The 57671-nt window shown below is 62.9% G+C and carries 42 protein-coding genes and 1 tRNA gene (1 of these 43 running past the window's edge); 25 read left to right on the top strand and 18 right to left on the bottom strand.

What is annotated here, in order from left to right; all coding sequences use genetic code 11:
• The 3 genes from H0241_RS15655 to H0241_RS15645 all read left to right on the top strand — a co-directional run.
• A protein-coding gene (locus H0241_RS15655) for a hypothetical protein (protein WP_181058571.1) crosses the window boundary here: on the top strand, nt 1-338 show its 3' portion. 31 nt of this gene lie to the left of the window's left edge; the window shows 338 of its 369 coding nt (coding positions 32-369); the start codon falls outside the window, past its left edge; the stop codon is at nt 336-338.
• 159 nt (nt 339-497) lie between these two features.
• On the top strand, nt 498-1892 hold the full coding sequence (locus tag H0241_RS15650; protein WP_181058570.1) for a multicopper oxidase family protein: 1395 nt from the start codon (nt 498-500) through the stop codon (nt 1890-1892).
• A gap of 131 nt (nt 1893-2023) precedes the next feature.
• Complete coding sequence (locus H0241_RS15645) at nt 2024-3340, top strand: NAD(P)H-dependent oxidoreductase (RefSeq protein ID WP_181058569.1); 1317 nt, start codon at nt 2024-2026, stop codon at nt 3338-3340.
• Nucleotides 3341-3343: 3 nt separating this feature from the next.
• Here the strand turns inward: H0241_RS15645 and proC are convergent, their stop codons facing one another.
• The 3 genes from proC to H0241_RS15630 all read right to left on the bottom strand — a co-directional run bounded on the left by proC (nt 3344) and on the right by H0241_RS15630 (nt 6533).
• The gene (gene proC, locus H0241_RS15640) at nt 3344-4159 is read right to left on the bottom strand and encodes a pyrroline-5-carboxylate reductase (protein WP_181058568.1); all 816 of its coding nucleotides are present in this window, start codon (nt 4157-4159) and stop codon (nt 3344-3346) included.
• A gap of 87 nt (nt 4160-4246) precedes the next feature.
• Nucleotides 4247-5566, bottom strand: coding sequence for an O-antigen ligase family protein (locus H0241_RS15635; RefSeq protein ID WP_181058567.1), 1320 nt, complete (start codon nt 5564-5566; stop codon nt 4247-4249).
• Complete coding sequence (locus tag H0241_RS15630) at nt 5535-6533, bottom strand: glycosyltransferase family 2 protein (RefSeq protein WP_181058566.1); 999 nt, start codon at nt 6531-6533, stop codon at nt 5535-5537. The genes H0241_RS15635 and H0241_RS15630 overlap by 32 nt, the downstream gene beginning before the upstream one ends.
• A gap of 172 nt (nt 6534-6705) precedes the next feature.
• On the opposite strand from H0241_RS15630, the gene H0241_RS15625 reads away from it, so the two are divergent.
• From H0241_RS15625 to H0241_RS15615, 3 genes are read left to right on the top strand one after another with little or no spacing between them, the layout of a single operon-like run.
• Nucleotides 6706-7878: a glycosyltransferase gene (locus H0241_RS15625; protein WP_181058565.1), complete on the top strand. Its 1173-nt coding sequence runs from the start codon at nt 6706-6708 to the stop codon at nt 7876-7878.
• On the top strand, nt 7875-8669 hold the full coding sequence (locus H0241_RS15620; RefSeq protein ID WP_181058564.1) for a WecB/TagA/CpsF family glycosyltransferase: 795 nt from the start codon (nt 7875-7877) through the stop codon (nt 8667-8669). Before H0241_RS15625 ends, H0241_RS15620 begins: the two co-directional genes overlap by 4 nt.
• Nucleotides 8666-9586: a DUF6492 family protein gene (locus H0241_RS15615; RefSeq protein ID WP_181058563.1), complete on the top strand. Its 921-nt coding sequence runs from the start codon at nt 8666-8668 to the stop codon at nt 9584-9586. Before H0241_RS15620 ends, H0241_RS15615 begins: the two co-directional genes overlap by 4 nt.
• On the opposite strand, the gene H0241_RS15610 is transcribed toward H0241_RS15615, so the two are convergent.
• Nucleotides 9583-10878, bottom strand: coding sequence for a lipopolysaccharide biosynthesis protein (locus H0241_RS15610; RefSeq protein WP_181058562.1), 1296 nt, complete (start codon nt 10876-10878; stop codon nt 9583-9585). The two genes, H0241_RS15615 and H0241_RS15610, sit on opposite strands and share 4 nt — an antisense overlap.
• Before the next feature lie 198 nt (nt 10879-11076).
• Here H0241_RS15610 and H0241_RS15605 point away from each other — a divergent pair, with 198 nt between their 5' ends.
• The 4 genes from H0241_RS15605 (at nt 11077) to H0241_RS15590 (ending at nt 17340) form a co-directional block, all read left to right on the top strand.
• The gene (locus H0241_RS15605) at nt 11077-13377 is read left to right on the top strand and encodes a GumC family protein (RefSeq protein WP_181058561.1); all 2301 of its coding nucleotides are present in this window, start codon (nt 11077-11079) and stop codon (nt 13375-13377) included.
• A 229-nt stretch (nt 13378-13606) separates the two neighbouring features.
• The gene (folD, locus tag H0241_RS15600) at nt 13607-14506 is read left to right on the top strand and encodes a bifunctional methylenetetrahydrofolate dehydrogenase/methenyltetrahydrofolate cyclohydrolase FolD (protein ID WP_181058560.1); all 900 of its coding nucleotides are present in this window, start codon (nt 13607-13609) and stop codon (nt 14504-14506) included.
• A 53-nt stretch (nt 14507-14559) separates the two neighbouring features.
• The gene (locus H0241_RS15595) at nt 14560-15522 is read left to right on the top strand and encodes a GlxA family transcriptional regulator (RefSeq protein ID WP_181058559.1); all 963 of its coding nucleotides are present in this window, start codon (nt 14560-14562) and stop codon (nt 15520-15522) included.
• A gap of 147 nt (nt 15523-15669) precedes the next feature.
• A complete protein-coding gene (locus tag H0241_RS15590; protein WP_181058558.1) occupies nt 15670-17340 on the top strand; it encodes a vWA domain-containing protein in 1671 nt (556 codons plus the stop codon).
• A 69-nt stretch (nt 17341-17409) separates the two neighbouring features.
• On the opposite strand, the gene edd is transcribed toward H0241_RS15590, so the two are convergent.
• The 3 genes from edd to zwf form a co-directional block, all read right to left on the bottom strand.
• Complete coding sequence (gene edd, locus H0241_RS15585; RefSeq protein ID WP_181058557.1) at nt 17410-19233, bottom strand: phosphogluconate dehydratase; 1824 nt, start codon at nt 19231-19233, stop codon at nt 17410-17412.
• A gap of 63 nt (nt 19234-19296) precedes the next feature.
• Nucleotides 19297-20013 (bottom strand): 6-phosphogluconolactonase, encoded by a 717-nt coding sequence (gene pgl, locus H0241_RS15580; protein WP_181058556.1) that lies wholly within the window; start codon nt 20011-20013, stop codon nt 19297-19299.
• Nucleotides 19995-21464: a glucose-6-phosphate dehydrogenase gene (gene zwf, locus H0241_RS15575; protein ID WP_181058555.1), complete on the bottom strand. Its 1470-nt coding sequence runs from the start codon at nt 21462-21464 to the stop codon at nt 19995-19997. Before zwf ends, pgl begins: the two co-directional genes overlap by 19 nt.
• A gap of 323 nt (nt 21465-21787) precedes the next feature.
• Between zwf and H0241_RS15570 the strand changes: the two genes are divergently transcribed.
• From H0241_RS15570 to H0241_RS15560, 3 genes are all read left to right on the top strand, one after another.
• Complete coding sequence (locus H0241_RS15570) at nt 21788-22534, top strand: SDR family oxidoreductase (RefSeq protein ID WP_181058837.1); 747 nt, start codon at nt 21788-21790, stop codon at nt 22532-22534.
• 181 nt (nt 22535-22715) lie between these two features.
• On the top strand, nt 22716-24011 hold the full coding sequence (locus H0241_RS15565) for a Mur ligase family protein (protein WP_181058836.1): 1296 nt from the start codon (nt 22716-22718) through the stop codon (nt 24009-24011).
• A gap of 87 nt (nt 24012-24098) precedes the next feature.
• Nucleotides 24099-25394: a Mur ligase family protein gene (locus H0241_RS15560; protein ID WP_181058554.1), complete on the top strand. Its 1296-nt coding sequence runs from the start codon at nt 24099-24101 to the stop codon at nt 25392-25394.
• Between the two features lie 149 nt (nt 25395-25543).
• On the opposite strand, the gene H0241_RS15555 is transcribed toward H0241_RS15560, so the two are convergent.
• The 3 genes from H0241_RS15555 to H0241_RS15545 form a co-directional block, all read right to left on the bottom strand.
• Nucleotides 25544-26422: an SH3 domain-containing protein gene (locus tag H0241_RS15555; RefSeq protein WP_181058553.1), complete on the bottom strand. Its 879-nt coding sequence runs from the start codon at nt 26420-26422 to the stop codon at nt 25544-25546.
• Between the two features lie 275 nt (nt 26423-26697).
• Nucleotides 26698-27984, bottom strand: coding sequence for an NAD(P)/FAD-dependent oxidoreductase (locus tag H0241_RS15550; RefSeq protein WP_181058552.1), 1287 nt, complete (start codon nt 27982-27984; stop codon nt 26698-26700).
• Nucleotides 27985-28110: 126 nt separating this feature from the next.
• Nucleotides 28111-29547 (bottom strand): glutamine synthetase family protein, encoded by a 1437-nt coding sequence (locus tag H0241_RS15545; protein WP_181058551.1) that lies wholly within the window; start codon nt 29545-29547, stop codon nt 28111-28113.
• Nucleotides 29548-29695: 148 nt separating this feature from the next.
• On the opposite strand from H0241_RS15545, the gene H0241_RS15540 reads away from it, so the two are divergent.
• Entirely contained in the window at nt 29696-30409 is a 714-nt protein-coding gene (locus H0241_RS15540; RefSeq protein ID WP_181058550.1) for an HAD family hydrolase, read from the top strand.
• Nucleotides 30410-30450: 41 nt separating this feature from the next.
• On the opposite strand, the gene H0241_RS15535 is transcribed toward H0241_RS15540, so the two are convergent.
• From H0241_RS15535 to aceA, 3 genes are all read right to left on the bottom strand, one after another.
• Nucleotides 30451-30912, bottom strand: coding sequence for a response regulator (locus H0241_RS15535; protein WP_181058549.1), 462 nt, complete (start codon nt 30910-30912; stop codon nt 30451-30453).
• Nucleotides 30913-31186: 274 nt separating this feature from the next.
• Nucleotides 31187-31429, bottom strand: coding sequence for an SMc00767 family acetate metabolism repressor (locus tag H0241_RS15530; RefSeq protein ID WP_006202762.1), 243 nt, complete (start codon nt 31427-31429; stop codon nt 31187-31189).
• Nucleotides 31430-31491: 62 nt separating this feature from the next.
• A complete protein-coding gene (aceA, locus tag H0241_RS15525) occupies nt 31492-32778 on the bottom strand; it encodes an isocitrate lyase (RefSeq protein WP_181058548.1) in 1287 nt (428 codons plus the stop codon).
• A gap of 249 nt (nt 32779-33027) precedes the next feature.
• Here aceA and H0241_RS15520 point away from each other — a divergent pair, with 249 nt between their 5' ends.
• The 7 genes from H0241_RS15520 (at nt 33028) to H0241_RS15490 (ending at nt 41109) form a co-directional block, all read left to right on the top strand.
• Complete coding sequence (locus H0241_RS15520) at nt 33028-34455, top strand: helix-turn-helix domain-containing protein (protein WP_181058547.1); 1428 nt, start codon at nt 33028-33030, stop codon at nt 34453-34455.
• A gap of 152 nt (nt 34456-34607) precedes the next feature.
• Nucleotides 34608-35507, top strand: a complete 900-nt coding sequence (locus H0241_RS15515) for a DUF2167 domain-containing protein (RefSeq protein ID WP_181058546.1) — start codon at nt 34608-34610, stop codon at nt 35505-35507.
• A gap of 161 nt (nt 35508-35668) precedes the next feature.
• Nucleotides 35669-36622 (top strand): DMT family transporter, encoded by a 954-nt coding sequence (locus H0241_RS15510; RefSeq protein ID WP_181058545.1) that lies wholly within the window; start codon nt 35669-35671, stop codon nt 36620-36622.
• 378 nt (nt 36623-37000) lie between these two features.
• Nucleotides 37001-38098 (top strand): polyamine ABC transporter substrate-binding protein, encoded by a 1098-nt coding sequence (locus H0241_RS15505; RefSeq protein ID WP_181058544.1) that lies wholly within the window; start codon nt 37001-37003, stop codon nt 38096-38098.
• Nucleotides 38099-38179: 81 nt separating this feature from the next.
• On the top strand, nt 38180-39319 hold the full coding sequence (locus H0241_RS15500) for an ABC transporter ATP-binding protein (RefSeq protein WP_181058543.1): 1140 nt from the start codon (nt 38180-38182) through the stop codon (nt 39317-39319).
• 9 nt (nt 39320-39328) lie between these two features.
• Nucleotides 39329-40294 carry an ABC transporter permease subunit gene (locus H0241_RS15495; protein WP_181058542.1) on the top strand — a complete coding sequence of 322 codons (966 nt, stop codon included), beginning with the start codon at nt 39329-39331 and terminating at the stop codon, nt 40292-40294.
• On the top strand, nt 40291-41109 hold the full coding sequence (locus tag H0241_RS15490) for an ABC transporter permease (protein WP_181058541.1): 819 nt from the start codon (nt 40291-40293) through the stop codon (nt 41107-41109). Before H0241_RS15495 ends, H0241_RS15490 begins: the two co-directional genes overlap by 4 nt.
• Nucleotides 41110-41157: 48 nt before the next feature.
• Here H0241_RS15490 and H0241_RS15485 read toward each other — a convergent pair whose 3' ends face one another.
• Nucleotides 41158-43011: an AsmA family protein gene (locus tag H0241_RS15485; RefSeq protein WP_181058540.1), complete on the bottom strand. Its 1854-nt coding sequence runs from the start codon at nt 43009-43011 to the stop codon at nt 41158-41160.
• 329 nt (nt 43012-43340) lie between these two features.
• Between H0241_RS15485 and H0241_RS15480 the strand changes: the two genes are divergently transcribed.
• Nucleotides 43341-45299, top strand: a complete 1959-nt coding sequence (locus H0241_RS15480; RefSeq protein ID WP_181058539.1) for an acetoacetate--CoA ligase — start codon at nt 43341-43343, stop codon at nt 45297-45299.
• 257 nt (nt 45300-45556) lie between these two features.
• Here H0241_RS15480 and H0241_RS15475 read toward each other — a convergent pair whose 3' ends face one another.
• Nucleotides 45557-49540, bottom strand: a complete 3984-nt coding sequence (locus tag H0241_RS15475; protein WP_181058538.1) for a PAS domain S-box protein — start codon at nt 49538-49540, stop codon at nt 45557-45559.
• A gap of 299 nt (nt 49541-49839) precedes the next feature.
• Between H0241_RS15475 and H0241_RS15470 the strand changes: the two genes are divergently transcribed.
• A complete protein-coding gene (locus H0241_RS15470; RefSeq protein WP_181058537.1) occupies nt 49840-50298 on the top strand; it encodes a phasin in 459 nt (152 codons plus the stop codon).
• 347 nt (nt 50299-50645) lie between these two features.
• Nucleotides 50646-50722 (top strand) — tRNA-His (locus H0241_RS15465).
• A gap of 499 nt (nt 50723-51221) precedes the next feature.
• Here the strand turns inward: H0241_RS15465 and H0241_RS15460 are convergent.
• The 3 genes from H0241_RS15460 to H0241_RS15450 form a co-directional block, all read right to left on the bottom strand.
• On the bottom strand, nt 51222-52559 hold the full coding sequence (locus H0241_RS15460) for an HlyD family type I secretion periplasmic adaptor subunit (protein ID WP_181058536.1): 1338 nt from the start codon (nt 52557-52559) through the stop codon (nt 51222-51224).
• Between the two features lie 19 nt (nt 52560-52578).
• Nucleotides 52579-54252: a type I secretion system permease/ATPase gene (locus tag H0241_RS15455; protein ID WP_328824697.1), complete on the bottom strand. Its 1674-nt coding sequence runs from the start codon at nt 54250-54252 to the stop codon at nt 52579-52581.
• A 207-nt stretch (nt 54253-54459) separates the two neighbouring features.
• A complete protein-coding gene (locus tag H0241_RS15450; protein ID WP_328824722.1) occupies nt 54460-57543 on the bottom strand; it encodes a beta strand repeat-containing protein in 3084 nt (1027 codons plus the stop codon).
• Here H0241_RS15450 and H0241_RS36230 point away from each other — a divergent pair.
• A partial coding sequence (locus H0241_RS36230) for a hypothetical protein (RefSeq protein WP_328824723.1) occupies nt 57470-57671 on the top strand: 202 nt, incomplete at its 3' end. The genes H0241_RS15450 and H0241_RS36230 overlap by 74 nt on opposite strands.

Genomic DNA, 57671 nt, shown 5'->3' with positions numbered 1-57671 from the left:
AGACCAACGGCCAGCAGCGGCCGTGGGTGAATGAAAGCCTGCGCCGGCTGCTCTATTTCGGCACGCCCGCCGAGCAGCCGAAAGGCGAGGAAGGCGACATCCTCCGCGAGCGGCGCCAGTTGCTGCTGACCATCTCGACGCTGCCCGATCCGGAGCGCCGGCAGATCGAAACCATCTCGCGCGACGGTGGCGTACCGATGGACGCGCTCTACGCCATGTTGAAAGCGCTTGGCGTTGACATCCCCAAGGACCCGGCTGAGCTCGACAAATACGATCTCGCTGCCGGCTCTGAAAAGAACCTTGCCGAAGCACAGGCGCTGCTGGCCGAGCTGAACTGACACGCAAGCGCCGCAGCCGGCATGCGGACGAATGGCAGCCGGCCCGGCGTTCACGCCACAGTGCAAACAAATGTCATCTGGCTCGCCATGGCATGACAAAGATGCGATGTGGCAGTATCGGCTTTTGCGCCGGCAATGTTCTTTCCGTTGGAGCCTGCAATGACCCTACTCACCCGCCGCAGGCTTTTGAAAACGGCTGCGGTTGCCGGCGTGGGCGGCATCGGGCTTGGAGCCATGGGCCGGCTCGGCGGCTGGGCAGCGGCCACGCCCGAGCCGGTGGTGCTCAAGACGGCAAAGATCCAGGCGAAGTTCATGGATGTCGGCCAGACCAGGGACGTGCTGACCTATGGTGTATCCGGAATGCCGCCGGTGCTGCGGATGAAAAAGGGCGAGCCCTTCGCCGCGCGGCTCGTCAACGGAATCGACGATCCGACGACGATCCACTGGCACGGCATCCGCGTCCCAAACAAGATGGACGGCGTCCCCTTCCTGGTCCAGCCCTATGTCTATACCGGCGATCACTTCGACTACGCCTTCACGCCGCCCGATGCCGGCACCTTCTGGTATCACCCGCATTGCAACACGCTGGAGCAGATGGGCCACGGCCTGACCGGCGTGATCGTCGTCGAAAATCCCGCCGATCCGAAATTCGATGCCGAAGCGGTCCTCAATCTGCGCGACTGGCGGCTTGGCGACGACGCCCAGTTCATCCAGCAATTCCGCCCGCGCGATGCCGCGAAAACCGGCACCTACGGCACTGTGCGCACCGCCAACTGGCTCGATCAGCCGCAATCTGACGCGCCGGCCGGCGGGCTGGTGCGGCTGCGGGTTGCCATCACCGACGTCACCCGCATCTACGCCTTTCGCGTCGAGGGCGCAGAAGCCGCGGTCATCGCGCTCGACGGCAATCCGGTGCCGCAGCGTTTTTCGCCCGATGCCTTGCTGCTTGGGCCGGGACAGCGCATGGAGCTCGCCATCCGCATGCCGGATGAGGAGGGCGCGATCGTCAGCCTGGGCGATGTCAGGGGCACCAAGCCCAAAACCCTGGCTACCTTGCGGGCGACAGGGAGCTCGCTCAAACGCGATCTGCGCGACCTCGCGCCCCTGGAGATCAATCCGGTGGCGGAGGTGGATCTCGGCAGCGCGAAACACATTGCCCTGTCGCTCAGCGCCACGGCGGAAAACGTCCCGAGCGATGGCATATGCGGCTCGCTCGGCTACAGCTTCTGGGCCATCAACAAGGTGCCGTGGCCAGGCGACACGCCGGACCCGACCGCCCCTTTGGCCGAACTGAAGCTTGGCAAGAGCTATGTCATCGACATGGAGAATCTGACGCCGCAATCGCATCCTATGCATCTGCACGGCATGAGCTTCAAGGTGCTGTCGTCCTCGACCCGCCAGGTGCAGCCTGTCATTTCCGACACCTATCTCATCCAGCCCAATGAGAAGGTGCAACTCGGCTTCGTCGCCGACAATCAAGGCGACTGGCTGCTGCACTGCCACATCATCGAGCACCAAAAAACCGGCATGACGAGCTACGTCAGGGTGGTTTGACGACGCACCTGTTCCTGCTCGACCGGGCGTATTGTCTGAGAAATTGCCGCTGTCCGCCGGTTTCGTTGGCAAAGCAGGGCCGTTCCCTGCTATTCCGCCTGCAAATCAAGAAATTGCGGACACGCTTGCATATGACCAATGTCGCCCTGACCGGACTGGCCCGCGATCTCGCCAGGCGCGCCGCCGAAGGCCGCCCGGTACGCATCGGCATCATCGGCTCCGGCGAAATGGGCACCGACCTGGTCACGCAAGGCATGCTGATGCCGGGCATCGAGGTCTGCGCCATCTCGACGCGCCGCCCGCACACGGCGCGTGACGCCATCCGCGTTGCCTATGGCGACGAGGCGATGGCGGTCGAGGCCGAGGCCGCGTCGAAAGTCACCGCGGCGATCGAGGCCGGAAAAATCGCCATCACCTCGAACGAGATGCTGGTCACCAATCCGCTGATCGACGTCGTCATCGACGCCACCGGGAAACCCGGCGTCGCCGCCGATTTCGACCTGAAGGCGATGGAACACGGCAAGCATCTGGTGATGATGAATGTCGAGGCCGACGTCACCATCGGCTGTTATCTCAAGCAGCAGGCCGACCGGCTCGGCGTCGTCTATTCGGTGGGCGCAGGCGACGAGCCGTCGAGCTGCATGGAGCTGATCGAGTTCGCCTCTGCGCTCGGCTACACCATCGTCTCGGCCGGCAAGGGCAAGAACAATCCGCTCAACCACGATGCCGTGCCGGACGACTATCGCGAGGAAGCGATCCGCCGCAATATGAACCCGCGCATGCTGGTCGAGTTCGTCGACGGCTCGAAAACCATGGTCGAGATGTGCGCCATCGCCAATGCCACCGGCCTGGTGCCGGATGTGCCAGGCATGCATGGCCCGAAGGCCGACCGCGACCAGCTGGCCAAGGTGCTCATTCCACGCGCCGATGGCGGCATTCTGTCGAAGAAGGGCGTCGTCGATTACACGATCGGCAAGGGTGTGGCGCCCGGCGTCTTCGTCATCGTCGAAGCGACGCATCCGCGCATCGTCGAGCGCATGGACGATCTGCATATCGGCCACGGCCCCTATTACAGCTTCTTCAGGCCCTATCATTTGACCTCGCTGGAAGTGCCGCTGACGGCGGCGCGCATCATGCTCTACGGCCGGCCCGACATGGTGCCGCTGCCAAAGCCGGTCGCCGAAGTCTGCGCGGTCGCCAAGCGTGATCTCGCCGCCGGCGAGACCTTCGATGCCATTGGCGAGACCTGCTACCGCTCCTGGACCATGACCGTTGAAGAGGCCCGCGCCCACCGGGCGGTGCCGGTCGGCCTGCTTGAGGGCGGCAAGGTGCTGAAACCGGTCAGGAAGGGCGAATTGCTAACTGCGAACAACGCCACGCCCGACCAGACGACAAGGCTATACGCCTTGCGCAAGCTGCAGGACGAGATGCTGTACGGGGTCGGTTGAGATCTACTTCCCGAGTTCGATCGACCTGAGCCGCGCTGCCTCTACCGCCTCGGTCAGCAGTTTCGTCAGCCGATCTTCGCCCATCAGCACGGCAAGCGCTGCGGCTGTGGTGCCGTTGGGGCTGGTGACCTGCTGGCGCAATACCCCGGGTTCCTCGCCGCTTTCGGCCGCGAGCGCGGCAGCGCCATAGACGGTCTGCATGGCCAGCAGCCTGGCGGTCTCGGCCGGCAGCCCGGCCTTCTCGGCGGCAACCGTCAGTGCCTCGATGAAGTGGAAGATGTAGGCCGGACCGGATCCCGAAACCGCCGTCACCGCATCCATCAGGCCTTCATCGTCGATCGTCGTCACCACACCGCTCGCCGACAGCAGCTCGGCAACGAAACGCCTGACATCGTCGGTAACCAGCGGGTTGGAATAGACCACCATCATGCCCTTGCCGATCGCCGCCGGCGTGTTCGGCATGCAGCGGATGATCGGTGCGAGATGGCCGAGGATATGCTCGAACGTGGCGACCGGCGTGCCGGCGGCGATGCTGACAAAGGTGGTTCTGCCGTCGCCGAAGCGCTTGTAGGCGGCGGTGACGTCGCGGATAACCTGCGGCTTTACGGCGATGACGATCAGGTCGGGCTCGGCCTCGGCCGGGATTCCGTTCGCGTCCGCGGCGACACCGCAACCAAGGTGCTCTGCACGCTTGCGCAGGTCGGCATTGGGCTCGACCACGAACACGGCTTGCGGCGCAAGCTTGCCGGATTTCAACCAGCCCGCCAGCATGGCGTAACCCATATTGCCGCAGCCGGCGAGAACAAGCCTGATCGTCATTGAGAGCCCTCCGAAACAGGCTTCTCCTTAGACGCTCCCGTCCGAGCGGGGAAGTCCCTCAGCGGTGGCCAGATCAGGCCAGCCCGGTCAATTTCGCCGGCGCACCGCGATCGGCCGCAGCGACACTTGCCTCAAGCCAAGCACGCCGAGCACGAAAAACAGCCAGACAGGGTCGCCGCGATGGAAGAAGAAGCTTTCGAGGAAAGCGTTCAGCGCCGTGAACAGCACCACCATCATGAAGAAGTCGCCGAGATAGATGTTCTCCTTGCGCGGCGGGATGCGCATGTAGTCGCGCAGCGGCGCGATCAGGAAGGTGTAGACCGCCACGCACAGCGCCGGGATGCCCATCAGCACCGCGATGTCGAGATAGCCGTCATGGCCATGCACGATGGTCCTGATGTCCCAGGGGCGGTCGAAAGGCTGATCCTGGCTGAGCAGCAGCGGTGTTCCCCAAAAACTTTCATAGCCGTAGCCGGTCCAGGGCTTCTTCGCCAGCATCGCGCCCGAGAACTCCCACAACGTTGTGCGCCCGGTATAGGTGAGGTCGGGGAAATAGGTCGCCGTCAGTTCCTTGACTGGCGGAATGAAGACGATGCCGAGCGTGCCGACCGCCGTGGCAATGATCGCCAGCGCAAACAGGATCGGCGTGCCGAACCGCATGCCGATCAGGCCCGGCAGCACCACGATCAGGATCGAGAACGGCACCAGGCCTGCGGTCGTTTTGGAGCCGGTGTGCAGCATGAAGACCATCGCCGCGCCGAAGATCGCCGCGCCCCAGAACCGCTGCCCGCGCCGAAAGAGATAGAGGCCGGCGAAGCTGAAGCAGGCCATGACCGGCCCGGCGATGTTCTTGTGGGCGAAGACGCCGCGCCACAGGCCCGCATGTTCAGGCTCCTGCGAGTCGGCCGTGTGCAGGGCTTCATGCGGAAAGACGATGAGGCCGATATAGGACAGGCCAATGACCGCGATCGCGCAGAAGATGATGACTTTCGAGAAACTGTCGGCGTCGCGCGGCAGCACCAGGACCGTCGCTATCGTCAAAATGCCGAGCAGCGTGAAGAAGGCCGCGCGCATCGCTGAGGACGGGTCGGTCGCATTGATGACCGAAAGCATGAAAAAGCCGAGCATCAGGATCCAGGACGGACTGAGCAGAGAGCGCACCACCTTGGGGTCGGCGAACGTCAGCAGTGAGAAGATCGAGATGGCGCCGAGCGAACTGAAGCCAAGCTGGTTGACGATGTCGCCGCCGTCGCCGGTCAGTTCAGCACCTGCCGGCTGAAACGGCCGGAACGACACGATGATGACGGCAAACAACAGCGCGGCAATGGCCGTCGCAACACCGTCGCGGGTGACGATGCCGCCCAGCAACAGCTCGTCAGTTCTTCTCAGGCTGCCTGTATTGCTCATTGGCGTATCCGAATTCGGCAAGCACGCGGCCGAGCGCGACATAGACGGGGTAGAGCGCCGTCGACAGCGATCCTGTCCGCGCCAATTTGAGTGCGCCACGCAAGGGCGAGGCTACCAGCAGCGCAAGGCTTTTCGCAAACACCTTGACGCCGGCCAACGGTGTGCCGGCGCGTTTCTTTTTCTCAACCAAGGTCGAGATCACACCATTGCGCAGGCTGCGGGCACGGATCCAGTCGGCCTCGACGCGCCTGGCCGGAACGCCTTCGCGCACCTTGGCCTCGGCGCACCAGCCAAGCACGAACCCTTTCTGCGCCGACCGGCTGAGGAAGTCGGAATCGCCGCCACCCATGAAATTGAAGCGCAGGTCGAGGAAGGGCGGGCCCATGGCGGTCAGCACATTGCGCCCGACCAGGAGGTTCCCCGAGGAATAGAGTGCGGCCACGCACCCAGTCTCGCGATAGGGCGGCGCAAACACCGGGTGCTCGGCCCATTTGGCGTGTGCCGGATCGGCAAAGACCGGCACTTGCGGCCCACCGACAATGTGGGCGCCAAGCGTCTCCGCCGCCTTGCACATCCGCTCCAGCCAGTCGGCATCGGCGATCTCGTCATCGTCGATGACCAGCAGATGACGAAAGTCAGGGAAATGCAGGATCGCCGTCTGCCAGCCGGCATTGTAGGCGCTGCAATTGCCGCGCTCATGGGCGACGATGACCATGCCCTGGATATCGCCGCGCTCGAGCAGCGGCACTGCCGCCTTGGCGCCTTCACGCGCCTCGGCCTCGTTCTCGATTACGATAACGGCGAAACGCCGGCTGGTTTGCTGCGCCTTCAGCGACGCCAGCGTTTCCAGGAGCAGTTGCGGCCGCTTGAAGGTCGGCAGCGTGACGACGACTTCGATGGTCTCGGCGACGAGCCCCGGAGAGCGTCCCGCGATCGATACCGAACCATCCGATGACAAAGGGATCATCCGCTCCAGCTGTATGGCATTAAATCTGGCTTCCGATAGCACCGCGATGATAAGGTTTCGTTAATCACCTTTCGCAGCGAGCCTGCTGATCGGTGCCTTTCATCCGTTGCGTTGAGTGACTTAATCAAGGGTTCACCCAGCTTTGATAGTGGCTGACGCTTGGATAGGTGAGATGCATCTGCTGTTCGCCACATCGATCGTGCCCGACGGCGCACTCGCTTCGGGCTATGAGATCGCCAATGCTGCGATTATCGCCGCTTTGCGGCGCGCTGGCGTGCGCGTCACCGTCATCGGCTTCATCTGGCCGGGCAAGGCGCCCAGCGATCCCGAAAACACCATCGTGCTCGGCGCCATCGACGTGCGCACGGAAAGCGCCTCGGCACGGCAGAAGCTCGCCTGGCTCGGCAAGGCGATGCTGTCAGGGCTCACCTTCGCTTCCGTGAAGCTGCGCGCGGTTTCCGACAGCGAAGTCGGCGCCGCGATCGAACGCGCCGGCCCTTTCGACGGCTATGTCCTGAACTCCGTGCAGTTCGCCGGCGCCTTTGAAAAACTGTTCGCCAACCACCCCTCGATCTTCGTCGCCCATAATGTCGAACATGCTTCGGCAAGGGAGAATGCGGCCGCAGCAAACAGTCGCTTCCAGCGCCTGCTGTTTGCCCGCGAGGCCAGACTGCTCAAGACCATGGAGGAGCGGCTCTGCCGCCGGGCCTGCTTCGTTTTCACGCTGGCCGAGGAAGATCGCGCGGCACTCGGCGTTGCCTCCGACGACCGCTCGGCGGTGCTGCCGCTGGTGACCACTGCCACGGCGCCCAAGCCTGTAAAGCCGCGCCGCATCGATTACGACGCGGCGCTGATCGGCACCTGGACCTGGCAGCCGAACCGCATCGGCCTCGACTGGTTCCTGGAAAAGGCCGTGCCGCATCTTCGCCGGAATTTTCGCATCAGGATCGCCGGCAACATGCCGTCCGACATCAGCTCTGCGCATCCCGGTGTCGAATTCGTCGGCCGCGTGCCCGACGCGCAGGCTTTCGTGCGTGGCGCCGCCGTCATTCCGCTGATCAGCACCGCCGGCAGCGGCGTGCAGCTCAAGACCATCGAAACCTTCGAACTCGGCCTGCCGTCGGTGGCCACCAGCCGCTCGCTGCGCGGCATCGACCATCGCCCGGCCAATTGCGTGGTGTCGGACGATCCGGCTGCCTTCGCCGGCGCGCTGGAAGCGGCGGCGGCCGATGTCAGGGATGTCGACGGCAGCGCCTTCCATCGCCGGCAGATCAAGGAACTGGACGCCGCCATCAGGCTCGGTCTGGAAAGGCTCGGGCCGGTCGGGCAGGAGGTGTTTGCATGAACATGCACACCGCCCGCGCCGCCCTAGGGCTCGATACGCTGAAGACGATCCTTGGCATTTCGGTCCTCGCCATTCGCTGGGATGACGCGATCGCGCTGCTGGCCCGGCTGATTGCCGAGCGGCGCTTCACCAAGGTCAGTTTTCTCAACGCTCACAATGCCAACATCGCCTATACCGATCCGGTCTTTGCCGAAGCGCTCGACGATTTCCTCATCCTTCCCGACGGCGTCGGCGTCGATCTGGCGGCAAAGCTGCTCTACGGCGCGCCATTCCCGGACAATCTCAACGGCACCGATTTCATTCCGGCGTTTCTGCAGGCATCGGCAAGGCCGCTGACCGTCGGGCTGCTTGGCGCCACCCGCGCCAACGCCGAGGCGGCGTCGGTCAAGCTGGCGGTGCTGGCCGTGCAGCACAAATTCGTCGTCATCCATGACGGCTATTTCTCGCCCGCCGAAGAGCAGGCAATCGTCGACCGCATCGAGGCATTGCGGCCCGACGTGCTGCTTGTCGCCATGGGCGTGCCGCGCCAGGAATTGTGGATCGCCCGCCATATCGACGCTCGCCACTGCACGCTGCCGGTCGCCGTTGGCGCACTGCTCGATTTCCTCTCCGGCACCGTGCCACGGGCGCCGCTGTGGATGCGCCAGCTGAGGCTCGAATGGCTGTTTCGCCTGTGCATCGAGCCGGGCCGGCTGTGGCGCCGCTACGTCGTCGGCAATCCCTTGTTCCTGTGGCGTGTCGTCAAGCAGAAATTCTCGTATCGGCCCAAGCCTGCCGGAGACCGGCGGTGAACAGCCGCTTCGTGCCTGATACCACCGCCGACACGGGTGTCCTGCCGCAGACGCCGACAGCGGCGGTTGTGACCGCCAGCTATGCGCCGGATTTGGAGCGCTGCCGCCTGCTGTGCGAGACCCTCGACCGCCATGTCTCCGGCGTGGCGCATCACTACATACTGGTTGAGCACCGCGACGTGGCGCTGTTTCGCCGATTGGAAAACAACCACCGCACTGTCGTCGACGAGCGCGACCTGCTGCCGCGCTGGCTGCGTGTGTTCGACGATCCGATGAGCCTATTTCGCCGTCGCATTTGGCTCAGTTTCAAGACCCAGCCGCTGCGTGGCTGGCATGTGCAGCAGCTGCGCCGCATCGCCATCGCCGCGCATGCGAGGGAAGACGTCCTGGTCTTCTGCGATTCCGACGTCGCCTTCCTCAAACCGTTCGATCTCAGCGCCTTCTGGAGCGACGGCAAGGTGCGGCTGTTCCGGCGCGACGGCGTGCTTTTGAACGAAGGTCACGAGCACCGCATCTGGTCGCGCAATGCGGCCTCGGCGCTTGGCATCGATCCGTTGGAAATTTCGACCCACGACTACATTTCGACGCTGATCGCCTGGCGTCGGCAGACCGTGATAGCGATGTGCGCCGAGATCGAGAAGGTCCATGGCCGGGGCTGGGTCGAGGTCGTCGGCTCGGCGCGCCGATTCTCCGAATGCATGATCTATGGCCGCTATGTCGATGATGTGCTGCAAGGCGCCGGCCATTTCCATGGCTCGGAAGAATTCTGCCGCGTGCACTGGACCGGCGAGGCGCTGTCGGATGACGAGTTCCGCCGCTTCGTCGCCGACATGGCACCGGGGCAGGTGGCGATCGGCATGCAGTCCTTCATCGGCACCGATATCGGCCGCATCCGCCGTCTGATCGGGCTGGACTAGATAGCTTTTGCCGGTTTGCGCATCGCCGAATAGGTCAGCAGTGCCGAGGCGAGATAGAGCAGCAGGAAGACGATATTGAGCGACAGCACCAGCGTGGGCGTGTCGGCGATCGTGGTCAGCACATAGGTCAACAGCACCGCCTTCAGCCCGGCCAGCAGGCCGAGATTGAGCGCGCGGATCGCTGTCTGGCCGCGCGCGAACAAAAGCTCGGCCTGGTATTCGACCAGGTTGCGCAGTCCCGGCACGCCGATTGCCAATGCCACCAGGGGCGCTGCTTCGGCGACATTGCGGCCAAGCGCATTGGGGAAGAAATGCAGCACGATGCCGAGTGCGGCCAGCGCCAGTGTCGACACCAGGAACACGCCGCCTTCGATGCCGCTCTTGACCCGCAGTCGCGACAGAAGGTCCGGCGCCCGCATCATCCGCTGCACCAGCATCATCGAGAAGGTGCGGATCGGGATTGCCGTCAGGTCGACCAGCCGCATGATGATGGCATAGATGCCGGCCAGATGCGGCCCGCCGATCGCCAGCACGAGCAGCTTGTCGAATTCCGACTGCAGGTAGAACAGCACTTCGGCGCCGGCGACATAGATCGAATCGGCAAGGCGTCTGAGATAGAGCTCGGTGCGCAGCCTGAGCCGCTGGCGTGGATAGTAAAAGCCGAAGGCTAGCAACAGCGAGGCGGCGTTGGCGCCGATATAGAACAACGACCACACCCAGACGCTGTGTTGCCCAGACAGCATGAACAGCACCGCGCCGAGCGCGCGGAACGCCGTGGTCACGATCGACAGCACGGCGGCGCGGCCGAATTTGCCAAGCCCGTTGTTGACGATCAGCACCACTTCGACCGGCCGCCACAAAAGTGCTTCGGCAAAGACGATTGCGGCAAAGACGGCCAGCGGCACGGTGCTGGCAAAGAAGATCAGGTAGACGCCGTAAGAGGCAGCTGCCAGCAGTGGCAAGGACACGGCGCCAAGCAGCAGGAAGCCGGCGGTGAAGGTGCCGATCAGCTTGGGGCGGATGGTGGCTGTGCGGTAGAGCGCCGAAATGAAGCCGAAGGCGAGGATGCGCGACAGCATGACGCCGGCCGCCGAGGCGGTGGCGAACATGCCGAACTCGGCGATCGAGAGCGTGTTGGCGAGTGCGATGAAATAGGCGAGCGAGAACACCAGCCGCCCGCCGGCGCCGCTGATCGCCGAGAGATAGTCGCGGACCAGCCCCCGTCGCTCGGCCACGAAGGTACCGATCCGGGCGAATGGCCGCCTTTTCGGTGTGTCGCTGGCCTGCATCATGTCGAGGAAAGCCATAGGCCGGAAAGTTTAACGCGCGGTTCTGACCGCCCTTTTACGCTCTCGACAATGTGCGGCAGAAGCGAGAAACTTCGGCTTCGGGCCAAGGAAATTAACCTTTTGTTTCCCATGCCTGTTTAGCGTGGCTTAACGATTGGCCGACCGCCGCTCCCAAGCCGCCAAGGGTAAAGTTTCGAGACAATGGTCGACAGGGAAAACCGTGAAGACTGGAGGCGCGAGCGCTCCCTCCTGGCGCTCGGCAGAGCTGTGCGCGGCGACGAGGCGGCGGATGCGTCGCCGGTCTCCATCGGTGACCGGGCCGATCCGTCATGGCGCGAGGACGCCGCCACACGTCACCGGATCGCCCGCTCGCAACGCGAGGCGCAGTCGAACCCGCCACGCGAAGCGGCGCCCGAGCCGCCGCGGTTCCAGGCCGCCAGCACATGGTCTGCGGCAGGTGTGCCTGAGGAGCCTGTTCAACGTCAGGAACCTGCCCGCGGTTTCGATCGCCCCCGCTATGTCGACGAGTCCCGCTATACCGACGGGCAGCGGCCGGATCGCGGCGACGATGACGGGCAGGAGTGGAAGCCGCTGATCGATCCACTGCAGGTGGTCCGCGGCATCACGCGATCCAAGCTGCTGATCGTCTCGACAACGATCCTGGGAACGGTACTGGGCGTTGCCATCGCCCTTTCGACGCCGAAGAAATACGAGGCCACCACCCAGGTGGTCATCGAGCCAGGTGACCTGAAGCTTTCCGACACCGATCTCACCCAACCCGTCGGGCAGCCCGATGCGGCGCTGGCCGTTGTCGAAACCCGCATCAAGATGGTGACGTCCGGCAAAGTCCTCGACAAGGTCGTTGAGGCTCTCAAGCTTACCGACGATCCGGAGTTCAACGGGCAAGGTTCCGGCGGTCTCGGCGTCATGTCGCTGATCCGATCGATACTGTCGCGCCAGGATGGACCGGCAGGCGAAGATAACATTCGCCAGGCGCTGGCCGTTCGCAATCTGGCCGAGAGCCTGTCGGTCGAGCGCAGTGGGAAGACCTTCGTCGTTTCCATCGGCGCCACCACGCAGAGTCCAAAGTTGTCAGCGGAGATAGCCAACACAACGAGGGACATTTTCCAGCAGGAAGCGGCCCAGTATCAGTCCGAAATGGCCGGACGCGCGACGGGCCAGCTGACGGACAAGCTCAGTAATCTGCAAAAAGATGTCGAGGCAGCCGAGCGCAAGGTCGAGGATTTCAGGGCCACGCATGATCTCGTCGACGCGCAGGGCCATCTGATCAGCGACGACCAGATGCTGAAGCTCAACGAGCAGCTCTCCGTCGCCCGTGCCCGCACGCTGGAACTCAACGCCCGGGCAGCGTCGGCCCGTTCGCTGGACGTCAATTCGGTTATCAACGGCACCCTGCCCGAAGAGATCAATTCCAACACGATGAGCGAACTGCGCTCGCAATACGCGGCGTTGAAGCAGGAGGCCGACCGCGCTGCCGTCCGGCTAGGGCCGCGTCATCCCGAATACCAAGCACTCAATGCCCAGCTCTATGGCTCGGGCGAGCGCATATCAGGCGAATTGAGCCGCATCGCCTCGTCGCTGCAGGTCGACCTGAAGCGCGCGGTCCAGCTCGAGCAGGGTCTCGCTTCCCGTCTGGCCCAGGCAAAGGTCCAGAGCGGCGACGTCAACAGCGACCTGGTCAGCTTGCGCGAATATGAGCGCGATGCCACCGCCAAGCGTTCTGTCTACGAACAGTATCTTCTGCGCGCCAAGCAGACCGGCGAACAGGAACACATCAACAGCACGAACATCAATGTGATGACCGTGGCTCGCCCGCCACTCGAAGCCAACGGGCCGTCGCGGGCTGTTATCGCGCTTGCCGGCCTACTGCTCGGCCTTGCTTCCGGCATTGGCCTCGGCGCGATGCGCGGCGCCTTTGCAAGCCTGCGCGACGCCGCCAATTCGCGTTCGCGCTTCCGGATGGAGGAACCTCGGCCACCGATCGAGGACAGGGCCTATCGGGCGGCGACACCGATAACACCTGCAACGCTTCCTGTGCCTCCGGTGACGGTTGCTCCGACCCGGAAGCCAGGTCTGTTCCACGGCATGCTGTCAGTGGTGCGCAATGCCATGCCAGGCGGCGAGACGTCGCAAGAAAAACCCACAAGCATGGGCCGCACCCAACCGGCCGCGCCCGCTATCGCCGAGCGCACAGGGCCGGTGCAGGAGCCCGTGGGCTATCGTCAGCCGGACTCCCGGCAAGAGGGTCCGGACGCCTATCCCTATGGGCAGCTGCATGGCTACGCGCAGCCCGCTGACTACGCCTACTCTCAGGCCCAGCCGATGCCTGCAGCGCCCGAGAGGTGGTCTTCTCCGCAGCCGGCCGAGGCGGCGTCGGACGACCAGCAGGCGCAGATCGACGATATCCGCGCCGGTCTGCGCGAATTTCGCGAGGCCGTCCGCGAGCTCACCGAAAACCGTTCGCGCCGCCGCTATTTCTGAGCCCGTCAGCACGGAATAAAAGCTGCCGGTTTCGAGTTTACGGCATCTGACGGCGCTTTGACGGGATTGCTTGGGCCAAATTTCGTGAAAATGCCGCGCAGCATGGCGCTCAAAAAGCGCTGCCGTCGGGCTTGACCCGAATGGGCGGAACGTTTGGAACAACGACATGCACGAAACAACGTTCAAGGCGCGCGCCGCGCCTTGGCTGGAATGATGTCGAGGATGGTTCATGGCCGAAGTGATTGACGGAAAGATCGTCGCCGGAGACGTGGTTCAGAAGGTCAAGGCCTTGACCGAGGAGCTGGTTGCCAAGGGCAAGGCCAAGCCCGGCTTGGCGGTGGTCATCGTCGGCGAGGATCCGGCAAGCCAGGTCTATGTCGCCTCCAAATCGCGCACCGCCAAGGAATGCGGCTTTCATTCGCTGCAGCACACGCTGCCGGCCGACACGTCCGAAGACGCGCTGCTCAAGATCATCGGCGAGCTCAATGCCGATCCGGCCGTAAACGGCATTCTGGTGCAGCTGCCGCTCCCCGCCCATATCGATGCCGGCAAGATCATCCAGGCCATCTCGCCGCAAAAGGATGTCGACGGCTTCCATTTCATCAATGTCGGCAAGCTCGGCACCGGCGAACTCGAAACCGCCTTCGTGCCTTGCACGCCGGCCGGCTCCATGCTCCTGATCGAACGCGTACGCGGCAAGGATCTTTCCGGCCTCAATGCGGTGGTCGTCGGCCGCTCCAACATTGTCGGCAAGCCGATGGCCAATCTGCTGCTTGCCGCCAACTGCACCGTCACCATCGCCCACAGCCGCACCAGGGACCTGCCGGCGCTGGCCCGCACCGCCGATATTCTGGTGGCCGCCGTCGGCCGGCCCGAAATGGTCAAGGGCGACTGGGTCAAGCCAGGCGCCACCGTGATCGATGTCGGCATCAACCGCATCGCCGCACCCGAGAAGGGCGAGGGCAAGACCCGTCTCGTCGGCGACGTCGCCTATGCCGAGGCAGCGAAGGCGGCCGGCGCCATCACCCCCGTGCCCGGCGGTGTCGGACCGATGACCATTGCCATGCTGATGGCCAATACGTTAGCCTCTGCCTACCTTGCGGCCGGCTTGAAGCGGCCTTCCTTCTGACCCAGAAAGCAGCTTCTTTGCCGAACCCCAGTATTCCCTCTGAACGGCCGGTCATGGATGATCCCGTTCAAGGCGGCCGGCAATTCGCGTTCCTGCTGGTCGACAAGTTTTCGATGTTTTCGCTGGCCGCGGCGATCGACACTTTCCGCTCGGCAAACCGCCTGCTCGGCCGCGATTTCTATGGCTGGACGACGGTTTCGGCCGACGGCGACTCCGTCATGGCCTCCAACGGCCTGCCGCTCAAGATCGACTACGCGGTCGCCGACCTGCCGCCGGTCGACATCCTGTTCGTCTCGGTCGGACTGACCACCGAATTCCCCGGCAAGAGCAAGGTGCTGGCGGCGCTGCGCAGCTGGGGCCGGCGCGGCAACGCGCTCGGCGCGCTCTCGGTAGGCTCTTATCTCCTGGCCGAAGCCGGCCAGCTCGAAGGCTATCGCTGCACCATCCATTGGGAGAACCGCGCCGGCTTCGTCGAGCGCTTTCCAGACATCAACTGTACCGGCAACGTCTTCGAGATCGACCGCAAACGCTACACCTGCGCCGGCGGCACCACCTCGATCGACCTGATGCTGGAGATCGTGCGCGGCGATTTCGGCTCAAACCTCGCCAATGGCGTCGCCAACCAGTTCCAGCATGAGCGCATCCGCTCCGCTGGCGACCGCCAGCGCGTCGGGCCGGAGCGCGACCTGACCGGCAAGTCGGAGAAGCTCAGGCGCATCGTCGAACTGATGGCCGACCATCTCGACGAGCCCTTGTCGGCGGTGCAGCTCGCCAAATCGGCGGGCCTGTCGGTGCGCCAGGTCGAGCGGCTGTTCCTGCGCCATTTGAGCGTGACGCCCGGCCGCTATTACATGCGGCTCAGGCTCGAGCGGGCTCGCGAATTGCTGCGCCAGACCAACATGCCGATCCTCGATGTGGCCATCGCCACGGGTTTCACCTCGCACTCCTATTTCGCGCAGAGCTACCGGCTGCAGTTCGGCCGTCCGCCTTCCGAAGAGCGGCGCACCACCTACTGATGCGGTGCTGAGCCAGCCTCGGAACAGGCCTCGGCCAGCGCCGATCCTGTTACACTGCAACCGTCAGTGACCGCTCGAGGCTTGTGTCCGAACGCGCTGTCAAATAGCTTCCGGCGCGGACCAGAGGGCGGCCTCAAGGAGATTTCCATGGCGGGACTTTTGCGGAGCGTCGCTGCGGCGCTGCTCCTTTTGTCGATGACTTCGCTCGGCTTTGCCGCGAACAAGGTCATCATCATTCTTGACGCTTCAGGCTCGATGTGGGCCCAGATCGACGGCAAGCCGAAGCTCGAAATCGCGCGCGAATCGCTCAGGACCGTGCTGCAATCGGTCCCGGCCGACGACGAGATCGGCTTCATGGCCTATGGCCACCGCGAAAAGGGCAGCTGCGACGACATCGAGCTGATCGTGCCGCCGCAGGCCGGCTCGGCAAGCGCCATTTCAGCCGCTGCCGACAGCCTGAAATTCCTCGGCAAGACGCCGCTGACCGCTGCCGTCAAGCAGGCGGCCGAAGCTCTGAAATACACCGAGGACAAGGCGACCGTCGTTCTCATCACCGACGGGCTTGAGACCTGCGGTGGCGACCCGTGCGCACTGGGCAAGGAACTGGAAGCGTCGGGTGTCGACTTCACCGCCGACGTCGTCGGCTTCGGCCTGACCGCCGACGAGGGCAAGCAGATCGCCTGTCTCGCCGACAACACCGGCGGAAAATACATCCAGGCCTCCGACGAGAAGGCGCTGCAGGAAGCGCTGGTCGAAACCGTCGCTGCGCCGGCCCCGGCACCCGCGCCTGAACCGGCGCCGGCTCCGGCTCCCGCACCAGCGCCAGAGCCGGAAAAACCTGAATTCAATCTGCTGCCGACCCTGGTGCTTGCCGAGGGCGGCGATCCGGTCACCGACGGCAATGCCTGGGAAATCTACAAGGCAAAGTCCGACGGCACGCGTGGCGACAACGTCACCACCGAATATGGCGCCTACAAGGGTAATCTGGAGCCGGGCGACTACATCATCGTCGCGCGCGATGGCGAGGCCAAGACCGAACAGAAGCTCAAGATCGAGGCAGGCCAGGTCTACAAGCCGCTGTTCACTATGAATGCCGGCACGCTCATCATTCATCCGCGACCAAGCGCGGGGGCGGATGTTGTCGATGGCGCGGCTGTCGTGATCGACTACCCGGGTGCCGAGAACCCCGCGACCTACTATGGCACCACCAAGATCGTGTTGCCGGCCGGCGACGAGAAAGTGACTGTCACGATCGGCCAGGGCGTGGCTACCGAGACGATTCCGCTTGCCGCCGGCAAGACCGTCGAAAAGGACATCATCGTTGGCGTCGGCCATGTCGTGGCCAACGCCTACTATGTCGCCGGCGGCGACAAGGCCGACGGTTCGGGCATCGGCTTCAAGGTGTTCAAGGCGAAAAAGAAGATCGACGGGACCAGGGAAGAGGTGACCTATTCCTATGGCCCCGACAGCAAGTTCGATCTGCCGGCCGACGACTATGTTTTGATCGCGACGGTCGACCTCGCCGTCGTCGAGCAGCCGTTCGCCGTTAAGGTCGGTGAATTCCAGGATGTGAAGGTGGCCATGAACGCCGGCGTGCTGGCAATCACCGCGCCCGGCGCTTCGAAGATCGAGATTTTCGAGGCGAAGAAAGACATCAACGGCAATCGCAAGTCGCTTGGCTACGCCTACGACCAGAAGTATCAGGCGGCGATCGCGGCCGGCGATTATGCGGTCGTCTCGGAGAAGGCGGACAACAGCTCGAAGGAAGACACCGTAACGGTCAAGGCCGGCGAGCGAGCCGAGCTGACGGTGCAGTAGGATCGTATGGACGAACACAAAAAAGGGCGGCCACGAGCCGCCCTTTTTCATGAATGAGATGGCGATGCGTCAGGCTATACCGAATGCACTGGCGCCATGGTCCGCACGGCCGACCAGCTGGCGGAAACCGCTGAACAGCTCGCGGCCGAAGCCGAACTCGTTGCCGATGAGGTCGGCGTCCGCCGTGCGGCGCAGTGCGAGCTCAGGCCCCGGCACCAGCACTTCCAGCGTGCCGGCGTCGGCGTCGAGGCGGATAATGTCGCCGTCGTGGATCCTGGCGATAGGACCTTCCTCGACCGCTTCCGGCGTCACATGGATTGCCGCCGGCACCTTGCCGGAAGCGCCCGACATGCGCCCGTCGGTGACCAGCGCCACGCGCTGGCCGCGGTCCTGCAGGATGCCGAGCACAGTGGTCAGCTTGTGCAGTTCGGGCATGCCGTTGGCCTTCGGCCCCTGGAACCGGATAACGGCGATGAAGTCGCCGGTCAAAGTCCCGGCCTTGAACGCCTCATTCAGGCCTTGCTGGCTGTCGAACACCTTGGCCGGCGCCTCGATGACGCGGCGTTCCGGCTTCACGGCGGAGGTCTTGATCACGGCATGCCCGAGATTGCCCGCCAGCACCTTCAGGCCGCCGGTCGGCTGGAAGGCCTTGGCGAAGGGCGCCAGCACCTTTTCGTCGCCGCTCTGAAGCGGCGAGGCCTCGCGCACCACGCTGCCGTCTTCGCCGAGCCTGGCCTCGACTGCATAGGGCCGGAGGCCTTCGCCCCACACCGTCTGAACATCCTCGTGCAGGATGCCTTCGTCGAGCAGTTCGCGGATCAGGAAGCCGAGCCCGCCGGCGGCATGGAAATGGTTCACGTCGGCGAGCCCGTTCGGATAGACGCGGGCCAGCAGCGGCACCGCCTCGGACAGGTCGGAAATGTCCTGCCAGGTCAGCGTAATGCCGGCCGCCGCCGCCATGGCGATGAGGTGGATGGTATGGTTGGTCGAGCCGCCGGTGGCGTGCAGGCCAACCACGCCGTTGACGAAAGAGCGTTCGTCGATCATGCGGCCGACCGGCGTGTAGGCGTTGCCGAGCGCGGTGATCGCCAGCGCCCGCTTCGTCGCCTCGCGCGTCAGCGCGTCGCGCAGCGGCGTGCCCGGATTGACGAAAGAGGCGCCGGGCGTGTGCAGGCCCATGATCTCCATCAGCATCTGGTTGGAGTTGGCGGTGCCGTAGAAGGTGCAGGTGCCCGGCCCATGGTAGGATTTTGACTCGGCCTCGAGCAGTTCGGCGCGACCGGCTTTGCCTTCGGCATAAAGCTGGCGGACCTTGGCTTTCTCGTCATTGGGCAGGCCCGTCGTCATCGGCCCGGCCGGCACGAACACCGCCGGCAGATGGCCGAAGGTGAGGGCGGCGATCACCAGCCCGGGCACGATCTTGTCGCAGACGCCGAGATAGACGGCGGCGTCGAACATGTTGTGCGACAGGCCGATAGCCGCAGCCATGGCGATCACGTCGCGCGAAAACAGCGACAGCTCCATGCCGGGCTGTCCCTGGGTCACGCCATCGCACATGGCCGGCACGCCGCCGGCCACTTGCGCGATGCCGCCAACTTCCTTCGCGGCTTCCTTGATCAGCGCCGGGAACGTCTCGAAGGGCTGATGCGCCGACAGCATGTCGTTGTAGGACGTGATGATGCCGAGGTTCGGGACCTTGTCGGCGCCGAGCGCCAGCTTTTCAGTCGGGCTGCAGACGGCAAATCCATGCGCGAGGTTGCCGCAGGACAGCACCGAACGGTTGGCGGTGCGGTTAGAGGCCTCGGCGATGCGGCCGAGATACCGTTCGCGGCCGGCTTTCGAGCGCTGGCGGATGCGTTCCGTGATGGCTTCGATGTCGCGTCTGGCTGTCATGGTCGGTCCTTTCGAGCCCCGGAAAAACGTCCTCCACCGTCTGCCGGGACTGCTTTCGTGAAATCAGGGTGCCCAGAACACCTCTACTGGTCTGGGTGCTGCTTCGAGCACTTTGCGAATGGGCTTCTTCGCACCCGGTCCCATCGCATCCTCGAAGGCGGTGCGCTTGTCCTCGCCTTCGATATGGAGCGCGATGAAGCCGGCGGCGATGATGCGCGCCATTGATAGCGTCAGCCGCGGCTCGCCGCCGCTCGGTGCATGCACCGGGAGCACGATCCGCTGCGAGGCGGGATCGAGCAAGGCGGGGAGATTATCGGCATCGGGAAAGAACGACGCAGTGTGGCCGTCGCTGCCCATGCCGAGCACGACGACGTCGAGCGGCCAGGGCAATGCCTTGAGCGCCGTGTCGTCGGACGCCGCGGCAGTCTCGATGCTTGCGGCCTCGTGATACATCGGCACGAAGTGAGCGGCGGCGGCCGCGTTCTGGAGCAGGTTGGCGGCAACCAGCCCGGCATTCGAGCGCGGCGAAGAGGCCGGCACGAACCGTTCGTCGACCAGCGTCACCGTCACCTTGTTCCAGGCGATCGGAATTGCCGAAAGTGCTGCAAAGAACTTCGCCGGCGTGGTGCCGCCGGAAACGGCAAGGAGGCCGACGCCGCGCTCGTCGATAGCCTTGGTCAGCCGCGCCGCGACATTGCCGGCAAGGGCCGCCGCCAGGTCCTGGCGCACGGCAAAGCCGTTCCAGCTATAGGCGGGCTCGCTCAATTGCTCTCGTGCCATGTCCGCCCGTCGCGTTCGATCAGCGCAATCGAGGCCGAGGGGCCCCATGTGCCGGCCGTATAGCCTTGCGCTTCCTGCCTGGTGCTTTCCCAGGCGTTCTGGATCGGGTCGATCCACTTCCACGCCGCCTCGACCTCGTCGCGACGCATGAACAGCGTCTGGTTGCCGCGCACGACATCCATGATCAGTCGTTCATAGGCATCCGGCGCGCGGCCGTCGAAAGATGTTGCAAAGCTCATGTCGAGCGGGATCTGGCGCAGCCGCATGCCGCCCGGACCCGGATCCTTGATCATGATGAACTGCTTGACGCCTTCGTCCGGCTGCAGCCGGATCACCAGCTGGTTGGCGAAGATCGGTCCGGCGCTCTCGTCGAAGATCGAGAAAGGGATCGGCTTGAACTCGATGACGATTTCCGAAACCCGGCTTGCCAGCCTTTTGCCGGTCCTGAGATAGAACGGCACGCCGGCCCAGCGCCAATTGCCGATTTCGGCCCTAATGGCAACGAAGGTTTCGGTCGTGCTGTCCTTGCCGAGTTCTTCGACGTAACCCTTCACCGCGCCGCCGGCTGACGCGCCGGCGCGATACTGGCCGCGCACCGTGTGCTTAGGCGCCTCGTTGCCGTTGATGCGCTTCAGTGCGCGCAGCACCTTCAGCTTCTCGTCGCGCACGGCGTCCGCGTCCATCGATGACGGCGTTTCCATGGCGACCAGGCAGAGCAATTGCAGCATGTGGTTCTGCACCATGTCGCGCAGCGCGCCCGCCTTGTCGTAATAGGTGACGCGGTCCTCCAGGCCGACGGTCTCGGCCACCGTGATCTGCACATGGTCGATATGCGCCGAATTCCACAGCGGCTGGTAGAGCGCATTGGCAAAGCGCAGCGCCATCAGGTTCTGCACCGTCTCCTTGCCGAGATAGTGGTCGATGCGGAAGATCTGGCTTTCGTCGAAATCGTCACCGACGGCATCGTTAAGCGCGCGCGCCGAGGCAAGGTCGCGGCCGATCGGCTTTTCCAGCACGATGCGCGAATTCGGCGTGATCAGATTGTGTGTTTTCAGCTGGTGCGAGATGTCGCCGAATAGCGCCGGCGCCACCGCCAGGTAGAAGGCGCGGATGCGGTCGCTTTCGCCGATCGCCTTTTTCAGCTTGTCGAATCCGGCGCCCGTCGTCGCGTCGGCCGACACGTAGGACAGCCGCGCCAGGAACGTCTTCAGTTCCTTGGCGTCGATATCAGCCGGCTTGACGTGATCGGAAATCGCCTGCTTGGCGAAAGCCTGGAATTCCTCGTCGCTCATCTTCGAGCGCGACGTGCCGATGATGCGGGTCGGCTCGGAAAACTGATGGTCGCGCTGGCGATGGTAGAGCGAGGGCAGAAGCTTGCGTTCCGACAGGTCGCCGGTGCCGCCGAAAATGATGAAGTCGAAAGGATCGACGGGGATGATCTGGCTGGTCATGGTCTGTCCGCTTTGACGCCGCACACTGTGACGCGACTGGGTATAATCTAATCGATTTAAATTTGCCAGTGCCATGGTGTCACATCAAGGACCAATCACTCCATATTGATTCGGTCCAAATGTGCCTTGACACTGGCTGCCACCCGGAGGCTTTTCGTCAAGCGATGGTCCCGGGAGCCTTCGCGCCTGCAACATAGAGCGGGAATGTGACGAAAGCTAATGCATGTCGCCCAGAAGTGTGCAGCGGTTCTGGGAGATCGACATGCATCAAAACAAAGAGAGAAATGCGCTTGCGAGGTGATCTTGGAATGAGCGGGAAAAGCATGCGTCTGGAAAACAAGGTCGCCGTCATCACCGGTGCTGCGGCGGGCTTCGGCGAAGGCATGGCCAGGCGCTTTGCCGAAGAGGGCGCAAAGGTGGTCGTCGCCGACCTCAACGCCAGGGGCGCGGAGCGTGTTGCCGCCGAGATCGGCGAGGCCGCGATTTGGACCCAGACCGACGTTTCGCAGCGTTCCGAATTCGACGAGATGGTCTATGCCGCAAAAAGCGCCTTCGGCCGCATCGACATCATGGTCAACAATGCTGGCTACACCCATCGCAACGGCGACATGCTCGACGTCGACGAGGCGACCTTCGACCTGATCACCGCAGTCAACATGAAGGCAATCTATCACGCCGCGCTGGCCGTGGTGCCGATCATGGAGCGGCAGGGCGGCGGCGTCATCCTGACCACGGCTTCGACCGCGGGTCTGCGGCCGCGGCCGGGCCTCACCTGGTACAATGCCTCGAAGGGCTGGGCGATCACCGCCACCAAATCAATGGCGGTCGAGCTCGCGCCCAAGAACATCCGCGTCAACTGCCTTTGCCCGGTCGCCGGCGAAACCGCCATGCTGGAGAAGTTCATGGGCGCCGATACGCCCGAGATCCGCGAGAGGTTCCGCGCCTCGATCCCGCTCGGCCGTCTGTCGACGCCGCTCGACATCGCCAATGCCGCGCTCTGGCTTGCTTCGGACGAAGCCGCCTTCATCACTGGCGTGGCGCTGGAGGTCGACGGCGGCCGCTGCATCTGAGCAATTTGAGGGAAGTACCTCTCTGTTCGCAATCCATGGTGGACAGAGCAACGTCAGCAAGAGTTCGCATCGGTTTGCCGACCGGCCGAGGAACGGACAATTGACGTCGGCACTCCAGGCCCCAGTTTGACTTCACGATCCACCGAAAGGCATAACGGATCGTGGATAGTGTTGGCGGGTGATGAGGAACAAGCGGCAGAAAAGTCGCTACGATCTGGGATGGCGGCTGCGGCTTTACCTGGCCAGACGTGCGCGGGCGCGAAGCAAAGCGACGTTCATCGGCATTACCGGAAGTTCCGGCAAGACGACGGCGGGGAGCCTGCTTGGACATATCCTGGCTGGCCACGGTTCGGTCTATACACAGGTTCTGGCCAACACCATGAAGCTGTTGGTCAGCACGCTATCCAGGCGAATGAGGAAGGGCGGCCAAACCGACTACGTCGTCTTCGAGGCGGCCGCGTTCGGCCCGGATACAATGAAGCCGATGGCCGAGTTGCTTCGCCCTGATGTGGCTGTTGTCACGATGGTCCGGTTGGAGCATCGCGCCAGTTTCAAGACTCTGGAAAGCGTTGCGCATGAAAAGCGCGCACTGGTCGCGGCGCTGGAGCCGGGCGGCTTCGCGATGCTCAATGCCGATGACCCGCATGTGCTGGGCATGGCCTCGGCGAGCGATTGCCGCACCGTCACATTCGGCACATCGGAGCGGGCGGATTATCGCGTCAGCGATATCGAGGCCGCCTATCCCAAGCCATTGCGATTCTCGATCCACTGGCGCGGTGGTGTGCTCGATATCGAGACACCGTTCCCCGGCGCGCATTTCTGGCTGCCGACGGTCGCGGCGGTGGCAACAGCTCTTGAGCTGGGAGTGCCTGCGCAGATGGTAAAGGACAGGACCGCGACGTTCCAGCCCCTGGAAAACCGCGGCCAGGTGCTCGCCCCCGCTGGCGGCCCTCACTTCATCGTGGACGCTGCAAAGGCGCCATGGCATTCGCTGACCCTGGCCTTCGACATGATAGCCAGATCGACGTTTGGGCGAAAACGCATCGTTCTTGGCCAGCTATCGGATTTTGCCGGCTCAAACCGGAAGTACGCTGACGCTTACCGCAGCGCACGCGAGATCGCAGACCAGGTGATTTATGCCGGCGATCATGCCCATCGCTCCAAAGCCAGCCAGGCCGATCGCGACAGCGGCCGCTTCATTGAACTGCGCACGGCAAAGGAAGTGTCGGACTACATCGCGCAGACCGCGCAGCCGGACGAGCTGATCCTGATCAAGAGCTCATCCAGCCTCCACCTCGAGCGTGTCGCGCTTGCCTGGACCCACGACGTCCGCTGCTGGGTTTCGGTGTGCGGTAAAACCGAGGGATGCGAGCAGTGCGGCCTCTATGAAGTGCCGTTTGAGCAGCACCGCAAGTTTGTGGCGCAGAGAAAATTAAAGCGCCGCAAGCACAGACTGCTGCGGCTCCTCGGTCGCTAAAGTTTTTGGGCCCAAGCACGCCAGCGCCCCGTTTGACTCGGGAACTTGGCACGACGCATATTAGGCTGGGCTAAGAACTGGCGGGTTGTGAAACTGGAATTCCCGAAAAATCGCAAGGACTTGGGGTGGGCGCTGCGACGGCTGCAGGCGCGCTGGGTGCGAGCGCGTAACAAGGCGACGTTCATCGGCATTACCGGCAGCTCCGGCAAATCCACATCCTCCAGCCTGCTTGCACACATACTGAGCGCCCAAGGCAAAGTGCATCTGCAGGCCCAGGCCAACACGATGCCTGCGCTCATTCGAACGCTCTACAAGCGGCTGAGGAGGAGTGGCAAAGTCGATTACGTCGTTTTCGAAGCAGGCGCCTCCGACTTCGGCACGATCGGCGCCATGGCGCAGATGCTGAAGCCGAGCGTGGCGGTGGTTACGATGATCCGCCTGGAGCACTTTGGTAAGTTCAGGACTCTGGAAGCTGTAGCGGGAGAGAAGCGGGCGCTGGTCGAGGCACTCCAACCCGATGGACTTGCGGTTCTCAATTGCGATGACCCACTGGTGCTCGGTATGGCGTCTGGCGCGAAATGCCGGATTGCGACCTTTGGTCAATCCGACGAGGCAGACTACCGCGTGAGTGACGTGTATGCCGCGTATCCAGAATTGCTGCGGTTCACCCTTCATTGGCGCGATGGGAGCTTGAATATTCAAGCGCCCTTTCCCGGCGAGCAATTCTGGCTGCCGACTGCAGCGGCTGTGGCCACCGCCTTGGAACTTGGCGTCCCGCCAGAGAAAGTCATAGCGAGAACGGCATCGTTTGAACCGCTACCCAACCGCTCTACGGTGCAAGAGGTACCAGCAGGTCCGCAATTCCTGGTCGATACGGCTAAAGCGCCTTGGCATTCGCTCAACATTGCCCTGGAGATGATTGCAAAGGCCAAGGCCGCTCGTAAGCGCATTGTGCTTGGGCAGATATCCGACTACGCCGGCTCGTCAAGGAAATACGGCGCCGCCTACAAAATCGCGCGCGAAATCGCCGATGAGGTCATCTACACCGGCGACAATGCGCACCGCTCGCGCGCCAGCCAGGCCGACCGCGACAGCGGCCGTTTCATTGAGCTTCGCAGTGCCAAGGAAGTTTCGGATCATATCAAACAGACGGCAGTCCCAGGAGAACTAATTCTGCTGAAAAGTTCGTCCAACCTTCACCTGGAAAGGATCGCGCTCGCCTGGACGCACGATGTGAAATGCTGGATCGCGGTATGCGGCAAGTCGGAAAGCTGCCAAATGTGCGGCCTCTATGAAGTGCCGTTCGAGGAACACCGGGATTTCCTGGCGAAGCGCAAACTTGCTCGCAGAAGACACCGTTTCAGATGGCTGCTCGGCGGCTGACCAGAATTTGACGGCTTCGTCTTAGAGCAATTCCAGGAAAAGTGTGTGCGGTCTTCCGTCCGGAATTGCGTAGAAACAAAGAGATAGAGCGGTTCGCCGTTTCTGTGAAACGGTGAAACGCTCTTGGCAGCCTCGACGACGTCGTTGTCTCACGCCCCGGTCTTGATGTAGCTCTTGTAAATCCAGCCGCGCTTGCCGTTGTAGACGATCTGGCACCATTTCTTGCAGCTCACCACCTGCACCGATGACTTGGCGGGCACGGTTCCCATGGCGGCGGCGTTTTTCTGCGGGCCGGTGCGCATTGTCACCGTCCGCAGGATGCGTCCGGTGCCGGCGGCTGCAGCCACCTTCTGTGGCTTGGTCGAGGCCTGTGTATCGTCCGTTGCGGCGGGAGATTCCGCGTCCGGCAGTTGCGGCTTTGGCGTCGGGATCGCGGCGGTTTCCGCACCGTCGGTATGACCGTCCTTCGCAGCGGCGTCTGGTGCAGCAACCTTGGACAGCTGCGTCGTGGCATCGCTCTGTGCCGACGGCTCCTCGTAAGCTGCCGCATCGGCCGGTTTGGCGGCTGCCTGCTCAGTCGTGGCCTGATCGGGCGGCGTGGCTTCAGCGTCGCTGTTCGATTGCGGCGCAGTCCAGCGCGGATCGTTTGCCGCCAGCGCCGGTATCGCGGCCGCCCCGGCAGCCACCGCCGGCGAAACCGCATCGCCCTTGCGTGCGGCTTGCGGCGCCGCTGCCGCAACTGTTGCCGCAGGGGTAACCGGGGCGATCTTGGTCGTCTTGACCGGGATGGTTGGAACGCTCTGCTGCGAAAGAGGCTGTATGCTGGCGCTCGCCTGCCGGTCGTTGGCCGGCAACGCCAGCCAAAGCGCGATACCCGCTACGCCAAGCAGCGCTGCGGTACCGATCGCGGCAATCACCAGATGCGAATTCGTGCGCACCCCCTGCCAGAAGGAGGGCCGCATGTCATAACCGAATTGCATGGCAAAGCGCCGACGTTCCGGCGCGCCGAAACTGAAGGGCTCATTCACTCTTGCCACCTCCAAAAGATGGGCCGGTGTTCTTTCGATCGGCGCCGGCAGTCCGGCATCCGATCGGCATCGGTCCCAACAACAAAGCGGGCAAGCCCGCAGAAATCCCCGTTCAATCGCCCAGAACCGGCATCCTTTGCCCTTGATTGTGGCATCAGTGCGCCCTTGGGAGGAATTCTGCGCTCTTGTTAAGGATTCCGCAACGTCTCGCTGCGGCAACCAACATCTCAATAGAATCAGCCCGGTATCAGCCGGACCGATATGAGATACGTTCCCTATATTCGGTCCCTGAGGGCAAACCAGTTGAGCGCCAGGAACAGCAATGGCGTTCTAAAGCGTCGGCCGCCGGGGAAGGCCGGGATTTTCAGGTCCTCGATCAGCTTCAGCCGGTTGCGGTTGCCGGCGACGGTCTCGGCATAGAGCTTGCCGAAGAAGTTCGACAGCATGACGCCATGGCCGGAATAGCCGCCGGCCGAGATCACATTGGGCATCACCTCGCGCACAAACGGCTTTCTCGGCACGGTGATGCCGACATAGCCGCCCCAGCCATGGGTGATCTCGACATCCCGGAGCTCCGGATAGAGTTCCGCGATCTGCCGGCGGATATGGATATGGATGTCCTTCGGATCGTTGACGCCGTAGACTTCGCGCCCGCCGAACAGCAGCCTACCATCCCTGGATTTGCGGAAATAGCGCACGACGAAACGCGAATCGTCGACCGCCTCGCCGCCCGGCAGCACTTTCGAATTAACGCCCAGCGGCACCGTCGCGCCGATGAAGGAGCCGATCGGCATGATGTGCGCGGCACTCACCGGCTCGATCGTGCCGCCATAGGCGTTGACGCCGATCAGGCATTTCTGCGCGGTGATGGTGCCTCTCGGCGTCGTCACCCTGACCTTGCCGCCGCTGGACGTAATGCCGGTCGACGGCGATTGCTCGAACAGATTGGCGCCGGCGGCGGCCGCCACCTTTGCCGTGCCGATCACCAGCTTCATCGGATGGATGTGCCCTGTGCCGGTGTCGCGGGTACCGCCGAAGTAGCGTGTGGAGCCGAGCCGCTCGGCCGTTTCCCTGGCATCCATGAAGGCGATGTGCGGATAGTTGAAGCGGTCCGCCATGATCTCGGCATGCGCCTTGTAGTCATCGACATAGCGCTGCTTGTGCGCCACCGACAATTGGCCAGGCTTGTAGTCGATGTCGATCTGGTTGACGGCGGCGAATTCCAGCAGATGCGCTTTAGCCTCTTCGGCAAGGTCGAACAGCGCCTTGGCTCGGGAAAGCCCGTATTCGGCCTCCATCTCTTCGGCCCAGGCGCGCTGGCCGGTGCCAAGCTGGCCGCCATTGCGCCCGGAGGCACCATCGCCGAAACGGAACGCCTCGATCAGAACGACGTTCGTCCCCGCCTTGGCAAGGTGCGTCGCAGCCGACAGCCCGGTAAAGCCGCCGCCGATGACGACGACGTCGCAAGTCCGGTCGCCATCAAGGGCTGGGTATTCCGGGCGTGGTCCGGCCGTGTCTTCGTACCAGGAGCGGCCGGGGGAGATCGGTGATTGGTAAGGCATGGGAACGCCAGTCAATGGGGAATAGTGATGGTGAATGGCTGCGAGATGCGCGTCGTCTGCGCTCATCCATCCAATATGAAGCTATTCACCATTCACCGTTCACCATTGACGCGACGAAGTCGCCGCTCACACGTTCAGCAACAAATACTCCCGCTCCCACGGGCTGATCACTTCCATGAAGGTCTCGAACTCCGCCCGCTTGATCGCGGCATAGGTGGCGGCGAAGGACTTGCCCAGCAGGGCGCAGAGTTCTTCGTCGCCTTCGAACAGGTCGACGGCCTCGAGCAGGCCGCGTGGCAGGTCGATCTCGTCTGCGTTGGCGGTGGTGAGCACCGGAGGCTCGGCCTTGATCTTGTTGGTCATGCCGATCAGCCCGCAGGCAAGCGACGCCGCCAGTGCCAGATAGGGATTGGCGTCGGAAGACGGGATGCGGTTTTCGACACGCCGCGCCGCCGGGTCCGAGCGCGGCACGCGGAACGCCGTGGTGCGATTGTCATAACCCCATTTGTTGTTGACCGGCGCCGAGGCCGACTGCGTCAGCCGGCGGTAGGAATTGACGTACGGGGCAAACATCACCAGCGCATTCGGCACATGCTTCTGCATGCCGCCGATGAAGTGGAAGAAGTCGTCGGTTTCCGAGCCGTCCTGCGCCGAAAAGATATTCTGGCCGGTCTTCTTGTCGATGATCGACTGGTGGATGTGCATGGCGGAACCCGGCTGGCCCTGGATCGGCTTGGCCATGAAGGTGGCGTAAATCTCATGCTTCAGCGCCGCCTCGCGGATGGTGCGCTTGAACATGAACACCTGGTCGGCAAGCTCGATCGGATCGCCGTGGCGCAAATTGATCTCGAGCTGGCCGGCGCCCTCCTCGTGGATCAGCGTGTCGATCTCCAGGCCCTGGCTTTCGGAGAAATGGTAGATGTCGTCGATCAGCTCGTCGAACTCGTTGACGCCGGCGATCGAATAGCCGGCGCCGCCGCCGATCGCCCGCCCCGAACGCCCGACCGGCGGCGTCAGCGGATAGTCCGGATCGGGGTTCTTGCGCACCAGGTAGAATTCGATCTCGGGCGCCACCACCGGCTTAAGCCCACGCTTGTCATAGGCAGCCAGCACGCGCTTCAGCACATTGCGCGGCGTAAACTCGACCGAGCGGCCGTCCTGGTGGACGAGGTCGCAGATGACAGCTGCCGTCGGGTCTTCTTCCCACGGCACCACGGTCAGGGTCGACAGATCCGGCATCAGCTTCAGATCGCCATCATCCTCCGGATAGTGGAAACCGTTGCCATCCTCGGGATAGCCGCCCGAAATCGTCGTCATGAACACCGCCGAAGGCAGCGCCAGCGAGGTGTTGGAGGTGAATTTCTTCGACGGCATCATCTTGCCGCGGGCGACACCCGCCTGGTCGGGTGTGATGCATTCTATGTCTTCGATGCCGCGCCATTCCAGCCAGGCGCTGACTTCCTTCCAGTTCTTCACGCCGCGTTGATTTTTCACGAAGGCAGGCGTGCGGACGCGTCCTCCGCGGTTCGACGGACGGACTTCCTTTTTCGCAGGCGGCATCATTCACCAGATTGGGTTGCGGATTTCGGAGTATAGCCGTGGCGGGTGATGGAAGGGAAGGGGAGCCCGCCCGAGTTCGCCTTCGTGGTTGAAAATCGCTCCGCGCAGATTAGGGTCGACATCCCGCAGATCGAGCAGTTGAAGACACCGAATGCCAGCCAGACGCAACTTGACCACCATCGGCTTCGACGCCGACGATACGCTGTGGCAGAACGAGCAGTTCTTCCGTCTGACCGAGAAGCGCTTTGCGACACTGCTCGCCGATCATGGCGAAGCCGAGCACATTTCGGCCCGGCTGCTCGAAGCCGAAAAGCGCAACCTTGCCGTCTACGGCTTCGGCATCAAGGGGTTCACCCTGTCAATGATCGAGACGGCGATCGAGGTGACTGAGGGCCATGTGCCGGCCTCGACCATCGCCGAAATCCTGGCCGCCGGCCGCGACATGCTCGGCCATCCGGTCGAGCCGCTGCCGCATGCGCGCGAGACCGTGGAACGGCTCGCCGGCGCCTATCATCTGGTGCTGATCACCAAGGGCGATCTGTTCGATCAGGAGCGCAAGCTGGCGGCGTCCGGTCTCGGCGATCTGTTCGATGCCGTCGAGATCGTCAGCGACAAGAGCGCCGCCACCTATGCCAGGATCTTTGGCCGCCACGGCAGCCCGCAGGACAGCATGATGGTTGGCAATTCGCTCAAGTCGGACGTCGTGCCGGCCATCGAGGCCGGCAGCTGGGGCGTCCACGTGCCGCACGAACTGACCTGGGTGCTGGAGCACATCGAGCCGCCGGTCGAAGCTCCCCGCTTCCGCTCGATTGCCGATCTTGGTGAATTGCCGGCTTTGATCGAAAGCATCGACAAGGCAGGTTGACCGCCCCGCACCCGTTTCGGCCGGGTTGGGCCGGACGGCGGTCAGCCGCGACCGAGGCCGATCAGCCGGTCGATCACCGGCTGCAGTCTTTCGGTGGTGATCGGTTTGGTCACCACCACATCGATGACGCTGGACAGGCCGAGGCTTTCGGGCGTGCCGGTTTTGGTCGAGAGCAGGATCACCGAGGGTAACGACCGCCCCGACGCCCGCCGCAAGGCGTCGATGGCCGACATCAGCGCGTCGCAGTCCTTGTTGTCGGCGCCGCCGTCGAGAACGACGGCACCCGGAATAAGAGTGCGCAATGTCTTGGTCGCCATTTCGGGCGACTCAGAGATCGGCTTCAGCCCCGACTTCTCGACGATCTTCGACACCACCACCCGGTTGATCGGCGATTTTCCGACCACCAGAACGTGGGAGAAATCCGTTGATATCTCGGAGTTTGCGCCCCCGCTTTTCGAATTCAGATGTTTGGCGGTGTCGGTCTCGCGATTCACAGGGCACATGGGCGGGGCGGGCACTCTGCGCTGCTTCAATGCAGGGTTGAAATCCGAGAGACAATTGGCGTGAGATCACGGCCCTGTCAAGCTGAAACGACGGGCGCCCCGAATATAGCAAGAAATATTGGTCACTAGAGTAAGTTCAGTTTTCGGACTGTAGTTAAGCGGTTACGCAAAAGCGAAAGTCACCCGCGCTGAAAGCGCGCGGGTGACGTCGAAATCAGCCAGTGCACGGCCCGGTTCGAAGATTCCGCAAGCACAAAGCTGCCGTAAGGGAAGATCATCCGTGGCTCTGCTGCGTGACGATCACCGGGATCAGCAGATCGCCCCAATTGCCGTCGCCGCCATGATGCCGGGCCGAGCGCACCAGTTCCACTGAGACGCCCGCCTCGACTGCCTTCATCACCGATTGATTGAGCCGGTGCAGGTCGTTGGCCAGCATGCGGATGGTCGCCTGCTGGTCGACGCTCATCGTGGTGGACTGCTCTTCCGCACGTTCCTTGACGCGGCTTATCGATGCCATTGCTCTTCTCCTATGTCTCTTGCCCGTTCCGGGCGTTTCCTCTGTCGGTAATGCTGGTCTGGTTATTCCGCCGCCGGTTTGAATTGGGCGTGCTCGGTCGATTCATGCATGGCGGTTGTCGAGGACTGGCCGCCGCTGATTGCCATCGACACGGCGTCGAAATAGCCGGTGCCGACCTCGCGCTGGTGCTTGGTCGCGGTGTAGCCGTGGGCTTCGGCCGCGAACTCGGCTTCCTGCAGCTCGGAATAGGCCGCCATCTGCCGCGCCTTGTAGCCGCGCGCCAGCTCGAACATGCCGAAGTTGAGCTGGTGGAAACCGGCCAGCGTGATGAACTGGAACTTGTAGCCCATCGCGCCGAGTTCGCGCTGGAACTTGGCGATCGTGGCGTCGTCGAGGTTCTTTTTCCAGTTGAACGACGGCGAGCAATTATAGGCGAGCAGCTTGCCGGGGTGATGCCTGCGCACGCCCTCGGCAAACTTCTTGGCCTGTGCCAGATCGGGCTTGGAAGTTTCGCACCAGATCAGGTCGGCATGCGGCGCATAGGCGATCGCACGCGCGATGCACGGCTCGATGCCGTTCCTGACCTGGTAGAAACCTTCCACCGTGCGGCCGGCATCATAGTCGACGAAGGGCTGGTCGCGCTCGTCAATGTCGGAGGTCAAAAGCTTTGCCGCTTCGGCATCGGTGCGTGCCACGACCAGCGTCGGCGTGCCCATCACGTCCGCCGCCAGGCGCGCCGCATTGAGGTTGCGGATGTGCGCCGCGGTCGGGATTAGCACCTTGCCGCCGAGATGGCCGCACTTCTTCTCCGAAGCCAACTGGTCCTCATAGTGAACGCCGGCCGCGCCCGCCTCGATGAACGCCTTCATGATCTCGAAGGCGTTGAGCGGGCCGCCGAACCCGGCTTCCGCATCGGCGACGATCGGCGCGAACCAGGTATCGACCGACAGGCCGCCTTCCGAGGTCTCGATCTGGTCGGCGCGCTGAAGCGTGCGGTTGATCCGCTTGACCAATTCCGGCGCCGCATTGGCGGGGTAAAGCGACTGGTCCGGATACATGGCCGACGCGGTGTTGGCGTCGGCGGCGACCTGCCAGCCCGAGAGATAGATAGCCTTCAGCCCGGCGCGCACCTGCTGCATGGCCTGGTTGCCGGACATGGCGCCGAGTGCGTTGACGAAGTCTTCCTCATGGATGAGCTTCCACAGCCGGTTGGCGCCCAGTTCGGCAAGGCTCTGGCGGATCTGGACCGAGCCGCGCAGCCGCTTCACATCGTCCGGCGAGTAAGGCCGTTCGATGCCGTCGAAGCGGCCTTCGGGCGCGGATGGGACGAGGTTGTAAAAATCAGTCATTGGTCGCTCCAGATCAATCGATGCCTGTGTCTTGCAACGCCGCGCCATTGGAGATTTTGCGCCGTCGGTGTGTGACATCATTTACATTGCGTCGCGAAGGGAGCGAGGAAAACCGTCATATTCGACGGAAAATAAGAGAAAACCTGTGTTGTCTTTGACTGGCAGGCGCTGTAAATCTGTCACGATTGTAAAAAGCTTATGCGCTTTCATCTCGCGCAAGCGGTGTAAAATTCCTGTCAAGGGCAGTCGATGGCCGACCAGAAGATCTTCGCCGGGCCGCGTATCCGCCGCATCCGCGTCGCCAAGGGCCTGACCCAGACGGCGATGGCCGAGGGGCTCGGCATTTCGCCGTCGTATCTCAACCTGATCGAGCGCAACCAGCGGCCGCTGACGGTGCAGCTGATCCTGAAACTGGCCTCGGTCTACAAGGTCGACCCGCACGAATTGCAGGGCGAGGCGAGGGGATCGATCTCGGCTTTGAAGGAAGTGTTCGGCGATCCGCTGCTTGCCGGTGAATTGCCTGGCGACCAGGAGCTGATCGAGCTTGCCGAGGCCGCGCCCAATGCGTCCGCCGCGATGATAAAACTGTTTCGCGCCTATCGCGAGCAGGCCGAGCGGCTGTCCGATCTCAACGAGCTTCTGGCGCGCGAGGGCCGGGCCACGGCACTTTCCGGCGCGCGGCTGCCGATCGACGAGGTGCACGAGATTTTCGAGCGCCGGCCCAACCATTTTGCAGCACTCGAGGAAGAGGCCGAGGCTTTCACCTCCGTGCTCGACCCAGGCGACGATCTGTACGGCGCGCTGAAGGCCTGGCTGAAGCGCGAATACGGCATCGTCGTCAAGGTGCTGCCGGTCGCCACCATGCCGAACTGGCGCCGCCGCTATGACCGCCATTCGCAGCGTCTGTTCCTGTCGGAGCGGCTGTCGCCCTTCGACCAGTTGCGCGAAGTCGCGATGGAAGCCTGCCTTATCCGCATGACGGTCGCTGTCGCCGGCGAAATCCAGGCGTTGAAGCTCGGCACGGACGAGGCCCGCCGGCTCGCTCGCTTCGAACTCGGCCGCTACGCCGCCCATGCGTTGATGATGCCCTATCAGGCCTTCCACGCAGCCGCAGTTCGGGCACGCTACGACATCGATGTGCTGCGTTCGCGTTTCGGTGTCTCTTTCGAACAAGCGGCAAACCGCCTGACCATGCTGCAGCGTCCCGGCTTGTCCGGCGTGCCGTTCTTCATGCTCGAGGTCGACAACGCCGGCAACCGCTTCCGCAAGGCGGGCGGCCAGGGCTTTCCGCAGAACCGTTTTGGCGGCGGCTGTCCGAAGCTGCCTGTCCATGCCGCCTTCGCTTTGCCGGGCCAGATCCTGGTCGAGGCGGTCGAAATGCCTGACGGCGCCGAATTCCTTTGCATCGCCCGCACGCTCGAGGGGCCGCAGGGTTCGTTCTCGGAGCGCCCGCGCCGTACCGCGCTGCTGTTGGGCTGCGACATCGGCTTTCGCGACGAGATCGTCTATGGCGCAGGGCTGCCAGCAAAGGCCGGACAGGGCGCCGCCACGCCGGTCGGTCCGGCCTGCCGGCTATGCGAGCGCATCGGCTGCCTCGCCCGCGCCGAGCCGCCTGTGACCCGTCCACTCGGCCTCGACGAGATGGTGACGGGTCTGAGCGCCTTCGATTTCCAGTAGCGTTCCAGGTCTCACCGGCCCGCAAGGTCGGTGCTCCTTAATTTCGCTGAACAATAGTGTGCGGCCCGAACCATCGCCGAACCAAATATTGATTAAGCATCGGCGCTGCGGTATTCGAAGGGCAAGCTGCGTGTCAGCGGGGGGATTCAAGGATGAACAGGAAAGCTTTGTGGCTTGGCGTGGCGCTTGCCCTTTCGGCAGGGCCTGCTCTGGCGGAAAAATCCTCTGAATTCTTCAAGGGCTATCAACAATATAGTGACGACGGCAAGGCATTCCTGGACAAGATCGCCCCGAAGACCGGCGCGGTCGACCTTCCCGAAGGCATTCATCTCGACCTCAAGGACAAGTTCTATTTTCTGGACAAGAAGGATGCGACGTCCGTCCTGACCGAGGCTTGGGGCAACCCGCCTGATACCGCGTCCGAGGCCCTCGGAATGATCTTTCCGGTCAAGTATGAACCCATCGCCGGCAACGGTTGGGGCATCGAATTGCGCTGGGAGAAGATCGGCTATGTCGATGACGCCGACGCCGCGTCCATCGACTACACCGAATTGCTGAGCAACATGCAGGCGGACACATTGTCGGCCAACGATCAGCGGGTGAAGGACGGCTTTCCTCCAATCAAGCTGATCGGCTGGGCTTCGCCGCCGGTCTATGATTTCGTCCACAAGCGGCTGCACTGGGCCAAGGAACTGCAGTTCGGGGACGATACCGTCCACACGCTCAATTACGATGTCCGCTTCCTCGGCCGGGAAGGCGTCTTCGTAATGAGCTATATCGCCACAGTGGAACAGTTGCCGGAGATCAAGCAGAGCCTGGATGAAGTGCTGGGCGTGGCGGACTTCAACACCGGTAAGAAATACACCGACTTCCTGCCCGGCACCGACACGGTCGCCGCTGTCGGCATTGGCGGCCTCATCGCCGGAAAACTGGCGGCAAAGGCTGGGCTCATTGCGGTCGCGCTCATCGCGCTGAAGAAATTCGGCATTCTGCTGCTGGTTCCGCTGGCCGGTCTCTGGCGCTTCATCCGCGGCAACAAGATCACGTCATAGACTTCCCGGTCGTTCGCATGCCGCCGACTTGCAGGCGGTGCGCCAAAGGGAATGCCCGGCTGGATCACGTCCGACTGTTGCCTTTGCGCTAGGCGAATGCGGCACGTTTCTGTCGTCCTTTGTGCATCATGCCGTCCCGAGATAGCCGACAGTCGCACCCCATGACCGATACCGCATCTTCTCCGACAGCCATTTCGCCGATCGTTTCGCCGCGCGAGGAGCGCGTCGGCTTCCTGCTGGTGTTCCTGTCGGCGCTGATGTGGAGTTTTGGCGGCACCATTGCCCGTTTCATCGACACCAACGACAGCTGGACGGTGGTATTCTGGCGCTCGGTGTGGGCGGCTGCGTTCCTGATCTGCTTCATGGCCTGGCGCGACGGCTGGCGCGGCATGCTAAGGTTGTTTCGCAATATGGGCCTGCCCGGCCTTGCCGTGGCCGTCTGTTTCGCCACCGCCTCGACGTGCTTCGTTGTCGCGCTCGCCTACACCACCGTCGCCAACATCCTGTTGATGCAGGCCGGTGTGCCGCTGCTGGCGGCTTTGCTGGCGTGGGTGCTGTTTCGCGAACGCGTCGCCGTCGCGACCTGGGTCGCGATCGCCGCCGTCATCGCCGGCGTCGCCATCATGGTGTCGGAATCGCTCGACGGCGCCGTATCGCCGATCGGCGACGGCTTGGCACTGCTGATCGCCGTCATGTTCTCGGTTGCCACCGTCATCACCCGGCGCTTCGCCCATGTCCGCATGACGCCGGCGACCTGCCTCGGCACGATGCTGGCGGCGGCGTTCGCGGCGTCGCAGGCCACGCAGTTCGCCGTCTCCACCCACGACATGGCTTTCCTGTTTGCCTTCGGTGTCATCAATCTCGGCCTTGGCCTTGCATTCTTCGCCACCGGCGCCCGGCTGGTCCCTGCGGCGATCGCGGCGTTGCTCGGCACGTTCGAGCCGATCCTTGGCCCGCTCTGGGTCTGGCTCGTCCATGCCGAGGTGCCCTCGGTGCGCACAATCATCGGCGGCGCGGTGGTGGTTGCCGCGCTGCTCGTCCATATCGGACTCGAATTCAAGCGTCAGGCGAGGCCGGCGCGGCCCGGCGTCACCGGCCTGCCTTCCCCCAATTGACCCGCCTTTCCCCTAATTGACGGAGCTGCGCGCCCCAAAGCGCGAGATGGGCCATTGACAACGTTGCTGCCGCGCGGGCAGGCTGAAGCCACGGCAACAACAAGACAGGCTTATCTTGCCAAGTGTCCCCGCCGGTCGGACCAAGACCGGATCACAGCGTCGTATCCCTGCCCGCGCCGCGGCGAAAGCCTCTGACGGCGTCGGCGTACCCGCCAGGCGGGCACACAGAGCCATCATCAGCCGCTGGTCGAACCGCCCGCATCGCGCCGGCAGTTCGCGCTTGTGGCTGCCTGGAAAGCTCAATACTCTGAAGCAAATGCCCAATCGCGCTGAAGCTGCGACGAATTGGCGAAGGAACACTCATCAAAGGAGAACAGCATGATCCGCAAAGCGCTCTGGCTTTCGGCAACCTCGGCATTTCTGACGCTTTTTACCGTCGGTGGCCATGCCGAGGACCGCGTCGTCAACGTCTTCAACTGGTCGGATTATATCGACAGCTCGATCATCGAGGACTTCACCAAGGAAACCGGCATCAAGGTGGTCTATGACACCTTCGATTCCAACGAGATCCTCGAGACCAAGCTGCTTGCCGGCGGCAGCGGCTATGACGTCGTCGTGCCCAGCGGCAACTTCCTGGCGCGCCAGATCCAGGCCGGTGTGTTCCAGAAGCTCGACAAGTCGAAGCTGCCGAACATCTCCAACATGTGGGATACCGTTCTGGAACGGACCGCCAAATACGATCCGGGCAACGAATATTCGGTCAACTACATGTGGGGCACCGTCGGCATCGGCTACAACCTCAAGAAAGTGCAGGCGGCACTCGGCACCGACAAGATCGACAGCTGGGATGTGTTCTTCAATCCCGACAGCCTGGCCAAGCTGAAGGACTGCGGTGTCTATGTGCTGGACTCGCCGGCCGACATCATCCCGGCGGCACTGAAATATCTCGGCCTCGACCCCAACAGCACCTCGCCCGACGACATCGCCAAGGCCGAGGAAACTTTGCTGAAGGTGCGGCCGTATATCCGCAAATTCCATTCGTCCGAATACATCAACGCGCTCGCCAATGGCGATATCTGCCTGGCGGTAGGCTGGTCGGGTGACGTCTTCCAGGCGCGCAACCGCGCCGTGGAGGCCAAGCAAGGCGTCGAGATCGGCTATTCCGTGCCGAAGGAAGGCGCGCAGATGTGGTTCGACCAGATGGCGATCCCCGCCGATGCGCCGCATGTCGCCGAGGCACTCGAATTCCTCAACTACATGATGAAGCCGGAAGTGATCGCCAAGTCGTCCAACTATGTGCTGTACGCCAACGGCAATAAGGCTTCGCAGCAGTTCGTCGACAAGGCGCTGCTGGATGATCCGGCGGTCTATCCGGACGCCGAGACCTTGAAAAAACTCTATACGGTCCAGCCCTATGATCCCAAGACGCAGCGTCTGATCACGCGCAGCTGGACCAAGATCGTCACCGGCCAGTAAGCAATGCGACATGGCCCCGGCAGTCACCTGCCGGGGCCATTCTTCTGGGGCAAGAAGCAAAAAAACACGACGGAGTGGGACATGAAATCGCTTGGCAGCATCCGCAGGGATTTCGCGCCATGGAACGACCCGAACGCCAAGCCGTACATTCAATTCGAAAACGTCACCAAGAAGTTCGGTGAGTTCACCGCCGTCAACAATCTGTCGCTGACCATTTTCGAGCGCGAGTTCTTCGCCCTGCTCGGCGCGTCGGGCTGCGGAAAGTCGACGCTGCTGCGGATGCTTGCCGGCTTCGAGGAGCCGACCGCCGGACGCATCCTTCTCGACGGCCAGGACCTGCGCGGCATCCCGCCCTATCGCCGCCCGGTCAACATGATGTTCCAGTCCTATGCGCTGTTCCCGCATATGAGCGTGGAAAAGAACATTGCCTTCGGCCTCAAGCAGGAAGGCATGCCGGCGCCGGACATCGAAAAGCGCGTCGCCGAGATGCTGAAGCTGGTCAAGCTCGAGCAATTCGCCAAGCGCAAGCCGCACCAATTGTCCGGCGGCCAGCGCCAGCGCGTCGCGCTCGCCCGCTCGGTTGCCAAGCGGCCGAAAGTGCTGCTGCTCGACGAGCCGCTCGGCGCGCTGGACAAGAAGCTGCGCGAGGAAACGCAGTTCGAGCTGATGGACCTGCAGCAAAATCTCGGCCTCACCTTCGTCGTCGTCACCCACGACCAGGAGGAGGCGATGACCATGGCCGACCGCATCGCCATCATCGACAAGGGCGAGGTCATGCAGGTGGCAACGCCGGCGGAAGTCTATGAGGCGCCCAGCTCGCGCTTCGTCGCCCACTTCGTCGGCAATGTGAACATGTTCGAAGGCAAGGTCGCCGAGCGGGCGGCAAACACCACACGCATCACCGGAACGACGGGGGCCCAGATCGTCGTCGAAAACAGCACCGATTCAAAGGCCGGTTCCGACATCGTCTTCGCCATCAGGCCGGAGAAGATCAAGGTAACGTCGAAGAAGCCGGCGGACGCCGTCAATGCGCTGGAGGGCGAAGTCTACGACGTCGCCTATCTCGGCGACATGACCGTCTACCACATCAGGCTGGATGACGGGCAGATCATCAGGGCAAGCGCGCTCAACGCGGCGCGCGTCACCGAGGATCCGCTGACCTGGAACGACCGCGCCTGGGTCTCCTTCCGGCCGGACGCCGGCGTCGTGCTGACACGGTAGGGGGCGGCCATGTCCAACATCGCCATCACCGATGCCGGCCCATCGACAGCGGCCAAACCATTGCTTACGCGGCTCGGCGCCGGCTTCGTCAGCCGTCTCGTCATCATCGTTCCCTATCTCTGGCTGCTGTTCTTCTTCTTCATCCCGTTCATCATCGTCTTCAAGATTTCGCTGTCGCAGTCGGCGATCGCCATGCCGCCCTACACGCCGGTGCTCGACTTCACGGACGGCATTTCCGGCTTCTTCGCCGGCTTCCGCGAACTCAGCTTCGACAATTATGTCTGGCTGACGCAGGACGCGCTTTACTTCAAAGCCTATGTGACCAGCGTCATTATCGCGGCAGTCTCGACGATCCTGACCTTGCTCGTCGGCTTCCCCATCGCCTACGGCATGGCGCGCGCGCCGGCGACGATCCGCCCGACCTTGCTGATGCTGGTGATCCTGCCGTTCTGGACCTCGTTCCTGATCCGCGTCTACGCCTGGATCGGCATCCTCAAGCCCGAAGGGCTGCTCAACCAACTGCTGCTGTCGCTGCACATCATCAATCAGCCACTGATCATCCTCAACACCTACACGGCGATCTTCATCGGCATCGTCTATTCCTACCTGCCATTCATGGTGCTGCCGCTCTATTCGTCGCTGGAAAAGATGGATTACTCGCTGATCGAGGCGGCCAAGGATCTCGGCTGCCCGCCAACCGCCGCCTTCTGGAAAATCACCTTCCCGCTGTCGCTGCCCGGCGTCATTGCCGGCTGCCTGCTGGTGTTCATCCCGGCGGTCGGCGAGTTCGTCATTCCAGACCTGCTCGGCGGGTCGCAGACGCTGATGATCGGCAAGACCTTGTGGAACGAGTTTTTCGCCAACCGTGACTGGCCGGTGTCGTCGGCCGTCGCCGTCATCCTGCTGCTGCTCCTGATCGTGCCGATCATGCTCTTCCAGCAGGCTCAGGCACGCGCCCAGGAGCAGGACAAATGAACGCCACCTGGAGCCGATTCAACGTCACCTCGGTCGTGCTGGGCTTTGCCTTCCTCTATCTGCCGATCGTGCTGCTCGTCGTCTTCTCTTTCAACGAATCGAAGCTGGTCACCGTCTGGGGTGGCTTCTCGACCAAATGGTATGTCTCGCTGTTCCACAATCAGGGCCTGATGGACGCCACCTGGGTGACCGCGCGTGTGGGTGTCATTTCGGCGACCGTGGCGACCGTGCTCGGCACGCTGGCGGCACTGACCTTGACCCGCTACACCCGCTTTCGGGGGCGCATCCTGTTTTCCGGCATGGTGTTTGCGCCGCTGGTCATGCCTGAAGTCATCACCGGGCTGTCGCTGCTTTTGCTCTTCGTCGCCGTCGGTCTCGACCGCGGCTTCCTCACCGTCACGCTCGCCCACATCACCTTGACCATGTGCTTCGTGGCCGTCGTCGTGCAGTCGCGCCTGGTGTCGTTCGACCGGTCGCTGGAAGAGGCGGCGATGGATCTTGGCGCAACGCCGGTGAAGACCTTCTTCCAGATCACGCTGCCGGTCATCATGCCGGCGATCGTGTCCGGCTGGATGCTGGCCTTTACGCTCTCGCTCGACGATCTGGTGATCGCGTCCTTCACCTCGGGCCCCGGCGCCACCACGCTGCCGATGAAGATATACAGCCAGGTGCGTCTCGGCGTGACGCCGGAAATCAATGCTGCCTGCACCATCCTGATCGCCGTGGTTGCCGTCGGCGTCATCATTGCCTCGGTCGCCAACAAGCGGCGTGAGGTGCAGCGTCAGCTCGACGAACAGGCCGCGCAGCGCGGCTGATTGAGCGGAAGCAGTCGCGGCAGGCGGGCGCCCTTTCGAGGGGCTCGCCTACTCGCCCGAAATGCCGCGGCTGATCGGCGAGATGAACGGCGTGCTCCAGTTGCCGCCGACGAAGAAGGACGACTGATTGGGGCCTTGCTGACCATTGGTGGGCGCTGCCGCCGGGTCGGCCTGGATAACACCGCCCGATAGCGCCAGCCCGCGTCCGCCGTATGACGCGATGCCGGACAGCCAGATCTTGTATTTCGCCGAATTGGCCTCGGCCTTGTCGAGCCGCGCCACGCCCTTCGAGATCGTGGCCTTGAGCTCGGCGCCGTCGATAGGCAGCGTCCCGTCCGAGACATCGTCGAGTGCAAAGAAGCCGCCCTGTTCGGTGTGCTTCAGAAACGCCGGCAAATTGAGCCCGCTCAGCGCGCCCGGCCCGAACGTCGCCGTGACCGAGCCGTCGGCGTTCTCGAAGATCGAGTCCCAGGATTTCCCCGGCCCTTTGAGAATGACCGAGACCGTGCCGGTGCTGGCCGGAACCAGTCGCGTCATGCCGGCCGCGGTGCCGAAAGCGGCGCCGTCAATGTCGGAGGCGAGCAGCCGGATCTCGACCTGCGAACCCTCCGGCTTGCGGTCGAAGCGCAGGCTGCTCTGAACGTTGCCGCCAAAGGCCGACGCATCGGAGATATCGAAGACGGCAAGCCCGTTCTTCACCTGCGCCGTGGCTGCGACGTCGGCAAGCTGGACCGCGCCCGCCGAGGCATGCGCCGCCGACAGCCTCAGATCCAGATTGACGCGGTCGGCAAAGCTGGTGTCGATTTCCCCGGGGCCGGTCTCGCCGGTGGGCGCCAGCGGCGTGAAGGCGGAGAACAGCGACCTGAGGTCGAGCGTGTCGAAGGCGAGCGTGCCGGAAATCACCGGCAAGGCGTCGCCGAACGAGAAATCGAGCGCCCCCATTCCCGGATTGTTGTCGAGCGCCACCGCGGTGTTTTCGAATTTGACGCGGCCGGCCGTCGCCGTGATCTTGCTCGAAATCGAGACGGAACCGATCGCCGTACCGGGGGCAATACCGGCCTGCGACCATTCCAGCACGCGCCGCAGCGATGGCGCGGCGAATTTCGCCTGGCCGTCGAAATAGGCGTTCTGCGACATGCCGGCCGTGCCTTCGAACGAGAAGCTGGCGGGCGCTGCCTTGAACGAAAACGTGACGGGTGCGGAACCACCGGCAAACAGCACCAGCGGATTGGGCGAGGCGGCATCGACGGTGACGCTTTCGCCGCGCCAGATGCCGGTCGCCGACAAGGTCGCGTTGCTGTTCATCGCCGCCCAGCTCGCCTGGCCGGACAGGCTGGTCAGCAATTCGACGTCCTTGCCGCCGATGGAGGCGACCATGCGGCCGTCCCTGAATTCCACGGTGCCGAACGGGTCGGCCGGCAGCTTGCTCAGATCGGGCTTGGTCGGATCGGCGCCGACCACGCCGCGCGCCGTGTCGATCGAGCGCGTGATGCGCCCTCCGGTCGGTATGGCGGGCAGGAACATGCCGTTTGCGGCGCGCTGAACCCGGATCGTCGGCCGCACCAGCCGCGCCGTCGAAAACACCACATCGCCCTGCAGCGCCGCCATGGCCGAAAGGTCGACCTCGACGCGTTCGGCTTCGATCACCGGCGGCGCGTCGGTCTCGGTCCACTGCGATAGCGTGACGTCGCTCAATATGGCGCGGAACTTCGGCCACACCTCGATGCGCGGCGAACCGTCAATGGTGACCCTGAAACCGCTCCACGCGCTCATCTCCCAGGCGATGCGGTCGCGCACGATCCGGGTCGAGGCAATCAGCGGCAGAGCGGCGACGACCAGCGCGATGACGAGCACGGCAACGCCGATCGCCCATATTCCGCGCCGGATCAAAGGTGATGGCATATCGCCCCGTATGCTTTCATTCCGACAAAAACCGCCCGACGGGTGTAACCCAGCGCTGACGCATTTCAAGTCTTTATGGCCCGGCGATGGCAATTGCGCACATCTGGCCGCATTCGGCCGAACAAAATCTTGCTCTGCTGCTTGGCGATAGGCATAAGCGATGCAGCTTCAGCCTGCCACGAGGCGCGGCGTTTTTGGGACAGCGGCGCCTGTAAAGCTGGGGCTAATGCATGTCGCCCGGAAGTGTGCAGCGGTTCCGGGACAACGACATGCATAAAAACAAATGCATATCAGACTTGCGACGCGACGGGCTTCAAGGAGGATCGATCATGGCTGGTGACGCGCCTCTGTGGACCCCGACGCAAGACCAGATCGACGCAGCACCCCTGACCGCCTTCATGAAGGACGCGGCGGCCAAAACCGGCACGTCCTTCGCCTCCTACGCCGAACTGCACCGCTGGTCGGTCGAGGATCGCGAGGGCTTCTGGAGCCTGCTGTGGGACTTTTGCGGCATTGTCGGCGAGAAGGGCGAGACCGTGCTCGTCGACGGCGACAAGATGCCCGGTGCCGCCTTCTTCCCCGATGCGACGCTGAATTTCGCCGAGAACCTGCTGAAAAAGACCGGTTCCGGTGCGGCAATAGTCTTTCGCGGCGAGGACAAGATCGAGCGGCGGCTGTCGTGGAACGAACTGCACCAGCTGACCTCGCGCTTTCAGCAGCTTTTCCTGTCGCTCAAGGTGAAGAAGGGCGACCGCATCGCGGCGATGATGCCCAACATGCCGGAAACTGTCGCCGCCATGCTGGCGGCTGCCTCGATCGGCGCGGTCTGGTCATCGTGCTCTCCCGATTTCGGCGAACAGGGCGTGCTCGACCGTTTCGGCCAGATCGAACCGGTCGTCTTCATCGCGCCGGATGGCTACTGGTACAATGGCAAGGCAATCGAGGTCGCCGACAAGATCGCTGCCGTTGCTGTGAAGCTAGAAACCGTCGGCAAGGTCCTGATCGTCGACTATCTCGGTACGTCGCGCGATATCGCCGCGATTATCGACAAGGCGGTGGCGCTGGAAGAGGCGTTGTCACCCTTTGCCGCCAAAGCCCTCACATTCGAGCAGCTACCATTTTCGCATCCGCTCTACATCCTGTTTTCGTCCGGAACCACCGGCATTCCCAAATGCATCGTGCATTCGGCCGGCGGCACGCTGATCCAGCATGTCAAGGAACACCGGATGCATGCCGGGCTGCTCGAAGGCGACCGCTTCTTCTATTTCACCACCTGCGGCTGGATGATGTGGAACTGGCTGGTGTCGGGGCTGGCGTCAGGTGCAACGCTGCTGCTCTATGACGGCTCACCCTTCTACCCCGACGGCAATGTGCTGTTCAGCTTCGCCGATGCCGAGAAGATGACCTTCTTCGGCACCTCGGCCAAGTTCATCGATTCCGTGCGCAAGGCCGGTCTCAAGCCGATCCGCAGCCACGATCTGTCGAGCGTGCGGGCGATTTCCTCCACCGGCTCGCCGCTGTCGCCGGAGGATTTTCGCTTCGTCTATGAGGGCATCAAGAACGACGTGCATCTGGCCTCGGTCTCCGGCGGCACCGACATCGTCTCCTGCTTCGTGCTTGGCGTGCCGACGCAAGCTGTATGGACCGGCGAGATCCAGGGACCCGGCCTCGGCCTTGCCGTCGATGTCTGGGATGATGACGGCAAGCCGATCCGCGGTGAGAAGGGCGAACTGGTCTGCACAAAAGCGTTTCCGTCGATGCCGATAGGCTTCTGGAACGACCCTGAGGGCAGGAAATACCAGGCGGCCTATTTCGAGCGTTTCGACAATGTCTGGTGCCATGGCGACTTCGCCGAATGGACGGCGCATGGCGGCATGATCATCCACGGTCGCTCCGACGCGACGCTCAATCCTGGCGGCGTGCGCATCGGCACGGCGGAGATCTACAACCAGGTCGAACAGATGCCGGAAATCCTGGAAGCACTGTGCATCGGCCAGGATTTCGACAATGACGTGCGCGTCGTGCTGTTCGTGCGGCTGGCCGCCGGGGTAACGCTGGATGAGGATCTGGAAAAGCGCATCCGGGCGAAGATCCGTACCGGCGCTAGCCCGCGTCACGTGCCGGCAAAGATCGTTGCGGTCACCGACATTCCACGCACCAAATCGGGCAAGATCACCGAGCTTGCGGTGCGCGACGTCGTGCATGGCCGCGCCATCAAGAACAAGGAAGCGCTCGCCAATCCGGAGGCGCTGGAATTGTTCAAGGATCTGCCCCAACTGGCGGACTGACCGCGCCGGCATGGTTAACGATTTATGCCGGTCGAATTTACCTAGATTTCACGAGTGGTACACATTCGTAAATTTTTTGGCCGGCCGGTAAGGAGTTGTTAAGGCCCGGCGTCGATAGTCGTACGTAACTTGAGGGAGAAATCCCGTTCCTCGTCCCCTGAGGATCAGATTCGCTCAAGCCCCGTTGTGACAGCAAAATTCCACTAAGGCGTCCTGTTGGACGCCTTTTCTTTGTGCCGGTTCAGGATGGAGCGGCTCTATTCCGCCAGCACACGCGTCGACGGGAAGGCGACCTCGACCAGTGTCCCTTCGCCCGGGGTCGAGGTGATGGTGAAGCGGGCGCGGTTGGCTTCCACCATCGCCTTGGTCAGCGGCAGGCCGAGGCCGGTGCCGTCGCCACGCCCGCGCTTCAGCGCGTTGATCTGCTTGAACGGCTTCAGCGCCTGCTCGATCTCGGCATGGCTCATGCCGATGCCGGTATCGCGCACCCGCATGAGGACATCGCCGGAGGTTTCATAGGCCGTCGACACGATCACCTGGCCACCGGCCTGGGTGTAGCGGATGGCGTTGGACAGGATGTTGAGCGCGATCTGGCGCACGCTTCTGAGGTCGGCGACCACTTCCGGCAGCCGAGAGGCGAAGCTGGAGCGAATGATGACGCGCTCGCGATTGGCCTGCGGCTGCATCATCGCCACCGTCTCGGCCAGCGTGTCGTTGAGCGACACCGCCTCGTAGTCCATCTCCTGCTGGCCGGCCTCGATCTTCGAGATGTCCAGGAGGTCGTTGACCAGGTCGAGCACATGGTTGCCCGAGCGGTTGATGTCGCGCAGATAGTCGCGGTAGCGGTCATTGGCCACCGGGCCGAACTTTTCGTCCACCATCAGTTCGGAAAAGCCGATAATGGCGTTGAGCGGCGTGCGGATCTCATGGCTGATGCGGGCGAGGAAATCGGTCTTCTGCGAGGAGGCGCGCTCGGCCACCGCGCGCGCCTGGGTCAAATCCTCCTCGGCCCGCTTCCACTGCGTGATGTCGCGGACCACGGCACAGAAGCCGCTGTCGTTGGGCAGCCGGCCTATGGTCATGAACAGCGGGATGAAGCGCCCTTGCGCCTCGCGCCCGATCACCTCGCGGCCATCGTTCATGACGCTCGCCACGCCGGGCTCGGACAGTCCGTTGAGATAGTCGCGCGCCGCGCGCTGGCTTTCGATGGCAAACAGCGAGGCGAACGGCTTGCCGGTCACCTCGTCGCTGTCGAAGCCGAACAGCGCCTCGGCTGGACGGCTGATCGAGCGGATATCGCCGTCGCGGCCGATCAGCACCACGCCATCGGTCGCGGTGTCGATGATGGTGCGCATTTCGGCAATGCGTGATTTGAGCTCGGAAACGTCGGGCTGCGTCTGCTCCTCGGCTGCGACATGCGCGACCATCGGCGCCTCGTCGTCGCCAGTGCGCCGTACCACCAGCATCAGTGCCTTGCCGGCGCGCCACGGTACCGAACGCAAAATGGCTTCGATCGGAAATTCCTGCCCGTCACGCGCCTTCAGCCGCAGCGCGTGGTCGCTTTCGTCGGCCGTCTCGGAATAAGGATCGGCAAACAGCGCGTCGAGGCCGCCGGCATCGCTCAAATCGTCGAGCGTGTCATAGCCGGTCAGGCCGAGGAATTCCTCATTGGCGTAATGAAGCTCGTCGCCCGAATGGATGAGCAGCGGCACCGGCAGCTTGCCGAGGATCGACGTGTCCGGCGCCTTGTGTTCGTCTCCGGCTGAAAACGCCGAAGGCATGAACCCTTCAAGTTTGAGCGGCGGCACTTTCAGGCGCGGCGGCTCTGCCGGCGCTGTGTCCGCATCGCCGGCCTTGTCCCCGTCTTCCACGGCTGAACCGGCCGCCTCGTCGGCCGGGGCCCAATCCTCATTGTCCTCGGCATCGCGGAAATCGGCCGCAGTCATGCTGTCGTCTTCGCTGGCGTCGGCCGGCGCCTCGGCAACAACCGGCTGTGGCTCTACGGCCTCGACGATTTCCTGAGCCTTCGTCTCATCCAGCTCGGAAGCCGGCGCCGGTTCGCTGTTGGAAGACATCGCTTCGGGACTTTCTCCGGTGACGGAGCCCGGTTCGGGATCGGCGTAATCGAGCAGGGAGCGCGAGACTGTCGGCGCCTTTGCCTCGCCTGCTTCGCTGTTCGCAATGACGTCGCCCGGCAGCGCGCCGTCGAGCCGCACCAGATCCTTTTCATCCTCGGCATCGCTTTCCGGCGGCTCGGCCTCAGCCATTTCGCTTTCGGCAGCCGATGGTTCAGCTGCGGCAGCCGGGACGGCTTCGTCTGGGCTGGAGGCCTCGGCGGGTTGCTGGGCTGGCGCGGCCGTTTCAGCCTGGTCCGCTGCGGTGTGATCCGGCTTGGGCTGATCTCCCTTGGCCTGGTCCGGCGTTACCTGATCTGGCTTGGCCGATTCGGCCTGCCTGGTGATCTCCGGCTGTTCCGGTGGGGGATTGTCCTTTTTCAGCCGCTCGCCGATTTCGCGAAAAGCGCTGCGCTCCAGCGTCGACAGGCCTTTATCGTTGGCGGGCTGCCGATGCTCGGCCAGCCGGATGACCTTGTCGGCAAAGCGCCGTTCCTGCTTCGGCACGATGGTCAGCGCCGGCACTTCGCCCTCGAACGGATCGGTCGCCTTGGGGGCTTCCGTCACGGTCTCTTCCGGGGCCGGCTCGGCTGCCGCCGGTGGCGCGCCATTGGGGATCAGCGCCGTGCCGATCGCTTCCGGATCGACCACCGCATCGCTGGCGCGGGCGACGCCGAAGCCACGAAACCCTTCGAAGGCGCGGCTGCGGCCATAGACAGGCAGTGCGGCCAGATCGACCGGTATCTTCAGGTCGGTGCCCGCAACCGGCCACAGCACCGAGCGGCCCGACCAGGTGTCGCGCCGTTCGAGCAGGCCGGCGATCTCGCCCGAGGCATCAAGGCCGAAAATTGTCGCTACATCCTTGAAGCGGCGGCCGATCACATCGGCGGCGGGCTTGCCGACAATGTCGGCAAATTCCGGCGAGAGCGCGCTGAACCTGCCCTCGGCGTCGGTGCGCCAGACGAAACGCAGCGGCGGCGCCGAGCGGTCGATCTGACGTTTGGCGGGGGGCGCAGCCGGTAGGGCCACATTGGAGGGCAGGCCGGCCGAGGCGGCAGCAGCGCTGTCCGGCTGCGCATTCTCCGCCGTGACAACTGATTCTGCCTCGGCTTGTACTGGGCTGTCCGGCTCGCTTGCCCGCGGCTCTTCGCCGGCATGAAAGTACCAATGATCATGTTGCGCCGGCGCGCTGTCGTTCGCCGCCTGCTCGCGACCGCTCGTCTGCTCGCGATCGTCTGCCTTTGTATCGGTTGGCGCCGAAGCATCATCGTCCGTCGCAGCCGGTATTGTCTCGGCGACGTCAGGTGCGGCCGTGAGTGGTGCGCCCTGATCGCTGACTGCGACGGATTGGTCAGCCACCGCATCGACCGCTGCCGTGTTCTCCGCAGCGGCTTGTGTCGGGCCAACGTCCTCCGGCGCTGCAGCAGGTTCGACATCCAACTCGCCGACAGGATTTTCGTCACCGAGCTGATCCTCGTCGATGACCACCAGAAGATGCCTGGTATCGGTCAGGCGGGCAAAGCCCGCCGGATAGGACGTCGTGCCGCCGGGAACCAGCCGCTTGACGATGCGGTCGTCCTGGCTCGCCACGTCGGCGACAAGCGCCGCCAGCGTCTCAGGCCGGATGGCGAGCGCGGCAAAACCATCCGAAGCCGCTTCGACAGTGCCGGCGGCGTCGACAAAGGCGATGAAGTGGCCATCCTCTGTGAGGCCGCTGATGGCGCGGGCTGCAATGTCGGCAGCACTGCACGAGCCGGTTTGCGCCGCCGGCACCGCCAGCATGATGGCGCTTTCGCCGTCCGGCATCGTCACCGCACTGGCCAGGAAGCCGACGGCGCGGCTGGTCATGCCGGTCGCCAGACGCACCGTGATGGCGCGGTTGCTGCCGATCTGCGGGAAGCCGGCGGTCGCCATGATCTGCCGTCTGGCGATCAGCGGCAGCTGTGCCGAGGCGCCGATGATGGCTTCGATATCGGGATAGCCGAACACCGCCGCGCCCGGGCCGTTGGCCCAGATCACCTGTTCGAGGTCAGCCGACAGAATCGCAATCGCGTCGCCAGCGGCAAAGCGCTGGCGGACCGCGTCGAGCACGGCGACATCGAGGAAAGAGTAGTTCTCGGAAGGCATGCGCTTGGCGGACCCTTTCGGTGAAACCTCTTGGCGAACCTACAAGGCGGGCAATTTGCAGTTAACGCTTTGTTAATAAAAGCCCGCGCGGCGAAGGTCCACAAGCCATGGCGGGAAGCGGGGGGAATCTCTGGCCTCTTGGTTAACGGCCCTTGGCTAATGCCTGGGGTAACGTCGCGGAAGAAATTTATGGTGCACTGCAACAAAGATATTGCAACGCACAAAAAAACCGCTATATTGCCATCATACATGAACGAGACGGCTTTTTGTCAAAGCCGCTACCCCCGAAAGGATGGAAAATGACCAAGGCCAAGACCGCTGAGACCATCGAAAACGTTGAATTCCCGAGCTTCGACGCTTCCAAGGCAACCGACCAGATCCGCGCTTTTGCCGAAAAGGGCGTTGAGCAGTCGAAGGAAGCCTACTCCAAGCTGAAGACCGGCGCCGAAGAGACCCAGAAAGTTCTGGAATCGACCTTCGAGACCGCCAAGACCGTTTCCAGCGACCTGTCGCTCAAGACCATCGCCGCTCTGCGCGCCAATGCCGAAGCCGGCTTCTCGCACCTCGAAGCCCTGATCGGCGCCAAGTCGCTGTCGGAAGTCGTCGAACTGCAGACCGCCTTCCTGCGCAAGCGCGTCGAGACCACCGTCGAGCAGGCCAAGGAGTTTCAGGCCGTTGCTTCCAAGGCTGCCGAAGACGTCTCGAAGCCGGTCAAGACCGCCTTCGAGAAGGCCCTGAAGGACATCAAGGCCGCCTAATAATTACGCACAACTCTACGATGCATCAAAACGTCGCATTTCGTCAGACAAATAGATGTGCGATAGAGTTGTCCAGTGAATACCCGGCGAGTGGAACCTCCTCCCTCTGCTCTCCGGGGTGACCAGCCAGCACCTCCTCCCGCTGGCTCGTAACAGGAAAAGGCCGGCACCTCCTCCCGCCGGCCTTTTCTTTTGCCCGAAGAAAACCGGCGCCTGTTGGCAGAACCGGCTTTGCCTTATCAAAGGCCTTGAATTAGACTCTGATAGACCGTATTGGACGCATCGCCGAACGACAGAGCGGATCTCGGAGAATGAATTTTTCACCACGATCTGGCTCAGGCGAACGTGCCGTTGTAGCTCAGATGGTTAGAGCGCCGGATTGTGGATCCGGAGGTCGCTGGTTCGATCCCAGCCAACGGTACCATCGGCTTATCCTGTAAGTCATTGACTTTTATAAAGAATTTTACATATCTGGCCGTGTATCGCGCATCATTCTACTCATCTGTGTGTTACCTATTGTGATACTTTTCAGATAGGTTCGGCCTGTTCGTCAATTTTCTCCGCCTTGATGGCACCCATCACACGTAGCTCAAGCCTTCTGGTTTCGAAAGACCGTGCAGCGATGCGAGCGGTAATCGGCGGCAACGACGTGTAATTGGGCGGGTCGTGACCCGAATCGGGCGCTCATTTCGCAACAAGCTGGCGGCAGTGATGCGTGTTCGGCCGCCGAAATTTTACCAGTATTTACACCTTTGATGGCGACGCCATCGTTTGCAGACTGCAAAAGCGTCAGTCGGAAGGGACTTCTCGTTCGCTGGGCAGGTGCCTATCTCGTGATTCACACTCACAACGTGAATGTCGGGGTCAACTCACGACATCGGACATTGGAAGTTCAACGTCCGCTACTGGCATGCGGCGCCCCGTCATTTCTGGCGAAACGCGGAGTGGAACGACACAACCAGCGGGCCTAAAATGTAGTCGAGTGCGGTGCGTTCCTCGGTAACGATCATGACTGACGCTGGCATGCCTGGGTAAAGCGCAATCTGGGGGGCCGCGGCCAATTCCACCGGATCGACAGCCACGTCGGCGAGGTAGTAGGGAAACCCGGTCTTGCTGTCGGTGATGCGATCCGCCGAAATGCGGGTGACGCGTCCATGAATTATGGGTATCGAACGCTGCTTGTAGGATGTGAAACGAACTTCGGCCGCCATGTCGGGTCGCAGGTTCGATATGTCCTCGACGCGAACCTGCGCCTGGACGATCAGTGAATTCTCGGTCGGCACGATATCGAGGATGGTCTGGCCCGGCGCCACGATCGCACCGATCGAGAAGACGCTGAGGTCCATTACCTGGCCATCATAGGGTGCGCGCACTTCAGCCCGGTCCATGGCAGCCTGGGCGGCAAACATCTTGGGCACGAGGTCGGCAAGGTTCGATTGCGTGTCGATCAGCATGGCCGACAGCTTGGCTCGGCGCTCATTGGTCAATTGCGCGATCTGGCTCTCGAGTTCGGCTTTGCTCTGCTGGCTGCCGCCAATTGCGCCGAGGTTCTCGTCGATCAGGCCCTGCAGTTCCGAGGCGGACCGTTCCAGTTCCAGGATGCGCGGGCGGGTCGTCAATCCGGCCTTGAGCAGCTTCGACAGGCTGGCCTTCTCCTCAATCGTCGATTGCAGCTGGGCCTCGTAGGATTCGACCCGAGACTGCTTGCCCTTTATTTGCTCCTCGAGCTCGGCAATGCGCCGCTCGAGGATCTGCTTGGCGCCGGCCATCGAGGCGCGCTGGCTTTCCAGATCGGCGATCTGGTTTGCCATCGCATCCTTAAGGTAGTCCTCATGCTCCTTGAGGATGTCCTTGGGAAAGGCAACAGCCACGCTGCCGTCCAGTTCAGCCCGGATCCTCGCATCGGTTGCCCGCAAGAGCGCATATTGCTGGGCATAGAGATTGAACTCGGACCGGATTCTGGTGTCGTCCAGCTTCAGCATTATGTCGCCCTTCCTGACGACGTCGCCATCCTTGACGCGGATCTCCTTCACCGTACCGCCGTCGAAATGCTGTACGCTCTTTCGATTGCCTTCCACCTTGACGATGGCGTCGGCGAGCACGGCGCCGTTCAGCGGGGCAAAAGCTGCCCAGCCGCCGAAAATGCCGAAAAAGGCGATGATGATCAGCAGGCCGATACAGGCCGGCACCCGGATCGAATCCGGGGCCATGATGCCGACCTCGCCGGGCAGGCTCCGGTAGGTGAGGGCGCCATCGCTCATCGATCTCTCCGCCCACAGCTCATTGGGTTGCCACCGCCATCGGAGCCGCGCGCTGGTTGAGCAGCGCCACGATCTCGTTTCTCATCCCGAAGGCCTCGACGGCGCCATCGCGCAACAGAAGGATCTTGTCGACATTCGCCAGGGTCGAGGGCCGGTGCGAGACGATGATCACCGTGCTGCCGCGGCGCTTCAGCTCAAGCGCGCAGTCGCTCAGCGCGCGGTCGCCATCGGCGTCGAGATTGGAACTCGGCTCGTCGAGAATGATCAGGTTCGGTGTGCCGAACACCGCCCGGGCAAGGGCAATCCGCTGCCTATATCCTCCTGACAGGACTGCGCCGCCTTCGCCGATCTGGGTCTCGTAACCCTGTGGCAGGCGGATAATCATCTCGTGCACGCCAGCGAGCCGCGCGGCCTCTATCACCTCCTGGTCGACATTGGTCTTGAAACGGCCGATGTTGGCGGCGACCGTATCGGAGAAGAGCTCGATATCCTGCGGCAGATAGCCGATGTGGTCGCCTAGCGCATCGTGCCCCCATTGCGACAGGTCAGCGCCATCCAGCCTGACGGTGCCGCGGCTGGGTTGCATGACGCCCGCGAGATGACGCGCCAGCGTCGATTTGCCGGCGCCGGAAGGGCCGACGATTCCCAGCGCCTCGCCTGCGTCCAGCCGGAAGGATACGTCCCGGAGAAGCACTTTTTGCTGGCTGGCAACTGCAAAGCTGACCTGCTCGACCGAAATCTTGCCGGTGGGCTTCGGCAGGTTGAACGATCTTTCGCTCTGCGCGCCCCCGTCGACCAGCTTCTCGACCCTTGCCAACGCCGCCCGCGCCAGGATCAGGCTGCGCCAAAGGCCGACGATCTGCTCGACTGGCTGTAGCCCCCGGCCCAACAAGAGGCTCGCCGCAAACATGGTGCCGCCGGTGATCTGCCGCTCGATCACCAGATAGGCGCCGAGGCCGAGGATCAGCGACTGCATGGTTAGCCGCAGGAAACGGATCAGGCCGGACATCAGTGCGGCGCGATCGCTCGCCTCCGCCTGGCGCCGCAGCGCCAGGTTGCGGTCGCGCCCCCAGCGGCGGATGAGACCGTCGATCATCCCCATGGCGCGAACGACTTCCGAGTTTCTGAGGCTCATCTCGGTAAAGTTATAGTTGGTCGTCGCCAGGTCGTTGGCCTGCTTCAGCGGCGAACGCACGAGGTACTCGTTGAGGACGGCCATGGCGATCAAGAGCAGCGAGCAGCCCAAAGCGAAGAAGCCGAGCCATGGATGCAGCAGGAAGATGATGCCAATGTAGATGGGTGACCATGGCAGGTCGAACAGGGCATGGATGCCGCTGCCGGTGATGACCTGCCTGAACGTGTCGAAATCGCGGATAGGCTGGCTCGGCGAGGAGCCGGGCGATGGGGTTTCGACCGACGCGGCGAGGACTTTTGCCGAAAGGAGCCGATCGAGGCGTGCGCTGGCGCGCGTCAGGATCCAGGCGCGCACAAGATCGAGGCCAGCCAGCGCGAGAAAAGCTGTGAGCAGCACCAATGTTAGCATAACCAGCGTGGTTTGGCTGCCGCTGGTGACCACCCGGTCGTAGATCTGCAGCATGTAGAGCGGGGAGGCGAGATAGAGCAGATTGATCGCCAGGCTGAACGCCGCCGCGACTAGGAAATAGTAGCGGCACGCCCGAAGCGCGTCCTTCACGATCTTGGATTTGTTGTCGAGACTCAAATACCCAGCGGAAAACCGCCCCCCTGTCCAACTGCGCGCCCCGAACCGATCCTACTCCTGATCGTCCAACCGGCCACGCGGTCCCTTCCGAATCCTGCCGTAAACCTTAATTCGTAAGCTGAATCAGGCACCGGCCACATCAGCTGAGCCGCGCATATCCGCGCGGCTCACTTGCTTGTTTCACACCACAAAGTCGTTCGTCGTCAGGTGAACCACCGTTCTGCCGGCGCCGTCGTCGGAAATTGCGAAGCTGTTTGCATCGTAGACGCCAAGGAGGTGGAGCGTGGCGTTGTGCGTGCCGTCCGTGACGGTCAACGTTCCTCCGGCGCCGTCGAGGTCCGCCTGATAGGCAGCGGACGTTCCGGTGCCGAACAGGATATCTTCGAGGTTCACCTTGTCGTCATTGGTGATGCCGGCGATGCTTCCGCTGAAGTCGAATGAATCGTCCAGCTGCAATGTGCCGGCGGCATCATGCGCGAAGGTGATGTCCGTGGACGAGGCGCCGCCGAACTCCAGCTTCGACAGGTTGCCGATCGTGGCATCGCCGTCGCCAGTGACCTGGCCGTTGATGGCAATGTTGCCGCCATTGGCCCACAGCATGCCGGAATTCGCCAGCCCGCCGGTGATCGTCAGGCCGCCGGAGCCGGTTGCCTCCAGCGTTCCCGAATTGACGACGACGCTGCCTCCGGTGTCGATGACCAGCGCTTGCGAGCCGGTGGCGATGATCGTGCCCAGGTTGTCGAGGCTGAGCATCCCGCCGCCCAGCTGGCCGGCGCCCGAGATCGTGTTGTCGACATTGACCAGAGTGACGTCCGGCCCTGTGCCGGAGATGATATTGGTGGCGCTGTCGGACAGCAGGATCTGCCCGCCACCCTGCAGGGTCACGCCATGCTGGATGACCTGCAGCAGCGTATCGCTGCCGGCCGAGTCGAGCGAGATGAGGCCGCTATTATTGATTGTGCCGGTCAGCGGCAGCATTGCGCCGTCGCCGATCGTCATGGTGCCGGCATTGTTGACCACCGGCGTCTGGTCGAAGGCGAAATTGCCGTCCGCAAGCGCACTCGAGTGCACGCCGTCGAGCAGGATCGACTGCCCGTCGCCAAGCGTGATCACCGCGTTGCCGTTGGCGTCGTCGGCCAAATGCGCCTGAACGTCGGCGAAGCTCTGGAAGCCGGAATAACCGATCAGGTCGATCTGGTCAGCAGCCGCGTCGAAGCTGTGCACAGTATCGTTGCCGATCGGCTGTGAGAAGACGAACAGATCGTTGCCGCTTGAGCCGGTCAGCACGTCGTCGCCGGACCAGGCGAAGATCGGCGAACCTGGCGCGTAGGCTTCGACATTGTCGACGATCGACGCGCTTCCGGTCGTGCCGTCAGCGTTGACCCAGGTCATCGAGACATCGAGCACGGCCGCGCCGGTAAAACTGGCAGGCGTGGTGACCGTCAGCGATTGCACGTCGTTCGTCTGAACCATCCACGTACCGTCGCCGTTGTTAATGCCTTCACTCAAAGTCCAGCCCGAAGGAACGCCAGTGATTGTGACTAAGACAGGGACGAGATTCGCCGACGGTGCGGTCAGGGCAAGATTGATTGGCTCTCCGGCGATGCCGGCGGGCGCTACTGCCAGGCCACCGGTATCCAGGAAATCACCTATTGCCACCGACGTGGCGCCTGCCAGATGGATTTCGAGCAGCCCAGAGCTGCCTTGCGCCAAGGCGCCAGCGGTCTGGTTGGCATAAACAATCGTCTGATTGTTGGCGCTATCAAAATGCCAGGCGATAGTATGCGCCGCGATATTTGCGGCCCCCACGTCGATCGTTTTAAACGCCGTGAAAGCCGACGCGGTAAAGCTCGTCAAATCGATCTTGTCCGTCCCGGAAGTGAAATCGGCGATCGTGTCATAATTGGCAACGTTGTTGACAACGCCAGACTGGGAGTCCGTGATTGCATTGTACTTGAAGGTATCGCCTTGCCCGCCTCCTGCCAGAAAATCGCCTCCCGCGTTTCCAATAAGGGTGTCGGTACCGGCGCCAGCGATAATTCCATCAAAGCCAGATCCACCTGTGATGGCGTCACTATTGTTCAGTCCATAGAATAGATTAATTCCATTGGTCGCCGATAGGCTATTGGGTCCTGTATCTCCAACAATAATATTGACCGGTACGGACAACGAGATGCTACCCGAGGTCGCTATCACCGTTAGGTGGTAAGTTTGATTGGTGCTAACGTTGCTTCCGCCGACCGACAGTACCCCTGTGCTGCTGTCCACGCTGAACTGACTGTTGTCTCCTCCAATCGCGAGAGCATACGTATATGTGTGGCTCCCGTCCGGATCCCCGATAGTTTTGAAAGTTCCAAGTGGGAGGTTCTTGTTCAATTGATTTCCCGTCTCGAGCCCACCAAGTTGGGTACTTGTGAGAGACGCACTAATACCCGCCACCGCGACGGTAAAGTTGCTGCTCGGCCCAGCTAGGCCGTGATTATCAGTAGCCTGAACCCCAATCGTGTAAGAGCCCGCGTTGAGATTTTGGCCATCGGCGACGCTTACGACTCCGGTTGTCGAGTTGATTGCGAACAGGTTGTTGGGATTGCTCGTAAAGCTATAGGTAGCCGTGTCTCCGGCATCGGGATCGGTCGAATTTGCCGTGACCCCTATAACCGTGCCATTCGCGGCGTTCGCGGCAATGAAATTGTTCGCGCTGTTGGTATCGGTAGGCGCCGTCGGCGCCTCGTTGACGTTGGTGATGCTCAGCACCACGGCCTTGCTGGCGGTCAGCCCGCCGCCGTCGGTGTCAACGACATTGAAGCTGTAGGAACTCTTGGCCTCGAAGTTGGCCGAGGCGTTGAGTGTGACTTGGCCGCTGGAATTGATGCTCAACAGCGATGCATCGGCGCCGGTCAGACTCCAGGCCTGGGTGTTGTTCGGCGCCGTGGTGTCTGGGTCGGTCGCCGTCGCGGTATACACTACCGTGCTGGCCGGCGCGTTCTCCGCCACGCTCGCCGTCGCACCCGAGGTCACTGTCGGCGCCTCGTTGACGTCGGTGATGCTCAGCACCACGGCCTTGCTGGCGATCAGCCCGCCGCCGTCGGTGTTCACCACATTGAAGCTGTAGGAACTCTTGGCCTCGAAGTTGGCCGAGGCGTTGAGTGTGACTTGGCCGCTGGAATTGATGCTCAACAGCGATGCATCGGTGCCGGTCAGACTCCAGGCCTGGGTGTTGTTCGGCGCCGTGGTGTCTGGGTCGGTCGCCGTCGCGGTATACACCACCGTGCTGGCCGGCGCGTTCTCCGCCACGCTCGCCGTCGCACCCGAGGTCACTGTCGGCGCCTCGTTGACGTCGGTGATGCTCAGCACCACGGCCTTGCTGGCGATCAGCCCGCCGCCGTCGGTGT

The organism is Mesorhizobium neociceri (assembly GCF_013520985.1).
GTDB classification, from domain to species: Bacteria; Pseudomonadota; Alphaproteobacteria; order Rhizobiales; family Rhizobiaceae; genus Mesorhizobium; species Mesorhizobium neociceri.
The sequence above is the reverse complement of the archived record's forward strand: the minus strand, read 5'-3'. Positions and strand labels throughout refer to the sequence as shown.

What these genes read in the sequence shown, in the direction of transcription:
- H0241_RS15460 (WP_181058536.1), bottom strand. Translation starts at nt 52,559, where the DNA reads ATGAGCGATGGCGCCCTCACCTACCGGAGCCTGCCCGGCGAGGTCGGC.
- folD (WP_181058560.1), top strand. Translation starts at nt 13,607, where the DNA reads ATGGCCGAAGTGATTGACGGAAAGATCGTCGCCGGAGACGTGGTTCAG.
- edd (WP_181058557.1), bottom strand. Translation starts at nt 19,233, where the DNA reads ATGACAGCCAGACGCGACATCGAAGCCATCACGGAACGCATCCGCCAG.
- H0241_RS15610 (WP_181058562.1), bottom strand. Translation starts at nt 10,878, where the DNA reads ATGATGCAGGCCAGCGACACACCGAAAAGGCGGCCATTCGCCCGGATC.
- H0241_RS15550 (WP_181058552.1), bottom strand. Translation starts at nt 27,984, where the DNA reads ATGCCTTACCAATCACCGATCTCCCCCGGCCGCTCCTGGTACGAAGAC.
- H0241_RS15620 (WP_181058564.1), top strand. Translation starts at nt 7,875, where the DNA reads ATGAACATGCACACCGCCCGCGCCGCCCTAGGGCTCGATACGCTGAAG.
- H0241_RS15495 (WP_181058542.1), top strand. Translation starts at nt 39,329, where the DNA reads ATGTCCAACATCGCCATCACCGATGCCGGCCCATCGACAGCGGCCAAA.
- proC (WP_181058568.1), bottom strand. Translation starts at nt 4,159, where the DNA reads ATGACGATCAGGCTTGTTCTCGCCGGCTGCGGCAATATGGGTTACGCC.
- H0241_RS15535 (WP_181058549.1), bottom strand. Translation starts at nt 30,912, where the DNA reads ATGTGCCCTGTGAATCGCGAGACCGACACCGCCAAACATCTGAATTCG.
- H0241_RS15485 (WP_181058540.1), bottom strand. Translation starts at nt 43,011, where the DNA reads ATGCCATCACCTTTGATCCGGCGCGGAATATGGGCGATCGGCGTTGCC.
- H0241_RS15545 (WP_181058551.1), bottom strand. Translation starts at nt 29,547, where the DNA reads ATGATGCCGCCTGCGAAAAAGGAAGTCCGTCCGTCGAACCGCGGAGGA.
- H0241_RS15635 (WP_181058567.1), bottom strand. Translation starts at nt 5,566, where the DNA reads ATGAGCAATACAGGCAGCCTGAGAAGAACTGACGAGCTGTTGCTGGGC.
- H0241_RS15470 (WP_181058537.1), top strand. Translation starts at nt 49,840, where the DNA reads ATGACCAAGGCCAAGACCGCTGAGACCATCGAAAACGTTGAATTCCCG.
- H0241_RS15475 (WP_181058538.1), bottom strand. Translation starts at nt 49,540, where the DNA reads ATGCCTTCCGAGAACTACTCTTTCCTCGATGTCGCCGTGCTCGACGCG.
- H0241_RS15530 (WP_006202762.1), bottom strand. Translation starts at nt 31,429, where the DNA reads ATGGCATCGATAAGCCGCGTCAAGGAACGTGCGGAAGAGCAGTCCACC.
- H0241_RS15645 (WP_181058569.1), top strand. Translation starts at nt 2,024, where the DNA reads ATGACCAATGTCGCCCTGACCGGACTGGCCCGCGATCTCGCCAGGCGC.
- pgl (WP_181058556.1), bottom strand. Translation starts at nt 20,013, where the DNA reads ATGGCACGAGAGCAATTGAGCGAGCCCGCCTATAGCTGGAACGGCTTT.
- H0241_RS15505 (WP_181058544.1), top strand. Translation starts at nt 37,001, where the DNA reads ATGATCCGCAAAGCGCTCTGGCTTTCGGCAACCTCGGCATTTCTGACG.
- H0241_RS15520 (WP_181058547.1), top strand. Translation starts at nt 33,028, where the DNA reads ATGGCCGACCAGAAGATCTTCGCCGGGCCGCGTATCCGCCGCATCCGC.
- H0241_RS15625 (WP_181058565.1), top strand. Translation starts at nt 6,706, where the DNA reads ATGCATCTGCTGTTCGCCACATCGATCGTGCCCGACGGCGCACTCGCT.
- H0241_RS15590 (WP_181058558.1), top strand. Translation starts at nt 15,670, where the DNA reads ATGGCGGGACTTTTGCGGAGCGTCGCTGCGGCGCTGCTCCTTTTGTCG.
- zwf (WP_181058555.1), bottom strand. Translation starts at nt 21,464, where the DNA reads ATGACCAGCCAGATCATCCCCGTCGATCCTTTCGACTTCATCATTTTC.
- H0241_RS15540 (WP_181058550.1), top strand. Translation starts at nt 29,696, where the DNA reads ATGCCAGCCAGACGCAACTTGACCACCATCGGCTTCGACGCCGACGAT.
- H0241_RS15490 (WP_181058541.1), top strand. Translation starts at nt 40,291, where the DNA reads ATGAACGCCACCTGGAGCCGATTCAACGTCACCTCGGTCGTGCTGGGC.
- H0241_RS15500 (WP_181058543.1), top strand. Translation starts at nt 38,180, where the DNA reads ATGAAATCGCTTGGCAGCATCCGCAGGGATTTCGCGCCATGGAACGAC.
- H0241_RS15510 (WP_181058545.1), top strand. Translation starts at nt 35,669, where the DNA reads ATGACCGATACCGCATCTTCTCCGACAGCCATTTCGCCGATCGTTTCG.
- H0241_RS15605 (WP_181058561.1), top strand. Translation starts at nt 11,077, where the DNA reads ATGGTCGACAGGGAAAACCGTGAAGACTGGAGGCGCGAGCGCTCCCTC.
- H0241_RS15650 (WP_181058570.1), top strand. Translation starts at nt 498, where the DNA reads ATGACCCTACTCACCCGCCGCAGGCTTTTGAAAACGGCTGCGGTTGCC.
- aceA (WP_181058548.1), bottom strand. Translation starts at nt 32,778, where the DNA reads ATGACTGATTTTTACAACCTCGTCCCATCCGCGCCCGAAGGCCGCTTC.
- H0241_RS15570 (WP_181058837.1), top strand. Translation starts at nt 21,788, where the DNA reads ATGCGTCTGGAAAACAAGGTCGCCGTCATCACCGGTGCTGCGGCGGGC.
- H0241_RS15595 (WP_181058559.1), top strand. Translation starts at nt 14,560, where the DNA reads ATGGATGATCCCGTTCAAGGCGGCCGGCAATTCGCGTTCCTGCTGGTC.
- H0241_RS15480 (WP_181058539.1), top strand. Translation starts at nt 43,341, where the DNA reads ATGGCTGGTGACGCGCCTCTGTGGACCCCGACGCAAGACCAGATCGAC.
- H0241_RS15630 (WP_181058566.1), bottom strand. Translation starts at nt 6,533, where the DNA reads ATGATCCCTTTGTCATCGGATGGTTCGGTATCGATCGCGGGACGCTCT.
- H0241_RS15565 (WP_181058836.1), top strand. Translation starts at nt 22,716, where the DNA reads ATGAGGAACAAGCGGCAGAAAAGTCGCTACGATCTGGGATGGCGGCTG.
- H0241_RS15515 (WP_181058546.1), top strand. Translation starts at nt 34,608, where the DNA reads ATGAACAGGAAAGCTTTGTGGCTTGGCGTGGCGCTTGCCCTTTCGGCA.